The sequence below is a fragment of the Xanthomonas sp. 3307 genome, assembly GCF_014199735.1.
GTDB lineage: Bacteria > Pseudomonadota > Gammaproteobacteria > Xanthomonadales > Xanthomonadaceae > Xanthomonas_A > Xanthomonas_A rydalmerensis.
The window spans coordinates 1-57,671 of the sequence record NZ_JACHOG010000001.1; the positions used below are offsets into that span (position 1 = coordinate 1).

The window sequence follows — 57,671 nt, forward strand, 5'->3', positions numbered from 1 at the left end:
GCCATCCTCAAGGCCGGCGGCGCCTACGTGCCGCTGGATCCGGACTATCCCGCCGCACGCCTGCAGCAGATCCTCGACGACGCCGATCCGGCCCTGCTGCTGGTCGACGCCGCCGGCCGCATCGCCCTCGGCGACGGGGCGCTGCCGGGCCGCCACGTGCTGGACCTGGACCATCCGCATCCGGCCTGGCACCAACAGCCGCAGACCGATCCGGATCCGCACGCCCTCGGCCTGCACGCCCGCCACCTGGCCTACGTCATCTACACCTCCGGGTCCACCGGAACTCCCAAGGGCGTAATGATCGAACATGGCTCGGTCTGCAATCAGATCTGGGCACTGAAAAGCCTCTACGGGCTGACTGCGCACGATCGCCTCCTGCAGTTCTCGTCGCCATGCTTCGACGTCTCGGTGGAGGAAATCTTCGGCGCGCTTTGCAGCGGCGCCACGTTGGTGCTGCGGACCGATGCCTGGCTAGCCTCCGCGTCCACGTTCAACGAGCTTTGCACCGCCCACGGCATCACCGCGCTCAGCCTGCCCACCTCGCTCTGGTCGCAGTGGGCCGACGCATGGAGCGAAGCACGTGCACCGCGGACGCTGCGCCACATCGTCATCGGTGGCGAAGCGACCAGCCGGCACGCGCTGCAGGCCTGGTTCGGTGACGGGGGCGTCAGGCCGACGCTGTTCAACTGCTACGGCCCGACCGAGACGACCGTCAACGCCACCAGCCAGGTGGTACGTGCGCAAGACCCGGCAACGCTCATCGGCCGCCCCGTCGCCAATACCCGCGTCTACATCCTCGACGCGCACGGTCAGCTGGTGCCACCCGGCGCGGTGGGGGAACTGTGCATCGGCGGCGTCGGCGTTGCCCGCGGCTACCTGAACCGTCCGGCGCTCAGCGCCGAACGCTTCCTGCAGGACCCGTTCGTCGCCGATCCCGACGCCCGCCTGTACCGCTCCGGCGACCTGGCGCGCCACCTGCCTGACGGCAGCATCGAATTTCTCGGCCGCAACGACCACCAGGTCAAGCTGCGCGGCTTCCGTATCGAACTGGGCGAGATCGAGGCGCGTCTGGCCGCGCACCCCAACGTGCGCGACAACGTCGTGCTCGCGCGTGGCGAGGGCACAGACAGGCGCCTGGTCGCCTATGTCGTCCCCCGTGCGCACAGCGAACCGGGCAGCAACGACGGCACTTCCGAACTGATCGCGCGACTACGCGCGCACCTGGCCGCCGGCCTGCCCGACTACATGGTGCCAGCCGCGTTCGTCATCCTGCACACATTGCCGCTGACCCCAGGCGGCAAACTCGACCGCAACGCGTTGCCGGCGCCCGACGATGGCGCCTTCGCGCGCCACGACTACGTCTCACCCCGAAGCCAGGCCGAAACGCTGCTGGCCGGCATCTGGCAGGAACTTCTCGCGCTCGATCGCGTCGGCATGCACGACAACTTCTTCGATGTGGGCGGCACCTCGCTGCACATCATCGCGCTGCGGCAGAAGATCCACGACAACATCGGTGTCGACATCTCCATCACCGACCTGTTCGCGCACCCGACCATCGCCAGACTGTCTGAGCACATATCGGTCGGCATACAGCAACCGGCGGCGGTCGGCCCGACGCCGGAGCAGTCCGCCGCCTCCGATCCGGGATGCGCGATCGCGGTGATCGGCATGGCCGGCCGTTTTCCCGGCGCCAGCGACGTCGCGACCTTGTGGGCCAACATCGCCAATGGCGTGGAATCGCTGCGCCGCTTCAGCCGGGAAGAGCTGCTGGATGCCGCAGTGGAACCGGCCCTGCTCGACCATCCCGGGTTCGTGCCGGTGCGAAGCCTGCTGGACAATGTGACCGACTTCGACGCCGACTATTTCGGCTTCACCCCGCGCGAGGCGGAAGTGACCGATCCGCAGCAGCGCATCCTGCTGGAATGCGCGCATGAGGCGTTGGAGACCGCAGGCTACGGCGATGCCCGAAGCGAACGGCCGGTCGGCGTCTTCGTCGGCGTTGGCGAAAACCAATACGTGCTGCAACACCTGCTGCCGCAGCTGGACGCCTTTTCGGCGCTGGGCACCAGCATCGTGCACGCCAACAGCAAGGACTTCGCCGCCACGCGCATCTCTTACAAGCTGAACCTGTCGGGCCCGGCCGTCAACGTCAACACCGCCTGTTCCACCTCACTGGTGGCCGTGCACCTTGCCTGCCGCAGCGTTGCGCAAGGCGAGAGCCGGATGGCGCTTGCCGGTGCGGCCGGCATCGCCGAATTCGGTCCAGGCGGCTATCGATACGAGGAAGGCAACATCAACTCGCCGGACGGCCATTGCCGTGCGTTCGACCGTGACGCGCGGGGAACGCGGGCCGGCAACGGGGCGGGCGTGGTACTGCTCAAGCGGCTGGACCATGCTCTGGCCGATAACGACACCATTCACGCCGTGATCAAAGGATCGGCGGTCAACAACGATGGCGCCGACAAGGTCGGCTATACCGCCCCGAGCGTGATCGGACAGGCGCGGGTCATCCAGCAGGCTCAGCGCAACGCGGACGTATCGCCGGCGAGCATCGGCTACGTGGAAGCGCATGGCACCGGCACCGTGCTGGGCGATCCGATCGAAATGCGCGCACTCAGCCACGCCTTCGCTGGCGAGCCTGCGCAACGCTGCGCCATCGGATCGGTCAAACCCAACATCGGTCACCTGGATACCGCGGCCGGCATGGCCGGCCTGATCAAGACGGTGGAGGCACTCAAGCACGGGCAGTTGCCGCCGAGCATCAACTACCTCCAGCCCAACCCCGAGATCGACTTCGCCGCCAGTCCGTTCTACGTGAATACCCAACTGCGCCCCTGGCCCACGCAGGACGGGCCGCGCCGCGCCGGCGTCAGCGCGTTCGGTATCGGCGGCACCAACGCGCACGTCGTACTGGAGGAAGGCCCGCAGGCGGCGAGCGACTCGGCAACGCGGCCGGCGCAGTTGCTGCTACTGTCGGCACGCAGCGCGGAGGCCTTGCAGGCGGCAAGTACGCGGCTTGCGGACTATCTGCGTAGCGACCAGGCGGCGCCGCTGGCAGACGTTGCCTACACGCTGCAAACCGGCCGCACGGCGCACGCCTGGCGCCGCGCGGTGGTCTGCACGACGGCCGCGGACGCCGCCACAGCGCTGACCTCGGCCCCGGCCGAGGCGACCAACACGTCGGACCCGCATGCTTCGCTGATCTGGATGTTCCCCGGACAGGGAGCGCAGCACGCAGGCATGGCCGGCGAGTTGTACAAGACCGAACCGGTGTTCCGCGAACAACTGGACGCCTGTGCGGAAGGATTGCGTACCGCGCTTGGCCTGGACCTGCGCGAGTTGCTGTATCCACCGCACGAGGCACGCGAGGATGCCAACCGGCAATTGGTCCAGACCTGGCTCGCACAGCCGGCGCTGTTCGCCGTGGAGTACAGCATGGCCCGGCTGCTGCAGTCCTACGGACTCACTCCGGATGCGATGATCGGCCACAGTCTGGGCGAATACGTCGCCGCTTGCCTGGCGGGCGTATTTTCCCTGCAGGATGGATTGAGGCTGGTCGCAACGCGCGGCCGCCTGATGCAGGCAATGGCACCGGGGCGGATGCTGTCCGTGCGCGAGGACGAGGAACGCCTGCGGGCGAGGCTGTCCGACTGCGCTGTGGACATCGCCGCAGTCAACGCAAAGGGCAAATGCACGGTGTCCGGCGCCCCCGCCGCCATCGCTGCACTACGTGAAAAGTTGGTCGCCGAGGGCATCGACTGCCGGGATCTGGAAACATCGCACGCCTTCCATTCGGCGATGATGGAGCCGATGCTCGCTGCATGGCGCAAGACGCTGAGCACCGTGTCGATGCATGCGCCGCGCCTCGCCTACGTGTCGAACCTCAGCGGCGGCTTCATTTCCGCCGAGGAAGCGACCGACGTGGAATACTGGGTGCGGCACCTGCGCGGCACGGTCCGCTTCGCCGAAGGCATGGACGTCCTGCTGTCGCCGACCTCGCCACTGAGGAGCCGATGCGTCTTCGTCGAGGTGGGCCCCGGGCAGGCGCTGAGCGGCTTCGCCCGGCAGCGCGTGCATGCAAGCGCGCATACCGTGGTCCCGGCCCTCGGCCACGCCACCACATCGGATCACGACGCCCGATCACTGCAGCGTTGCATCGGCCAGATCTGGGTGCATGGCGCCGGCGTCATCGACTGGGCCGCCTATCACGCCCCCGCGCGCAGGCGACGCGTGCCGCTGCCGACCTATCCGTTCCAGCGCCGCAGGTTCTGGGTGGATGCCCCCCGTCATGTTGCGCAGGCAGCACCGTCTGCCGACGCGCGCCGTCCGCATCAGCAAGACTGGTTCTACGCTCCGTTGTGGCGGTTGCGCGGCAGCAAGGCCAGGCCGGGCAGCGCTCACGCCACGCATCCGCTGACCTGGGTGGTGATGGCCGATCGCGGTGGAATCGGCGAGCGCCTCGTGCAGCAACTGCGTCACGCGGGGCAGCGGACGATCACGGTGTGCAATGGCGATCTATTCGCCCGTCTCGGTCCGGACGACTACGCGATCGTTGCCGACGACCCGCGCCACTATGGTGAACTTGCCGACAACCTGGAACGCGACGGTCTGCGCATCGACCGCCTGGTGCACCTCTGGTCGTTGGAGCGCTGCCAGGCGCAGACCGAACTGCGCGGCTTCGACCTGTTCCTGGCGCAGCAGCGCAACGGCTACTGCAGCCTGGCGTTCGCCATCGCCATCCTGATGGCGCGGCTGCAGGCCGACGACGCGGCGATGCACGTGGTGACGCACGACCTGTTTCGTGTGACCGGCGCGGAACTGCTCGCGCCGCACCATGCACCGATCCTCGGCCTGTGCAAGGTTGCGCCGCAAGAACATCCGAACCTGCGCTCGCGACTTATCGATCTCAGTGACCCGTACACGGAAGACCGCAGCGAGGGCGCCCTGTCCGCGGCAAGCGCCAGCCTCTTCGGCGAACTGATGACCGAACGCAACGACAGCGTCGTCGCCTTTCGCAACGGAGCGCGCTGGACGCAAACCTACGAGCCCCGCAAGGTGCCGGACGAGCACCTGCAGCCACGCATCAAACGCGGCGGCGTCTACGTGATCACCGGCGGTCTGGGCAAGGTCGGATACGCGCTCGCCGAACACCTGTCAGCGATGTCCGCCAAGTTGGTGCTGATCGTGCGCGACGAATTGCCGCCGCGTTCGCTATGGGCCAACTGGATCGCCGAGCGCAGCCCGAGCGACCCTGTGGTTCCGAAGCTGGGACGGCTGCTCGCGCTCGAGTCCAGGGGCGCGCAGGTCCTCGTCTGCCAGGCCGACGTTACCGACGAGGCACAGATGATCGATGCCTTCGAGCAGGCCGAAATCCGTTTCGGCGACATCGACGGCGTGATCCATTGCGCGGGCCAGGTCCGCGATTCGATGCACTCCCTGGCCGACACGACGCTCGAGCGCAGCCGCGCCCAGTTCCTTCCCAAGGTCAAGGGCACGATGGTGCTGCAGCGCGTGCTGAAACACCGGCGCGTGGACTTTTGCGTCCTGATGTCATCGCTGTCGAGCGTGCTGGGCGGCCTGGGCTTTTCGGCATACGCCGCCGCGAACGCCTACATGGACGCCTTTGCCACCGCGCGGCATGCGCAAGGCGACGAGGCATGGTTCAGCATCAACTGGGACGGCTGGCACTTCGCCGGCGAGCCCGCCAAGGAAAACGCCCATGGCGTCGATGGCCGCGAAGGCGCGCAAGCGCTTGCATACGCCCTGTCATGGTCGGATGTGCCGCAACTCGTCCATTCGACCGTGGATCTGCAGGCGCGCATGGAGAAGTGGATCGACAAGTCGCCCCAGGACGCGGCGGGCATGCAGCTCTATGTCCGTGGCGGCGGCACCGCCTGCGTCGCGCCGAGCACCACCATCGAGTTCCAGCTCCTGGAGATATGGCAGCAACTACTGGGCATCCAGGACATCGGGGTGCGCGACGCATTCTTCGACCTGGGCGGTGACTCGCTGCTCGCCACGCTGCTGGTAGCCCGCGTCAATAAGGCGTTTAACGTGAACCTACCGATCCGCATCGTCTTCGAGGAGGAGACCATCGAGCGCATCGCGTTAAAGATCGACGATCTCACCAAGCGCCCGCCGCAGGGCAAGCCACTAGCGCTCAAGCGCAGCGGTGAACGCCCCCCCTTGTTCTGCATCCACCCCGGCAGCGGATTCGGGCGCCCGTACATGGCGCTGCTGCGGCACCTTCCCGCGGATCTGCCGGTCTATGCGCTGGAGGCGCGCGGACTGAACGACGACGACACGTTGCCGGAGACGATCACCGACATGTGCGCCGACTATATCGAGCAGATCCAGGTCATCCAGCCCATGGGGCCCTATCACCTGCTCGGCTGGTCGTTCGGCGCCATCGTCGCCCACGCCATGTCGGCCGAAATGCAGAAACGCGGCCTGGCGGTGGCCAAGCTGATCATGATCGACGGCGCACCGCTCTACGACGAGGAGTGGCCGCAGCAGGCCGTCGAAGAGCACCGCCTGGACCTCGAATCGCGCCTTTCCAGCTACAGGGACTACCAGACGGCGTCGGAGGACCTGAAGCAAACCATGATCGCGCGGATGAGCGCCATCCAGAGCAACAACATCCGCCTGGCCTACTACCGCGATCCATCCCCCTTCCATGGAAACGTACTGATGATCATCGCCAAGGACTCCGATCGCCCGGAGAAATACGAATTCTTCAAGAAGTACATCCGCGGGGACGTGACCGAGCTGAAGGTGCCATATCACCACAACATCCTGCTGACGAGCGAAGCCCTGGAAAGCTACGCGCCGGACATCTGCAGATTCCTCGACGCCAATACGTTGCGGCAAGAGACCCGGCTGGCGACAGAGGCATAGGAACCACGGGACGAATTCCTGGCGCCCGCGAACGGTGCCTTGGTCGGCGATTGATGAAGGAGCGACGATGTTTGGCTACTACTTCCACCTTGGCTTGCGCAGCCTGATGCGCAATCCCGTGTTAACCGGCTTGATGGTGCTGTCGATCGCCGTCGGCGTAGCCGCATCGATGACCACCTATGCCGTATTCCGCGCCACCTCGAGCAACCCGATTCCGGAAAAGTCCGCACAGCTGTTCGTGGCGCAGATCGACAACTGGGGACCCACCGAAAACATCGAGAACGGTGGCGAGCCACCGCGTGCCTTGAGCTACAAGGACACCATCGCCCTGATGCGCGACCATCGCGCGATGCGGCAGACAGCGCTCTACCCGATCAAGGCATCGATCGTGCCCGCCGACATGGCGCTGCTACCGTTTCAGGTGAGCAGCTACGCGACCTACTCGGATGCCTTCCCGATGTTCGGCGTTCCCTTCCTCTACGGCGGGGGATGGTCGGCGGCCGAGGACGAGTCACGCGCGGCCGTGGCGGTGATCAGCCGCTCGCTCAACGACAGCCTCTTCAAGGGTGCGAACAGTGTCGGCAAGGAAATCAATATCGATGGCAGGAGCTACCGCATCCGCGGGGTGATGGATCGCTGGAATCCCCAGCCGCTGTTCTACGACGCGGCCAATACCGGAGGATTCGACAAACCCGCGCAGCTGTTCATCCCGTTCACCCATGCCATCAGCCTGCAATTGCCGACCAATGGCAACCGCAGCTGCTACAAGACGCCCGGTGCGGGATGGGAGGCATGGCTGCAGTCCGAATGCGCATGGATCGCCTATTGGGTCGAACTGCCCGACAAGGCGAGCGCGGAATCCTATCTGAACTACCTGCGCAACTATTCGGCACAACAGCAGCAGTCCGGACGCTTCAACTGGCCGCCCAACGCGCGCCTGCGCGACGTGGCGCAATGGCTCGACTACCTGAAGATCGTGCCGCCGGAGTCGAAGATATCGGCGCTGCTGGGCCTGGGCTTCCTGTTGATCTGCCTGGTCAACACCATCGGCCTGTTGCTGGCCAAGTTCATGCGCCGCGCAGCGGAGATCGGCATCCGTCGTGCGCTGGGCGCGCCGCGCAGCGCCATCTACATGCAGTTCCTCGTGGAAGCCGGCACCGTCGGCCTGGCCGGCGGCGTGCTCGGTTTGCTGCTGACCGGCCTGGGAATGCTCGGCACCGACCTGGTGTTCGAGCCGGAAATCGCGCGCCTGGCCGAGCTGAACGTGTCTTTGGCGGCACTGACCCTGGTGGTGGCGACGCTGGCCACCGTCATCGCGGCGCTCTACCCGATTTGGCGCGCGGCACAGGTGCAGCCGGCCTGGCAACTGAAAGCGAACTGAGGCGACAACCATGCGACAACTTGCTCCCATTCTTGCCGCGCTCAAGAAACACAAGGCCGGCACCATCCTGATCGCATTGCAGATCGCACTCACGCTGGCAGTCGTCTGCAATGCGCTGTGCATCATCCAGCACCGCATCGAACGTATCTACCGACCCACCGGCCTGGCGGAACACGAGCTGCTGACGATCCAGAGCGACCGTGTTGGCGTTGCGCCCAAGGACATGCCGCCGCTGATCGACGCTGATCTGATGGCGTTGCGCCGCTTGCCGGGTGTGGAGGACGCCACCGAAAGCAATTCGTTCCCGCTGGGCGGAGACAGCTGGCCAGAGGGCGTCCGTCTGGATCCGAATGCACGGGAACGAATGGCCCGCACCGAGCTGTACTTCGTCGACGACCATGGTCTCTCCACGATGGGCGCCAGGCTGATCGCCGGACGCAACTTCCATCCGAGCGAAATCCAGACCGGCGACGAGCACGACTTCGCCTGGCCGGGCCAGGTGATCATTACCAAGGCGCTCGCAGACAAGGTATTTCCGGACGGCGGTGCGCTGGGCAAGGCAATTTACCTGGGGAACACTGATCCAACGCCGAGCACCGTGATCGGCATCGTCGATCATCTACAGGCCTCGTGGTCCGGCGCCGACAGCTATGGCTACATGGACAACGTCACGCTGCTACCGATGCGGCTCACGCGCAGCGACAGCACCTACCTGGTGCGTGCCAAGCCGGGGCAGCTGGACGCGGTAATGCGCTCGGCGCCAGCGACCTTGGTCAAGCTCGATCGCATGCGCGTTTTCCCGGCCGAGCGAGGCGTTCGCACCTTCACGACGGTGCGCGAACAGGTCTATAAAAGCGACCGCGGAACGGCCTACTTGATGGGGGCCATCTCCCTGGTGCTGCTCGGCGTCACCGCGGCGGGGATCGTCGGGCTGACCAGCTTCTGGGTCGGCCAGCGACGAAAGCAAATCGGCGTGCGCCGCGCCCTGGGCGCGACCCAGCGCGACATCGTCAACTACTTCCTAACCGAAAACCTGCTGATCGGCATGATCGGCGTGGCGCTTGGCAGCGTACTCGCGATCGGACTGAACGTCTGGCTGATGAGCTCGTTCGAACTGACCAGGCTCTCTCCGCTCTACATCCTCGTGGGCATGGTCGTACTGCTGCTGCTCGGCCAGGGCGCGGTACTGGCGCCGGCATTACGCGCCTCGCGCGTACCGCCGGCGGAAGCAACCCGCTCGGCATGAAAAGCCTGCGTCAGCCATCCGGCGCCACGTCTCGTATCAGCGGCAATGCCACCCCATTGCCGCAACAGCAGGGAGCTTATTACGACATGAGCAACTCACTCCTCCTTTCAGGCGTCGCCGACTGGCGCCAGCGCATCGATGCCGCACGGAATGATCGCTGCGATCTCGACATCCTTCTGAAGGATACATGGCGCCACAAGATCGTCGTCAGGGACGACGGCCGCGACTTCGGTTCGGCGCATACCGTGTCGGCGGTGATAGAGCACGCCGGATATGCCAGCCTGATGGATTTCATCGCTGGCAATCCGGACACCTCGATAGCGGCGATGGCGCTGGTGAGCCTGCATAGGGTGCTGGAGGCCTATGGCAACGGTGCGCAGACGGTGGTTGGTTATATCCGTAGCAGCCGCGACGCAAGCGGCGACGCGCCACAGAGGCTGCAACCATCCATCATCGATCATCGGCTGCAATCGTCCCTGAGCTGTCTGCAGGCGACCCAGGAAATCGAACGCGACCTGCGCCAGGATGACGCGTTTGTCCTCGCGGACGCGCTGCTCGGTCAGGGCTGCTTCGACGCCGTCGTGCTCGACGCTGCCGATCGCCTGCCATCCTCGGCGACGGCCTTGCCGCTGGCGCTGCTCGTGCACGACGACCGTGCCGACCGCCGCCTGCAATTGCGCATGAGCTACGCGCCCGATCTGTTCGAAGACCAGACCATGCGCGGCGTTCTCGACATCGTCGTGGAAGTGCTGCACCAGATCGTGGCACGACCGCACGGCACGATGATCGACCTGGAATTGATCTCCGAAGACCAGAAGCAACAGCTGCAGCAATGGAACGCCACCGACGGCGACTTCCCGGAAGCTTCGCGCCTGGACGAGTTGTTCGAGCAAGCGGCCGGCGCATCGCCCGAGCGCTGCGCCGTTGTCTGCGGCCAGGATCGGCTTTCCTATAGCGAGCTGAACGGGCGATGCAACCGCATGGCGCAGTGGCTGCTGCGGGAGGGCGTGAAGCCCGGCGAGATCGTCGGGCTGTATCTCGACAAGAGCTACAGGATCGTCGTCGCGACACTGGCGCTGTGGAAGGCCGGCGCGGCCTATACCCCATTCGATCCGAGTTACCCGCCCGAGCGCATCCAGTTCACCATGCAGGACACCGGTTCGCGGCGCATCCTGACCCATCGCCACTATTTCGATCGGCTTCGGGAGATGCTGTCCGAGGCCAGCCTCGACGTCGAACTCGTCGACATCGAGCAGGCATTGCAGGACGACAATGTCGCCGCCACGAATCCGAACCTGGGCCTCGGGTCCGACCAGGTCGCCTATGTCACCTATACCTCCGGGACCACCGGCGTTCCCAAAGGGGTGGCCAAGCTCCATCGCAGCGTCGTCAACAGCATTACCGACCTCTCCGAGCGCTACCGGATGCGTCATGCGGGCATCGAGCACGTCGCCCTGTTCGCTGCACTGGTGTTCGAGCCATTCATGCGGCAGACCTTGATCGCCCTGATCAACTCGCACACCCTGGTCGTGGTTCCGGACGACGTGAGGCTGGATCCGCTGCGCTTTCCCCGTTTCGTCGCCGACCACCAGATCAGCTACCTCAACGGGACGCGCTCTGTACTCCAGCATTTCGACCTCAGCCACTGCAGCTCGCTGAAACGTCTGCTGCTGGTGGGAGAGGAACTGACGCCATCGGGTCTGCGGACCCTGCGCGAGAAGTTCCAGGGCAGGATCGTCAACGAATACGCGTTCACCGAAACCGCATTCGTCACCGCCATCAAGGAGTACCCGCCGGGAGACGCCACCCGCAACGACCGCAGCATCGGCCGGCCGCTGCGCAACGTGAAGTGCTACATCCTCAGCCAGAACATGAAACAGGTGCCGATCGGCGCCATCGGCGAGTTGTACATCGGCGGTGCCGGTGTGGCGAGCGGGTATCTGAACCGCCCGGAGCTGTCCGCCGAGCGCTTCCTGGCCAATCCTTTCCAGACCGAGCAGGAGCGGCTTGCGGGCCGCAACGCCCGCATCTACAAGACCGGCGATCTGGCGAAGTTCCTGCCCGATGGCCAGATCGAATTCATGGGGCGCAGCGATTTCCAGCTCAAGCTCAATGGCGTTCGCGTCGAACCTGGCGAAATCGAGGCGCGGGCACTGGAATTTCCCGGCGTTCGCCAATGCGTGGTGGTAGCGCGCGGCGACTCGATCGAAACCGGAAACTGGCGCCTGATCGGCTACTACGTCGCCGACACCGATCAGCCGGTCTCCGAAGCCGACCTGCTGGCCTTCCTCGAATCGCGCCTGATCCGCGTGATGGTCCCCGCACGCATGGTACGCATGGACGTCCTGCCGGTGAACGTCAATGGCAAGGTCGACCGTCATGCCCTGCCTGACGTCGGGCTGCATGCCCTGCCCACGTCGCTCCTGGACCAGGACAGCGCCGCGCTGGCGGAGGAAGGCGTCGTTGGCGTGTTGAAGGCTGAGTGGGGCGAAGTGCTCGGCATCTGCGCCGGCGAGATTGGCGAGGACGACGATTTCTTCCGTCAGGGCGGCCAGAGCATCAGTTGCCTGCAGCTGATCATGCGGATATGGCAGCGGATCCGCATCGCAGTCAGCGTCGAGGACGTATATCGGCTGAAGACGTTCGGCCAGTTGTCCCATCACCTGACCCTCAAATTGGCGCAGGAGGCCGAAGCGCCGGTCGTCCCGCGCAGCGAGGACGGCGGCGACGGCAGCGACGGCAGCGACGGCGTCACGATGCTGGCCACCGGACTGCAGCAAGGCATGCTCTACCAGTGGATGAAGAGCGCGGCCACCAATGACGCCTACGTCATGCAGTCGCTTCACCACTACCACCGCGCCATCGATGCCGATGCCATGCGCCAGGCATGGAGTCTTGCGCAACGCAAGTATCCGAGCTTGTCCCTGCGCTTCGAGTGGCGAGAAGAGGCCCTGCAGCGAATCGAACGCAACGATCGCTCACTGGCGTGGCGCTACATCGACCTGAGCCAGATGCACGACCGCGGCGAGCGCGACGCCTACCTGGCGGCGCTGCAGCGACACGACCGGATGGAACCTTACGAACTCGATCAAGGCCAACTGTTCCGGGTCTACCTGATCAAGCAGGAAGAGCAGCTGTACTCGCTTCTGTTCAGTTGCCACCACATCATCCTGGATGGCTGGAGCCTTCCGCTGCTGCACGACACCGTACACCGGTTCTACATCCAGCTGCGGCGCGGCGAGTCGATCGAACTGCAGGAGGACACCGCCTACGTCGCCGCACAGCGCTACCTGGAATCGCATCGGCACGAGCACCTGCAGTACTGGCAGGAACAGTTCGAACGTCTGAGCGACAGAGGCGATTTCGCCGGCATCGTCAACGCGCAGCACCGCTACAAGGCCGATTTCGGCGACTACGACAGGATTCTCGAGCACCGTACCAGGACCTTGTCCGTGGATGCGCGCTGTGTGGCCGCAATCAAGCGCTGGTGCGCGCAGAACCGGGTGACCATGCATTCGGTGCTGCAGTTCGCGTGGCACAAGGTACTGTTCGCGCTCGGCGGCCACCCCATCACCGCAGTGGGCACGGTCGTCTCCGGTCGCGGCTTGCCGGTCGATGGCATCGAGGATTCGGTCGGCCTCTACATCAATACTCTACCTGCGATCGTCGATCATGCCGAGCAGGCAGGCAAGACGATCGCCGCAGCACTGATCGACATCCAGGAAACCATCAACCGGATGAACAGCCGCAGTGCGGTAGAGCTGTTCATGGTCCAGACCACAGGCAGCAAGCGGCGCCTGTTCGAAACCTTGCTGGTGCTGGAAAACTATCCGCGGCTGCTCGGAGAAGACGAAGCCACGCTGCACCACGAGTACCTGCACTTCGAAAAGTCTTACGACGCAGACAAAGTCGATTATCCGATCGCCGTGGTTGCACGTGAACATGGCGACGCGCTCGAAGTCGATCTGTGGTATGCCGGCGAACTGTTCGATGACGACACGATCGACAACTTGCTGGGAACGCTGGATGCCGTGTTCCAGCAGATTCCGCACGACTTCGAACGCCCGGCACAGGCGCTGGAACTGATCAGCGACGGCGATCGCCGCCGATTCGAGGCCTGGAACCGGACTTGGACCGATTTTCCCGCCGAACGCACCTTGCACGCGGCATTCGAAATCGCGGCGGAGCGCTGGCCGGACGCGATCGCGGTGGTGGCGGGCGAGCGGCGGCTGAGCTACCGCGAACTGAACCGGCGCGCAAATCAGCTCGCGCGCCTGTTGCTCGCACACGTCGCGCTGAGGCCCGACGATCTGGTCGGCTTGGTGGTCGACAAGAGCGAGTGGATGATCGCGGCGATCCTCGCCGTGTGGAAGACCGGCGCGGCATACGTCCCGATCGACCCGTCCTACCCGGACGAGCGGATCCGCTTCGTCCTCGAAGACACCCAGGCGCAACTGGTCCTGGCCGACGTTGCCCACGCAGGGCGTCTGGACCAGCTCGTGGACGACCTTCACTGCCAGGTGCTTGGCCTCCAGGGCCTGCCTCTGGAACGCCATGCGGCGGACAACCTGGAGAGCCCCGCAGCCAGCACCGATCTGGCCTATGCCATCTACACGTCCGGCACCACCGGCCGGCCGAAGGCCGTGCTCATCGAGCACCGGGGCGTAGTAAACCTGCATGCGTCGCTCGAGCAGTTGTTCGGGCTGCGCAAGGACCAAGGCGACGAAGCCATTCTGTCCTTCTCCAACTATGTCTTCGACCATTTCGTCGAGCAGATGACCGATGCCCTGCTGTCCGGGCAGACCCTGGTGATGCTCGACGACGCGATGCGCAGCGACACGTCACGGCTGTATGCCTACATGAACCTGCACGGGGTCACCTACCTGTCCGGAACGCCATCGGTGCTGTCCCTGTACGAATACGGCAGCATTCCCTCGTTGAAGCGAATCGATGCCATCGGCGAGGACTTCACCACACCGGTCTTCGACAAGATCCGTTCCACCTTCGATGGCCTGATCATCAATGGCTACGGACCGACCGAGATCTCCATCACCAGCCACAAGCGCCTGTACCCCAGGCACGTACCGCGCCTGGACAAGAGTATCGGCCATCCGGTCGCCAATACCGCCTGCTACGTCCTGAACCCGGGCATGCAGCGCGTGCCGGTCGGCGGCGTGGGCGAACTCTACATCGGTGGCATCGGCGTGGCGCGGGGTTACCTGAATCGCCCCGAGTTGACCGCGGAGCGCTTCGTCTCCAATCCGTTCCAGACGGCTGAAGAGATGACGCAGGGAGTCAATGCACGCCTGTACAAGACCGGTGACCTGGTGCGTTGGCTGCCCAACGGCGAACTCGAGTATCTCGGCCGCAACGACATGCAGGTGAAGATCCGCGGCCAGCGCGTGGAGCTGGGCGAGATCGAGGCGACCCTGTCGTCCTATCCGGGCATCGCACGTGCGATCGTGCTGGCTCGCGAGTACGCGGATTCCGCCGCCGGCGGCGCTTCGCAGAAGTATCTGGTCGCCTTCTACCTCAGCGCCGGCCAGTTGCAGGAGACCGAACTTCTGCAGTGGATGAGGGCCAGGTTGCCACAGGCCATCGTTCCTGTACGCATCATCCGGATTCCCGAGATTCCGGTGACCGGCAGCGGCAAGCTGGATGTCAAGCGCCTGCCGCCTACGGAGTTCGCGATTGGCACCGACACCGACTACGCCCCTCCCGCAAACGAGGTGGAGCGGGAACTCTGCCGGCTCTGGTCACATGTCATCGGTCTGGCCCCGGACCGGATTGGCAGCCGCGACGATTTCTTCGGCGTCGGCGGCGACAGCCTCCGCGCCATCAAGCTGGCGCAGGCCATTACCCAACATTTCGCGCAGAACTTCAATGTCGCCGCGGTGTTCGCACATCCGAACATCGCCGCGCAGGCCCGCTTCCTCAAAGCCAACGCACATGCCATCGGCACCGATCGTGCCTCGCCCGCCGGCCTGGCCGAGGCGTCCGGCGCGATGACGCCGGCTTCCCTGGCGCAGGAACGCCTGTTGTTCATCGACGACCTGGTGGATGGCACCGCCGCCTACAATATCCCCTTCGCCTTGGCGATCGACCTGGACCGCCCCACCGCACAGGACGACGTCGCAGCAGCGCTTCGCGCCCTGCTGCGACGCCATGCAGCGCTACGCACCCTCCTGCAAGGCACGGATGAGGGCCGCCGCATCCAGCGCATTCTCCCGGCAGAGCAAGCCTTGCTGCGGTTCGAACTGCGATGTTCCGATGTATCCGACCGCAATGCGCTGGATACGCTGCTCGTGGCCGAAGCCGGCCATGTGTTCAGACTGAACGAAGAACTCCCGCTTCGCGCCCACCTTCTTACCGTCGGCGGCATGCCCCATCGCATCGTGGCCAGCCTGGTTTTCCACCACAGTTGCTTCGACGGCTGGTCGTGGCGGATTTTCCGCGAGGAACTGCAGGCACTGCTGCAAGGAACAGCATACGACGCACTGCCACCACTGAAGGCGACCTACGCGGATTTCGCTCTCTGGCAGCAGCAACAGCTCACCGAGCAGCGCATGGACGCGTTGTTCCACTACTGGGAACGTTCGCTCGCCGGCTGGCAGCCGCTCAACCTGCCGATCGACCATCCGCGCCCAGCGCAATTCGACTATCTCGGCCGGGAGATCGTCTTCGACATCGACGTCGGCACCTCCGACCAACTGAAGGTCCTGGCGCAGACCACGCGCACCAGTTTCTTCAGCGTACTGCTCGCCGCCTACTACCTCACGCTCAAGGTCTACAGCGGGCAACACGATCTGATCGTCGGCACCCCATCGGCCAACCGCAGGCACGCCGATTTCGATGGCGTGGTGGGGTTCTTCGTCAACCTGCTGGTGCTGAGGACCAGCATCGACGGCAGTGGCCGACTGCTGGACTACCTGCGAGACGTCGGCGGCGTCGTGCTGCAGGCGCAACTGCACGAGGACCTACCGTTCGAACAACTGGTCAAGCGCCTGGAAGTCGCCAAGGACACCAGCCGCCATCCTATCGTCCAGGCGGTCTTCAGCCTGCTGAACAGGGAGTCGGTGGAGACTGGTTGGTCGGCGATCCATGTGCACGTGCCAGAGGACGAAGGCAGAACCACGGCCAAGTTCGACCTATCCGTGACCGTTTCCGAAAAGGCCGACGGGCTTGGGGTCAACTTCACTTATGCCGCGTCGCTGTTTGATGCCGCGAGCATCGACGGCATCATCGCCACCTATCGGCATATCCTTCAGGAGTTCTGCCGTCTCGCGCCGATGGCCGAGTCCGCTGCGTTGTCCGACATCCGCTATGTCGGCACGGACCTGCGTGCACTGCCGGCGGCGCCCCTGGCCGTACCGCGACCGGCCGAGACCTTGCACGCCGCCTTCGAGCGGATCGCCGCAGACATGCCGCACGATGTCGCCCTGGTGCATGGCGACACACGCCTGACATATGCCGACCTCAACGCACGCGCCAACCAACTGGCGCATGTCCTGCTGAACCGCATATCGCTCGAACCCGACGATTTCGTCGCGCTGGTGCTGGACAAGACAGAGTGGTCCGTGATCGCCATTCTCGCCGCATGGAAGGCCGGCGCTGCCTATGTGCCCATCGACCCCGGCTACCCGGACGAACGCATCGCGTTCATGCTGGAAGACACGCGCGCACGGATCGTGGTGACGGAAGCCGCCCACGAACAGCGCGTCCAGCAACTGGCACGCCATCACGACATACCAGTCGTGAACGTGCAGACGCTGCCACTGCAGGACGCAACGTTGCCGAACCCGGCGACGACTGCCGACGGCGGCCACCGCGCCTACGCGATCTACACGTCGGGCACCACCGGCAGGCCCAAGGCCGTCCTGGTGAGGCACCGCAATGTGCTGAGCTTCCGCGATGGCCTGGCACGTCGCTACTTCGGCGATGCCGAGGCCGGATCGCCGCGCCGGGGTGTCCTCTTCCTCGCCAACTACGTGTTCGATTTCTCGGTGGAGCAGCTGGTGTTGTCGATCCTGAGCGGCAATACCTTGATCATTCCCGAGTCCACACTGGTGTTCGACGACGCATTCTATCGACGCATGAACCAGGAACGCCTGAGCTATATCAGTGGCACCCCGACCCACCTGCAACTGTTCGACCTGTCCCGATTCGATCACCTATGCGCAGTGCTTGTCGCGGGCGAAACATTTCGACGCCATCACTTCGAGAAGATCCGCCAGGAGTATCGGGGGCCCTTGTACAACGCCTACGGAACCACCGAAACCAGCGTCTACAACACCATCAGGTACTTCGCGCCCGACGCGCCGTACCGCAACGACATTGGCCAAGCCATCCCGAACAGCGCGCTGCTCATCCTTGACGACACACTGCGCGAACTGCCGACGGGTGGCCTTGGCGAGATTCACTTGGGGGGCGATTGCGTCGGCGCAGGTTATCTCCACCGCGACGAACTGACGCGCGAACGCTTCATCGCCAATCCCTTCCAGAGCGCAGAGGATCGACAACAAGGGCGCAACGGCATCCTGTACAAGACCGGCGACCTGGCCCGGCGCCGCCACAGCGGCGAACTGGAGTTCTTCGGCCGCAACGACCGGCAGGTGAAGATCAACGGCATTCGCATCGAAACCGGCGAGGTCGAGGAGGTAGCCGCGTCCTTCCCGGGCATGACGCAATGCGCCGTGATCGCCCGCTGCGACGACGAAGACGGCGGCGACAGGCTTGTCTGCTACTACGTCGCCGAACCAGCGCTCGACGAACATGCCCTGTCCCGCCATCTGCGTTCGAAGCTGCCAGGGGCGATGATGCCCTCGAGCCTGGTCAGGTTGGAGCATGCTCTACCACTGACCGTGAACGGCAAGCTCGACACCGGCGCGTTGGCGCGCCTGTGCCCAGAGGAACCCGGCGCAATCTATGCGGCGCCCTCGCAACGGATCGAATCGCGCCTTTGCCGCATCTGGAGCGACGTTCTGCATGGCCGGGCGGTTGGGATCCACGATAACTTCTTCCAGATCGGCGGCGACAGCATCGCCGCTCTGCACCTGACCAGCCAGATCCGCAGGAAGTTCGGCCATAAGGTCAGCGTGAAGCACATCTTCGACTTTCCCACTGTCTCCGCGTTCGCCGAACATGTCCTGAAGGATCCGGCAGACAGGTTGCCTGCGCAGGCCCATGCGGCACCTGCCGGCGAATGTCCGCTGCTGCCCATCCAGGCATGGTTCTTCGCCAAGGAGTTGCACGACCGCGGGCACTGGAACCAGTACCTGACCATCCGCACTCCTGCGCTGGACACCGACCGGCTGCGCATCGCGCTCGACAAGCTGTCGCGACACCACGATGCATTCCGCCTCAGGTATAGAACCGCGACGATCGCCCCCACGGGCATCACCCAGTTCTACGCTCAGGACAGCGACATTCCGCTCCACGCTATCGATCTGCGCGTCTCCGGCGAAGAAACACTGGCGTGGCAACTGGCTGCACTACAGGGCGGCTTCGACCTCGAGCGCGGGCCGCTGTGCAGGGCTGCCGTGGTACATGGATTCGCCGACGGTTCGGCGCGCATCTGGATTTCCTTGCATCACCTGATCGTGGATTCGGTGAGCTGGGAAATCCTGTGTCGCGATCTGGAAGCCCTCTACCATGGCGCAGAACTGGATCCGCCGGCGGGCGACATCCTCCGCTGGGCCCAGGCGTTGCAAGCGTATGTCCCGGCAGCCGGAGAAGTGCAGCATTGGCAGCAGATCGCGCAACAGGTCACGGCGGACCGGCCGGTGCTACGCGCGGACCCGTCCACAGCCGCCGGCCATCGCACGCGCTTCGCGCTCAGCGACGAAGACACGGCGGTGTTGATCGGCCGCGGGCGCAGAGCCGGTGAGGCGCACACGCTCGACCTGATGCTTGCCGCGCTGGCTCGAGCGCTGCGCGGCATTACCGGCCGGACCCGTCATTTCGTTACCATGGAAAGCCATGGCCGGGAAATACTGCACGATGCCCCGGACGTACAGGACGTCTTAGGGTGGTTCACCGCCATGTATCCACTCGCCATCGTCGGCGAGGACGACATGGGGCAAAGCCTGGCGGCGACACGTGCGAACCGCGATTGCGTTCCCTCCAATGGCGTCGGCTACGGCGCGCTCCGCGGTGTCTACGGCAGCGACGCTGCTCCACTTCCCGAGATCAGCTTCAACTACCTGGGTAGCTTCGCCGATCCTGGCACCGCCGACGCAGGCGATGCGCACGATGGCACCGCGCGCTGGCGACTGGACCCGGCGATGTGTGGCATCAGCACGTCCGGCAGCGATCAACACGCGAGCGACTGCGTAATAGATATCACCGCACGCTGCATCGGGACGCGGATGGTAGTGGATGTGGACAGTCGCTTGGCTGCCGAACAGGCCAGGCAATTTTCCAGGTCGCTGGAAGCGGCGCTGCAAACGTTCTGCGCGTATGTGGGCAAGCACGCGACGCAACGCGCCGACCCCGCAAAGCCCTCCCCCGCGCGTCCCCGCACCGTGGATTTCGAGCCCTACTTCGTCATCAACGAAGCCACGGCCGGCCCCACGCTGTTCGTCCTTCCGCCCGGCGAAGGCGGCGCGGAAAGCTACCTCAACAACCTGGCGAAACAGCTCCCGACCCTGCGCCTGGTGCTGTTCAACAACGTGCACCTGCACAGCCCCATGCAGTCCTTCGAGGAAATCGCCAAGTACTACATGCACCACGTACGCCAGCTGCAACCAAGCGGCGCCTACAACTTCTTCGGATGGAGCTTCGGCGGCGTGGTCTCCCTGGAGATGTCGCTGCAACTGCTGCGCGAGGGTGAAGCGGTTTCGAATCTGCTCATGGTCGATTCGTTCTTCAACGTCGAGAAGGCGGTGGACGATCTATGCCTGCCTAAACATGCAAACTCGCTCGATCCGATCAATCACCGCTACAGACCAAATCAAAAGGCGCTGGCAACGCTGGCGGAAACCGCCGACAACATCGTGCTCTTCAAGGCCGTTGAGCCCATTGCCGACCATCGCAGCGACGAGCAGCGCAAGGTCTTCGAGTACTACGCGAGTTCGCCCTTCAACAATCTCGATACGTTGCTGCCGCCGTCGTCATTCACACTGCAGACCCTCGGAGACAACAGTCATTTCTCCTGGATCCACGAGAAAGCGACCGTAGGCAAGGTGTGTTCGACGACGGCATCCCTGATCCAGGAAAGGGCGACCATCTAGACCCGAGCGCAACACGACATCCGCCTGACGCATCGACAACTTCCCTTAGCGACAGAGATGACCATGAACAGCCATGCAGACGTACCGGTGATCGACATTTCCAGACTCGCCGGCAGCGACCCGGCCGCCAAGCGCGCTGCCGCCGACGAAATAGACCGCGCTTGCCGCAGTTCCGGATTCTTCTATGCAGCCAATCACGGCGTCGATCTGGCAGCGCTGCAGAAGGTAACCACGGACTGGCACATGGCCATGTCCGAGGCAGAGAAATGGGCCTTGGCGATCAATGCCTACAACCCGACCAATCCGAGGAACCGCAACGGCTACTACATGGCAGTTCAGGGCAGGAAGGCCAACGAGTCGTTCTGCTATCTGAACCCATCATTCAACGCGGAGCACGCATCGATCAGGGAAGGACTGCCTTCCCACGAAGTCAACATCTGGCCCGACGAGGAAAGGCATCCCGGCTTTCGCCCATTCTACGAGCGCTACTACACGGACGTGTTCGACGTCGCATCCTTGGTCCTGCGCGGTTTCGCCATCGCTCTGGGCAAGGATGAAACGTTCTTTGAGCCCCACTTCACCGCGCAAGACACCTTGTCGGCGGTGTCACTGATCCGCTACCCGTACCTTGAAGACTATCCGCCAGTCAAAATCGCAGCCGATGGAACGAAACTCAGCTTCGAGCATCACCAAGACGTCTCGCTGATCACCGTCCTCTATCAGACCGCCGTTCCCAACCTTCAGGTCGAGACCGCAGAAGGCTATGTGGACATCCCCGCATCCGAAGAGCACTTCCTGGTCAATTGCGGGACCTACATGGCGCATATCACGCACGACTACTACCCAGCGCCGATGCATCGGGTCAAGTTCATCAATGCCGAGCGGCTTTCCATACCCTTCTTTGCCAACCTCTCCTACAGAAGCACCATCACGCCGTTCGCCCCTGCGCAACATCGTCCCGCCTACACCAACAGGGCGCTCTCCTACGGCGACTATCTGCAGCACGGGCTTCTCGACCTGATCAAGGCCAATGGCCAGACCTGACCCACGTGACCCGAGCCGCACACGACATCTGCATATCACCAGCGCCGAGGCGACACACATGACCGACACCGGGATCCATGTCTTTGAACTGGATGAGCTCAAGCAGCGCATTCGCACCGATTCTTTACGCAAGTCTCTGTTCGAGACCGGCGTTTTCTACATCAGGGAGGACGACGACCTGAAACTACAGCATCGGAGGGCGATGGAGGCCGTCATGGACCTGTTCGAGAACGGCAGCGCGGAACAAAAGAACGCGCTGCGCAATCTCACCCCCAACATCCGACGGGGACTCTCCGACCTCGAGGCGGAAAGTACCGCAAAAATCACCAAAGGCGGCCAATACACGGACTACTCGATGGTCTACTCGATCGGCCTTTCGCAAAACCTGTTCCCCTCCAAGCCCTTCGAGGACGTCTGGACCGCTTACTTCGACCGTTTTTACGGCGTTACCAAGGACATCGCACGGTGCGCCCTGCAGGCCGCCGACGTGGATCCCGACGAGGGGCTGGATGCGTTCCTGGAATGCGATCCATTGCTGCGTTTCCGCTACTTCCCCGAAGTGCCTGAAGACCGATGCGCGGAACAGGAGCCACGCCGCATGGCGCCGCACTACGATCTCTCCATCATTACCACCATCCAGCAGACGCCCTGCGCCAACGGCTTCGTCAGCCTGCAGTGCGCCGTGGATGGCCGCTACGTCGATCTTCCACCGCTGCCTGGTTGCATGGTGGTGTTCTGCGGCGCAGTCGCTCCGCTCGTATCGAATGGAAGGATCAAGGCACCGCGGCATCAGGTCGCTTCGCCGTCGATCAGCCAGCGCAGCGGCAGCGCGCGAACTTCCAGCGTGTTTTTCCTGCGTCCGAAGCCAGATTTTCGATTCTCGGTCGCGCTTGCCAAGGCCGCCGGCCTGGACGTCGATTTCACCGGCGACACCGCCACGTTCGGCGAATGGATCGGCGGCAACTACGTCAATCTCCGCTCCGCGGCCAGCGGTTCGCTTGCCCCAGCCCTCGCTTGACCGTTGAAGCGACCCATCACAGAAGGAGTGCAAACGCATGAACGAACGGACCGTTCCGACTTTCGCGCTGGAAAACATCATGCGTGGCGAGCAGATGGAAGAACTGCGACGCTGCGTGAGCGAGCAAGGCGTCTTCTATCTCGAGGTGAACGGCCCACTGAACGATGCGCACGTCCAGGCCGGAAACGCCGCGATGACGTTCTTCGCCAATGCCGACGACGCTGCAAAGCAGGCTGTCACCAACAGTAGACCGAACATGCGCCGTGGCTTTTCTCCGCTAGGCTCCGAAAGCACCGCGCGCTGCACCAATACCGGCGAGTACTCCGATTACGCGATGGTCTACTCGATGGGAATCTCCGGCAACCTGTTTCCCACGCAGGACTTCCAACGGCTGTGGAGCAATTACTTCGACATCTACTACGCGATTTCGCAGCAGACGGCGAAAGCCGTGCTGCGGAGCATGGATGTCCATCTCCACACCGATATCGACACCCTGCTCGATTGCGATCCGGTACTGCGATTCCGCTACTTCCCCGATGTCCCCGAAGACCGTTGCGCCGAACAGCAGCCCAACCGCATGGCGCCTCACTACGACTTGTCAATCGTTTCCCTGATCCTGCAGACCCCATGCCCAAACGGATTCGTCAGCCTGCAGGTGGAACTCGACGGGCACTTCGTCGAGTTGGCGCCACGTCCAGGGTGCGTGGTGGTTTTCTGCGGGTCCATCGCGCCCCTGGTTTCCGATGGGAAGATCAAGGCACCGCAGCACCGGGTGGTATCACCGAGCAGGACGCAACGGATCGGCAGCAATCGCACATCGAGCGTGCTCTTCCTGCGGCCGCGTTCGGAATTCACCTTCTCGGTGCCGCTAGCCAAGGCGCTCGGCATGGGCGACGACCTGAGCGGCGAGCGTGCCACGTTCGGAGAGTGGTGCGGCGCCAATTACATGGAGATGCACGTCATGTCGCCTCAACCCTAGTACATTCGGCATGGCCACGCTATCAGTGCCCGCCAGCGCGCCGTCATCCCACCGGGAGTGCCCGTTCATGATTTCGCACATCGACGCGACGCACGTGCGTGAGCGCATGCTGTTACCGCCCTCCGTCGTCTATCTGAACGCTGGCTCATTCGGCCCACTTCCGCGCGCCGTATTCGACACAACCGCGGCGCTTCGGCACCGGCTTGCACAGGAACCAACTGACTTCCTGTTGCGCCAGGTGCCCGACCTGCTCTGGCGCGCACGCGAGCAGTTGGCCGAATTCCTGGATTGCGCGCCCAACCGCCTTGTTTTCACCGCGAGCGTCAGTGCCGCGACAAGCCTGGTGGCATCCTCGCTGGCGCTTGCCACTCCCGGCGAAATCCTGCTCAGCGACCAGGAATACCTGACCATGCGATGGTGCTGGGAACGCATTGCGGACCGGCACGGCCTGGCGCTTCGCACTTTCCAGGCTCCGCCCATGCCGTCGGACCCCGAGGAGATCGTGCAAGCGGCCGTTCACGCCATGGGACCGCGTACTCGCCTGCTCTTCTTCAGTCATATCGCCTCGGCAACCGGGCTGGTACTGCCCGCCCGGCGGATCTGCGAAGAAGCGCAAAAGCGCGGCATCATCAGCGTGGTCGACGGCGCGCATGCTGTGGCGGCCAGCGCACTGCGGCTGCAACAGATCCCCTGCGATTTCTACGTCGGCAGTTGCCACAAGTGGCTGCTTGCGCCGAGCGGTGCCAGTTTTCTCTATCTGGGACGCGAGCGGGAAGAGCGACTGCAACCACTGACGATCAGTTGGGGGCACCACAGCGCACAGGCCGCATCGGCGCCAGACGAACGCGATCGATTCGGGAGCACACCTCGGCTGCGTCGGCTTGAATGCGAGGGAACACGCGACATCTGCCCATGGCTCGCCCTGCCGGAGGCCATCGCCTTCCACCGCTCTTTCAAGCCAGACCACGCCATCGCCCATATGCGCATGCTGGCCGAGTATGCGCGGGAACGCCTCACAACGCTGGGCCTGATCGCTGCGACGCCCACCGACCCTTCATTGAGTGGGCCAATGATCGCCTTCGAGCTACCTTCGGCGGCAACGCCGGCACAATTGCAAGGCGCGCTTTGGGACCGGTTCCATCTCGAGGTTTCCGTCATCGAGCGCCAGGACGTGGCACTGCTTCGGCTATCTCCTCATGTCTACAACACCTGTTCGGACATCGACTATCTGGTGGAATGCTTGGCTGCGCTCATGCGCAAACCGTCATCGAGGCGCCGATCGGCGGTCGTTTAGCCGGCACCGGGCGGCTAGCGCAAATGGGCCGCTTCCCTCCCGCTGCCTTTTTGTCCATCCTGTAGAACGCGAAAGCGGCACGATCCACGCAGTGGACGTGATCGCCACAATCTCAAGCAGGTAGGAAAAGGCAGGGTACAGACGATGAAGAGGCTTTTGGCCTTCTGTTTGCTTTTCGTTGCCGCCATCGGCAGCGCGAAGGACGTGCCCACTTCGCGGGCAGATGCGCAGAAGCAGCTACAGCAGACCGTTCAGGCCTTCATGCAGCAGTACGACGTGCCCGGCGTGGCCGTTGCCATAACGGTCGATGGAACGGACTACTACGCCACCTATGGCGTGTCCTCGCGAACGACGCAGGCGAAGATCAGCAAGGACACCTTGTTCGAAATCGGCTCGATCAGCAAGACTTTCACCGCCACCTTAGCCGCCTATGCGCAGGTCAACCACAAGCTGTCCCTAATGGATCACCCCAGCAAATATCTGCCGGAGATGAAGGGTCACGACTTCGACAAGGTCACGCTGCTCAATCTCGCGACGCATACAGCAGGCGGCTTCCCGATGCAGATGCCGGAGGATGTCAAAAGCGACGCTCAGGTAACTGCCTATTTTCAGGCATGGAAGCCTCAGTACCCTGCAGGCACGAAGCGCACTTACGCAAACCCGAGCATTGGCATGTTGGGGGTGATCACGGCAAAAAGCATGCATGTCCCGTTTCGCAAGGCGATGGAAGGCATCCTGCTTCCCAGGCTTGCGTTGCCCAACACCTACCTCTACGTTCCGCCCGGAAAACAGGCGCTGTACGCGCAGGGCTACGACGAGAACAATGCCCCGGTACGCATGAAGCCAGGCGCTCTATGGGAACCGGCATACGGCATAAAAACCACAGCCAAGGATCTGCTGCGCTTTGTCGAAATCAATCTCAACCTGATCGAAGTGCAGCCTGCGCTGCGGCAAGCCATCAAAGACACCCACACCGGCTACTTCAAGCTCGGTGACATGACCCAGGACCTGGTCTGGGAACAGATTCCCTACCCCACCAACCAGAACGGGCTGTTGACGAACAGTTCCCAGAAGGTCATCTACGAGAGCAATGCTGTGGACACGCTAACGCCACCATTGCAGCCACAGCAGAATGTGCTGATCAACAAAACCGGCTCGACCCGGGGCTTTGGCGCATACATTGCCTTCAATCCGTCGGACAGGATCGGCATCGTCCTGCTGATCAATCGAAACATCTCCATGGAAGCGCGACTGCGCCTGGCCAATGCCGTGCTGGATGTCGCACGCGGCTTGCCAAACGGGCATTCACACTAAGCGCCTTTTCCGCTTCGCCGGGTGCACACGACATAAAAGCACATGCGAGCTTCGCTGATCGGCTCGATGGCCCTGAGCTCCAACATGCGCACGACGCACCGAGTGCCGTCCGGCCAATTGCTGAAGGAGCGACAGGTGCTTGTCGTGCTCTGTAGCCACCCGGACGAAGCACCGTCCAGCAGCGTCCAAGCAGCAACGCATCGCCAAGGAAGGCGTGATCGCAGATCGTGCTGATCTTCTCGCTGGGTGCGCTTGCGCCCGAGGCGTGCCTGCAGGTCCGCAGGAATGCGCAAACGAACGTAGTAGCGGCCGGTCTCGCCGCGCGTGAGGGAGTACGCGACTCGCATGGAAGTGTCCAAGCGAGCGTCCAAGGTGGTGAAAAAGAAAAACGCCCGCAAACCATTGATTTGCGGGCGTTTCCTTGACACTGGCGGAGTGAGAGGGATTCGAACCCTCGATAGAGCTTTTGACCCTATACTCCCTTAGCAGGGGAGCCCCTTCAGCCACTCGGGCATCACTCCGGATTTCTGCGCTGCGGATATTTCCGCGACCGGGCGCGAAGAATACCGGGTTGTGGGGTCTCAGGTAAACCCTTTCGACGCATCAATCGGCAGATTGATCGCCGCCGTGACCGCCACCGTGCGAGTTCGGCTCGTCGCCGCGCTGGATGCGCTGGTAGATCTCTTCGCGATGCACCGCCACGTCCTTCGGCGCGGTGATGCCGATACGCACTTGATTGCCCTTGACCCCAAGCACCGTCACGGTGACCGAATCGCCGATCATCAAGGTTTCGCCTACCCGGCGAGTCAGGATCAACATTTTTAGAATTCTCCAGGGGACCGGTGGGCTTCACCGGCACGGCGCCCGCGCTGCGGCACGCCCCATAATGAAAGTGAAAAGAGGGGTGATGTTACGGGAAGCCGCGCCCTGCCAGCAAGGCGCGCCGCGCGTATGTTCAGGGGAGATGTTGCTTGACCCAGGCGGGGACGCCAGCGAGTGCAGGGGCAAGGGCGGGCCCGTCCTCGCCACCACCCTGGGCGAGGTCCGGGCGGCCGCCGCCCTTGCCCGAGATCTGACCGGCGATGTGGCTCAACAGTTCCCCCGCTTTGACCCGTCCCATTGGGCTGCCGTTCACGCCGGCGACCAGGGCGACCTTGCCCTCGCTGGCGCCGGCCAACACGATCACGCTGTCGCCCAACTGCTGCTTCAGGCGGTCCATTGCCTCGCGCAGGGCCTTGGCATCGAAGCCTTCCAGTCGCACCGCCAGAACCTTCACGCCGGCGACGTCGACCGCCGATCCGGCCAGGTCGGCGGTGGCACCGGACGCCAGCTTGGACTTCAGCGCCTCCAACTCGCGCTCCATGCGCTTGTACCGATCGCCGAGCTGACGGATCTTGTCGACCACGTCGTGGCTGTTGCCGCCGACCAGGTCGGCCGCCTCGCGCAGCCGGGCCTCCTCAGCCGCCACATAGTCCAGCGCGCCCTGCCCGGTCACCGCCTCGATGCGGCGCACGCCGGCGGAGACGCCGCCTTCGCTGGTGATCTTGAACAGGCCGATGTCGCCAGTCCGCCCGACATGCGTGCCGCCGCACAGTTCGGTGGAGTAGTCGCCCATCTTGAGCACGCGCACGCGCTCGCCGTACTTTTCGCCGAACAGCGCCATCGCACCGAAATCCAGCGCTTCCTGCATGCCCATCTGATGGACTTCGACAGCGTTGTTGGCGCGGACCTGCTGATTGACCTTGCGCTCGATCAGCGCCAGTTCCTCGGCTCCGATCGGCTGGAAGTGCGAGAAGTCGAAGCGCAGGCGATCCGGCGCCACCAGCGAGCCCTTCTGCTGGACATGAGTGCCCAGCACTTCGCGCAGGGCGGCATGCAGCAGGTGCGTCGCCGAGTGATTGAGGATGGTGGCGCCGCGGCGCTCGGCATCGACCTGGCCGGCGAGCACATCGCCGAGCTTCAGGCTGCCTTCTTCCAGCGTGCCGACGTGGCCATGGAACTGGCCGGCGAATTTCTGTGTGTCGGTGACCGTCAGGCGGGTACCGGCGGCGGTCAATGTGCCGAGATCGCCGACCTGGCCGCCGGATTCGGCATAGAACGGCGTCTTGTCGGTCAGCACGATCACCGCGTCGCCGGCCTCAGCCGACTGCACCGGGCGACCGTCCTTGAGCAGGGCGACCACGCGCAGGCCATCGGCCTGCAGGCTGTCGTAACCCAGGAACACGGTCGGGGCCAGGGTTGCCACCAGATCTGCCGGCAGTTGCACGCTGCCGCCGAACTTACCGGCCTCGCGCGCACGCCGGCGCTGCTCGTCCATCGCCGTTTCGAAGCCCTGCTCGTCCACGCGCAGGTCGCGCTCGCGGGCGATGTCCTGGGTCAGGTCCAGCGGGAAGCCGTAGGTGTCGTACAGGCGGAAGGCGTCTTCGCCGGCGATCACCCCATCCTGCGCCTTGGCGGCGACGTCCTCGAAGATCTTCATGCCGGCATCGAGGGTTTCGGCGAAGCGCTCCTCCTCGGCCTGCAGCGCACGCAGCACGGTGTCCTGCGCCGCGGCCAGCTCCGGATAGGCCTCGCCCATCAGTTCCACCAGGGTCGGCACCAGCTTGCTGAAGAACGGCTGGCGCACGCCCAGCATCCAGCCATGGCGCAGGGCGCGGCGGATGATCCGGCGCAGCACGTAGCCGCGGCCTTCGTTGGACGGCAGCACGCCGTCGACGATCAGGAACGCGCAGGCGCGGATGTGATCGGCGATCACGCGCAGCGACTTGTTCTCGAGGTCGGCGGTGCCCGTCAGCTCGGACGCCTTGCGGATCAGCGTCTGGAACAGGTCGATCTCGTAGTTGGTGTGCACGTGCTGCAGGATCGCCGCCAGGCGCTCCAGACCCATGCCGGTGTCCACGCAGGGTGCCGGCAGCGGCACCAACGTGCCGTCGGGCTGGCGATCGAACTGCATGAACACCAGATTCCAGATCTCGATGAAGCGGTCGCCATCCTCGTCGGGCGATCCCGGCGGACCGCCGGCGATGTGCGCGCCGTGGTCGTAGAAGATCTCGGTGCACGGGCCGCAGGGGCCGGTGTCGGCCATCTGCCAGAAGTTGTCCGAGGCGTAGGGCGCACCCTTGTTGTCGCCGATGCGCACGATGCGCTCGGCAGGCACGCCGATCATGTCGCGCCACAGGCCGTAGGCCTCGTCGTCGGTGTGGTAGACGGTGACCAGCAGACGCTCGGCCGGCAGCTTCCAGACCTGGGTCAGCAGCTCCCAGGCCCAGGCGATGGCGTCCTTCTTGAAGTAGTCGCCGAACGACCAGTTGCCGAGCATTTCGAAGAAGGTGTGATGGCGCGCGGTGTAGCCGACCGAATCGAGGTCGTTGTGCTTGCCGCCGGCGCGCAGGCAGCGCTGCACGTCCGCCGCGCGCACGTAGCTGCGCTTCTCGGCGCCCAGGAACACGTCCTTGAACTGCACCATGCCGGAATTGGTGAACAGCAGCGTCGGATCGTTGCCGGGCACCAGCGGTGCGGACGGCACGATGGTATGGCCCTTGCCCCTGAAGAAGTCGAGGAAGTCGCTGCGGATCTGGGAGGTGGAGAATTTGGCGGGTGCGTTCATGGGCTGGCTATAGACGAGCGGACGGGCTTCCTGGCATCCCTCGTAGATGAGGGCGCCCCGGAAACCGGACAAGACAACTCGCCAAGGGTAGCAGGCCCAGCCCGCTCAGTCCTCCGCAGCGTCGCGCACGGCGGCGCGGATGCTATCCCCATCGAAACCGCGCCGCGCCAGCAGATCGGCGGCCTTACGCTGCTGCGGCAGATCCATCGCCCCAGCAGCACCGAAACGGCGCCGGACCAGATCGCGGGCGTTTTCGGTCCAGTCGCCCTCGAAGGCGCCCATCGCGGTGGCGATGGCCTCGCTGTCCAGGCCGTGGGTGCCAAGCTCGGCACGGATATGCAGCGGGCCGTAACCTGCCCCGGCGCGGCTGCGCACCAGCAGTTCGGCGAAACGGCCGTCGTCCTGCCAGCCCTCGCCGGTCAAGCGCTCCACCGCTTCGGCGGCGGCGTCGGCTTCCACCCCACGCGAACGCAGTTTACGGGTCAGTTCCTTGCGCGAATGCTCGCGCCGCACCAGCAGGCCCAGCGCCTTCTGCAACGGAGTCTGCTCCGGTTGCCGGCGACGCCGGCGTGGTGCTTCTTGTCCCTGTTCGTCGCTCATGGGCCATGCCACCCCATTCAAATGCGCCGTCCCTGGCGCGCGCCCTCCTGGTTTGCTCAAGACTGCCGAGGGAGACAAGCGGCACTGACTCCACCGCTCCCCCGGCAGAAAACCATTACGCGTCGGCGTCTTCCGCCTCGGCCTCGCTCGGCGCGATTTCCGCGGGCTGGAACTTCTCGCGCAGCTCGCTTTCCAGCTTCGCCGCCACCTGCGGGTTGTCGCGCAGGTACTGGCGAGAATTGTCCTTGCCCTGGCCGATACGCTCGCTGCCGTAGCTGTACCAGGCACCCGCCTTCTCGACCAGCTTGGCTTCCACGCCCATGTCGATCAGTTCGCCTTCGCGGCTGATGCCCTCGCCGTACAGGATCTCGGTGATGACCTGCTTGAACGGCGGCGCCAGCTTGTTCTTGACCACCTTGATCTTGGTCTGGTTGCCGATGATCTCGTCGCCCTTCTTGATCGCACCGATGCGGCGGATATCCAGGCGCACCGAGGCGTAGAACTTGAGCGCGTTGCCGCCGGTGGTCACTTCCGGGCTCTGGCCCGGCATCATCACGCCGATCTTCATGCGCAACTGGTTGATGAACACCACCAGGGTGTTGGAGCGCTTGATGTTGCCGGTGAGCTTGCGCAGCGCCTGGCTCATCAGGCGTGCCTGCAGGCCCGGCAACTGATCGCCCATCTCGCCTTCGATTTCGGCCTTGGGGGTCAGCGCGGCGACCGAGTCGACCACCACGATGTCCACCGATCCCGAGCGCACCAGCATGTCGGCGATTTCCAGCGCCTGCTCGCCGGTGTCCGGCTGCGACAGCAGCAGCTCGTCGACGTTGACGCCCAGCTTGGCGGCGTAGATCGGATCCAGCGCGTGCTCGGCGTCGATGAACGCGGCAGTGCCGCCGTTCTTCTGACACTGGGCGATGGCCTGCAGGGTCAGGGTGGTCTTGCCGGAGGATTCCGGACCGTAGATCTCGACCACGCGGCCCTTCGGCAGGCCGCCGATGCCCAGCGCGATGTCCAGCATCAGCGAGCCGGTCGGAATCACTTCCACCGCTTCGATGACGCGATCGCCCATCCGCATCACCGAGCCCTTGCCGAACTGCTTCTCGATCTGGCTCAGGGCGGCAGCGAGCGCGCGCTTCTTGTTCTCGTCCATTGTGGTGTCCTTGGAAGGTGAGGAGGATTTGCGGAGTGAGGTCAATGTAAAGGCCTGGTATCGCACGGACTGAGACAGTGCGTGGCGAGATGAAAATAATTCGTCCGGACCGGGCTGCGGCAGCGGCGAATGGCGATGTCTGGGGTCGGAAAAGTCCGGCCGGCACTGTAGTGCATGCCCTGCTCCCGGTACGGCATCAGCGGTTGGGACGCAGCAGGCCGCAGTACAGGCCTTCGATGGCGAACTCCTGGTCCGGCAACACCTCGATCGGCGCGTAATCCGGATTGCGCGGCAGCAGGCGGATGCGGTCCTTGCCGATCTTCAGCAGCTTGACCGTGATCTCCTCGTCGATGCGCGCCACCACGATCTGCCCGGAACGGGCATCGCGGGTGCGATGCACGCCGATCAGGTCGCCGTCGAAGATGCCTTCGTCGCGCATGGAGTCGCCCTGCACCTTCAGCAGGTAGTCCGGCGCCGGCGAGAAGAACACCCGGTCCAGCACCACGAAGTCGTCCGAACCGATGTCCGCGCCGATCGGCAGGCCGGCCGCGACGCGCCCGAGCACCGGCAGGCGCAGCACGTCGGCGCTGTCCACCTGCGGCGCCGGCGCCGGCGCGGCGGCCCCACCGATCAGGCGAATACCGCGCGCCTGCCCGGGCACGCGGCGGATCGCCCCGGCCTGTTCCAGCGCTTCCAGGTGGTATTGGGCCGCGCGTACGCCTTTGAAGCCGAAGGCACGGGCGATCTCGGTCTGCGATGGCGGCACGCCATCGTGTTCGATGCGCTCGGCGATCAGGTCGAGGATCGCCTGCTGGGTTTCGGTGAGGTCCATGGTTAGTAGTAATACTACTAAATCGACTGGCGAGCAACTGGCGTGTGGATCCGGGGTGCCGGCGGGCGGCGTCGCCGGCCGTTGCGGCTGGGCGGCTGGGCGGCTGGGCGGCTGGGCGGCTGGGCGGCGCGACAGTCTGCGATGGCAGCCCATCATTGGCAGATGCGTCGCGGCCTCTCGCGTTCTTCCAGGTCGTTACAGAGTGTCAGAGCGATGTGTGCCGAGCGACTTGGTTACATCGCGTCGGGGCTGAAGCCCCACCCACAGGGGAGGACGCGCGCGCCGGCACTCCTGTGGAAGCGGTTCGATTGGAAGCGGCGCGATGCTTGGCCAGCAGCCTCGACGCCTGCGGCGGACCGCACTCGAAGGCTCGCGGCGCTCAGCGCCCGCTGCGCCAGATCGAAAACAGGATCCATACCCCCGACAGCGCCGCGCCGACGAAGCCGCAGACGCCGATGGCCAGCAGCCAGCGGCTGGAAATGCCGCCGACGCTGTTCATCACGATCGACGAACCGATGATCAGCGCGGCGGTGACAATACCCATGGTCAGACGGTTGGCGGCGCGGTTGACCTGGTCGCCGAAGCCCTTCAGCGAGCCGGTCTCCACGTTCAACTGCAGGCGTCCGCGTCGCGCCGCCTGCAGCAGCCGGCGCGTATCGCGCGGCAGGTCGCCGAGCAGCTCCAGCGCGCCCAGCACGGTGCGGCGGCCGCGCCGGGCCATCGCCCGCGGCGCGAACCGCTGCAGCATCACCCGCTCCAGGTACGGGGCGGCGGCGCCGGCCATGTCGAAGTCCGGATCGAGCTGGCGCCCTACCCCTTCCAGGGTCAGGAAGGTCTTGATCATCAGCGCCAGATCGGCCGGCAGCGCCAGCGCGTGCTGGCGCAGCAGCGCGGTGACGTCGCCGAGCATGGCGCCGACCCGCAGGTCCTTCAGCGGCACGCCGCGGTACTGGTCGACAAAGGCGGCGATCTCCAGTTGCAGGCGCGCCTCGTCGACCTCGACCTCGCCGTCGGTCCACTCCAGCAGGATGTCGGCGACCGCCTCGGCGTCCTGCGTGACCAGGCCGTGCAGCAGTTGCACCACCTGGTAGCGGCGCTGCTCGGAAATGCGCCCGACCATGCCGAAGTCGATCACCGCGATGCGCTCGCCCGGCAGATAGAAGATGTTGCCCGGATGCGGATCGGCGTGAAAACAGCCGTCCTCCAGCACCATCTTCAGCACGATCTCGGCGCCGGTGCGCGCCAGTTGCCGCCGGTCCAGGCCAGCGGCTTCGACCCCGGCCAGGTCGCGGCCGCCGATGCCGGCAACGAAGTCCTGCACGTTCAACGTCTCGCAGGTCCACTGCCAGTGCACCCGCGGGATCACGATCTCGTCGTGTCCCTGGAAGTTGGCGGCGATGCGCTCGGCATTGCGGCATTCGCCGGCGAAATCCAGCTCGCGGCGCAGCGACAGGGTGAACTGGTGCACCACCGCGGCCGGGTGGTAGCGCTTCAGGTCCGGCGCGCGCGCTTCGACGATCTCGGCCAGCCGCGCCAGCAGCCGCAGGTCGGCCTCGATCACCTCGCGGATGCCGGGGCGGCGCACCTTGATCACCACCGCGGTGCCGTCGTGCAGCCACGCCCGGTGGGTCTGCGCCAGCGAGGCGGCGGCCAGCGGAGTTTCCTCGAGCCTGGCGAAGATCGCCGTCGGCTCCTCGCCGAGCGCCTCGATCAGTTGCGGCAGGATCTGCGGATAGTCCAGCGCCGGCGCGGCGTTCTGCAGTTCGCCCAGTTCGTCGATCCACTCCGGCGGCAGCAGGTCCACGCGCGTGGCCAGCACCTGGCCGAGCTTGACGAAGGTCGGGCCGAGGTCCTGCAGCGCGCGCCGCACCCGCTGCGGCGCCGACATGCGCAACATCTCCTCGGCGTTTTGCCAGTGCAGCAGGCGCCCGGCGCGTTCCAGCACGTCGGCCATGCCGATGCGCCGGACCACGTCGCCGAACCCGTAGCGGATCAGCACCGAGGCGATTTCCTGCAGGCGTCCCAGGTCGCGGACGGTGCTCAATGCCTCCCACATCGCGCTCATCCTCGGGGAAGGCGCGCGGCCATGATCACAACAGCGCGTCCAGACCGCGCAGGGCCGCGGCCACGGTCTGCCGGCGCACCGCGTCGCGGTCGCCCGGGAAATGGAACAACTGCGCGCTGGCGTAGCCGCCACGGCGCTTCCAGCCCAGCCACACGCTGCCGACCGGCTTGTCCGGCGAACCGCCGCCAGGGCCGGCAATGCCGGTCACCGCGACCGCGACGCTGGCGCCGGAATTGACCAGCGCCCCGGAGACCATCTCGATCACCGTCTCGCGGCTGACCGCGCCGTGATGCTCCAGCGTCTGCGGGCGCACGCCCAGCAGCGCCTGCTTGGCCTCGTAGCTGTAGGCGACGATGCCGCAGTCGAACCAGGCCGAAGACCCGGCGACGTCGGTCATCACCTTGGCGATCCAGCCGCCGCTGCAGCTTTCGGCGGTGACCAGGCGCTCGCGCGCGGTGCGCAAGCGGTCGCTGAGCGCGGTGGCCTGTTGCAACAACTCCGAATCGGTGGGAAGCGTCATGGCACAGCTCGGGAAACCAGTGCGCTTTGTAGCCCAATTCGCCGTGGCTGTCGCGCCTGTGCGCGCCGGCGGATGGCCGGCCGTCAGCCAACGCGGCGCATGGGCCGCGGCCGCGCCGGCCCGCCCGTCGGCGTCGATCGTGGCGACGCCGACGCGACACTCAGCGCCGTTGCCACTCCTCCTGCTCGCGCGGAGGCAGCAGCGCGCGGATCGGCGCGCCGTCGTCGGCGGCGGCCAGGCGCTCGGCCTCGGTGATCGGAATGTCCACCTGCAGCAGCCAGCCATCCTCGTCGGCCTGCTCGCTGCGGATCACCTGCAACTGGTGCAACTGCGAGCGCAGGCGTCCGGCGCTGGGCGGCAGGCGCAGGCTGCCCTGCACGTGGCGCAGGCCCAGACGCTGGCCGAGCACGTGCTGCAGCAGGTCCAGGCCGCGCCCGTCGCGCGCGGAGATCCACACCCGCTCGCGCCGTGCCGTGTCCGGCACGCCGTCCTGCGCGTCGTGGCGCACTTCGGCGCCGTCGATGCGGTCGATCTTGTTGAACACCAGCAACTGCGGCAATTCGCCGGCACCGACCGCGTGCAGCACCTCGTCGACCTGGGCGATGCGCTCCTCGCGCAGCGGGTCGGCCGCGTCGACCACGTGCAGCAGCAGATCAGCCTCGCGCGCCTCGGACAGGGTCGAGCGGAACGCCGCCACCAGTTCGTGCGGCAGGTTGCGCACGAAGCCGACCGTATCGGCCAGCATCGCATTGCCGCCGGGCAGCGCGATGCGCCGCACGGTCGGGTCCAGGGTCGCGAACAACTGGTCGGCGGCGTAGGCCTCGGCGCCGGTCAGCGCATTGAACAGGGTCGACTTGCCGGCGTTGGTATAGCCCACCACCGCGATCCGCGGCAGTTCGCTGCGCACGCGTGCACGGCGCATCTGGGTGTGCTGCACCTCGACCTTCTCCAGCCGCTTCTGCAACTGCTCCACCCGCTTCTGCAACAGGCGGCGGTCGGTTTCCAGCTGGGTTTCGCCGGGGCCGCGCAGGCCGATCGAGCCGCCGCGCTGGCGCTCCAGGTGGGTCCAGCCGCGCACCAGGCGCGTGGCCATGTGCCGCAACTGGGCGAGTTCGACCTGCAGCTTGCCTTCGTGGCTGCGCGCGCGCTGGGCGAAGATGTCCAGGATCAGCCCGGTGCGATCGAGCACGCGCCGCTCCAGGAGCTTCTCCAGGTTGCGCTCCTGGCCGGGACTGAGCGCGTGGTTGACCAGCACCAGATCCGCGCCGCTGGCGTCGGCGGCGGCCTTGACCTCCTCCAGCTTGCCGCTGCCGATCAGCGTCGCCGGACTCGGCTTGTCGATGCGCGCGGTCACGGTGGCGGCGATGCTGGCACCGGCCGAGCGCGCCAGGTCGGCGAACTCCTCCAACACATCGTCTTCCAATGGGCCGCCCGCGTAGGGCTGGATCAGCAGTGCGTGTTCGCCGCGGCGTGACCGATCAAACACCCGCGGCTCCGCGCTTGGCTACCGAACTACTCGACTTCATCATCACCCGCACTGCCACCTTCGTTCTGCTGCACATAACCGCCGCCGGGCCCCACGCGCACGTTGCGCGCCGGCACCACGGTGGAAATGGCGTGTTTGTAGACCATCTGGCTGACGGTATTGCGCAGCAGGACCACGAACTGATCGAACGACTCGATCGTGCCCTGCAGCTTGATGCCGTTGACCAGATACACCGAGACAGGGACCCGTTCGCGACGCAACGCGTTGAGGAAAGGATCCTGCAAGGATTGCCCCTTGGACATGCTTGACTCCCAAATTATTGTTTTTATGGTCCGGGACGGCACTGCAGCTCCCCTGCCGTGGTCCGGAACGTCGATGGTACACAACCGCGGGCGCCAGCGGCGCCGATCAGCCGAGGAAGTCGTCCAGCGCGGCCCCCAGGCGCCCGGCGTCGCGAGCGGGGTCGAACCAGCGCGCGTCCTGCTCGCCGCGCAGCCAGGTGAGCTGACGCTTGGCCAGCTGCCGGGTGGCGGCGATGGCGCGGGCGCGGAAGTCGGCCGCATCGCCAACGCCGTCCAGGTACTCCCAGGCCTGGCGGTAGCCGACCGCGCGCACCGCAGGCAATTCCAGCGGCTGCGCCACCGCCTGCATCCCGGGCAGCGCACGCAAGGCGCGCACTTCGTCGAGGAAGCCCTGCCCCAGCATCGCGTCGAAGCGGGCTTCGATGCGTCCATGCAGCACGGCGCGATCGGCCGGCGCCAGCACCAGTTTCAGCACCCGCAGCGGCAGCCGCGGCGGACCCGGATCTGCCTGCCATGCACTGATCGGCCGGCCGCTGAGCCGGTACACCTCCAGCGCGCGCTGGATGCGCTGGGCGTCGCCAGGACGGATCCGCTGCGCGGCCAGCGGGTCGATCCGCTGCAGTTCCGCGTGCAGCGCCGCCCAGCCTTCGGCCTGGGCCTGCGCAACCAACGCCGCACGCAGCTGCGGGTCGGCCGCCGGCATCGGCGCCAGCCCCTCCAGCAGCGCCTGGAAGTACAGGCCGGTGCCGCCGGCCAGGATCGGCAGGCGGCCGCGGGCGACGATCGCCTCCAGCACAGCGCGCGCGTCGGCGGCGAACTCGGCCGCCGAATAGGCCTGCCAGGGATCGCGCAGGTCCAGCAGATGGTGCGGCACCCGCGCGCGCTCGGCCGCATCGGGCTTGGCCGCGCCGATGTCCAGGCCGCGGTAGACCAGCGCCGAATCGACGCTGACGATCTCGCCGCCGCAGCGTTCGGCCAGGGCGATCGCCGCGGCGGTCTTGCCCGAGGCGGTCGGGCCCATCAATGCGATCGCGCGCGGGCGCCGGTCGGCCGCCATCAGTCCTCGTCCGGCCAGCGGATCGTCGCCGGGGACGATGTGGCCGCACGCGGCAACGGCACCGCCTGCAGTGCCTGCCAGACCTTCAGCGCGTCGACGGTGGCGGCGACGTCGTGCACGCGCAGCAGCATGGCGCCGCGTTGCGCGGCCAGCAGATGCGCGGCGACCGAGCCGGCCACCCGCTGCTCCGGCGCCTCGCGCCCGGTCAGCTCGCCGATGCTGCGCTTGCGCGACAGGCCGGCCAGCACCGGCACGCCCAACTCGACCAGCCGCGCCAACTGCGCCAGTAGCTGCAGGTTGTCGGCGGTGCTCTTGCCGAAGCCGAAGCCCGGATCGACCACAAGACGCCGCTTGTCGATGCCAGCCATCTCCGCAGCGAAGATGCGCTCGGCCAGGAACCGGTGCACCTCGCCGACCACGTCGTCGTAGCCGGGCGCGCTGCCGGCAGCGTAGGCATCGGCGGGCATGTGCATCAGCACCACCGGTACCCCGAGTTCCGCGGCAACGTCCAGCGCGCCGGGCTGCCGCAGCGCCTGCACGTCGTTGATCATGCCGGCGCCGGCGGCGACCGCGGCGCGCATCACCTCCGGCTTGAAGGTATCCACGCTCAGCGGCAACGCGGTCTGCGCGGCCAGCCGCTCGATCACCGGAATCACCCGCCGCAGTTCCTCTTCCACCGGCACCGGCGTCGCGCCCGGGCGGGTCGACTCGCCGCCGATGTCCAGCAGGTCGGCACCCTCCGCGGCCAGGCGCAGGCCGTGCGCCACCGCCGCATCCACGCTGGCATGCGCGCCGCCGTCGGAGAACGAATCCGGGGTGACATTGACGATGCCCATCACCCGTGGGCGATCGAGCACGAGCCGGTGGGCGCCGCACTGCAGGCTGGGCGAGGTGTCGAACATCGGTGGGTCTCCTGGTGGTGGCCGTGGCAGGCGGCGGGACGGCGCTGGCAGCGCCAGGCTGCATCCGCCGCACACGCAGGGCGGCGGCCGCGTGCGACGGCATTTCCGCGGCACGCACATCGCATCGACGCGACGAGCTGCGGCCAGCGCAGCGCCATTGTCGCCCACGCGCGCGCAGGCGGCGAGTCGGCATGGGCCGATGCGATCGGCCCCGCACCGCTGCCAACAAAAAAGCCAGGGATCGCTCCCTGGCTTTTTCGGTGCCTGAAAGACCGACGCGTTTACACCTGTTCGGCAGGCCCGGCGATCGGCGGCAGCGGACGCGAATTGCCCTTGTCGTTATTGCCGCCGTCCTTGCCGGACCTGTTCCAGCCCATCGGCGGCGGCGGATCGCGGCCTTCCATGATCGCCTCGATCTGCGGCGCATCGATGGTCTCGTACTGCAGCAGCAACTGCGACATGGTGTGCAGCTTGTCCAGATTCTCGGTGAGGATCTGCGTGGTCTTCGCATACGCCTTGTCGAGGATCGACCGTACGACTTCGTCGATGCGACGCGCGGTGTCGTCGGAGACGCTCTTGTGCTGGGTCACCGAACGGCCCAGGAACACCTCGTCGTCCTCCTCGCCGTAGGCGATCGGCCCCAGCTCGTCGGACAGGCCCCACTTGGTGACCATGTTGCGCGCCATCTTGGTCGCACGCTCGATGTCGTTGGACGCGCCGGTGGTGACCTTGTCGGTGCCGAAGATCAGCTCTTCGGCGACGCGGCCGCCGTACAGCGAGCACAGCTGCGACTCGATCGCCACGCGGTTCATCGAGTACTTGTCGCCTTCCGGCAGGTACATGGTCACGCCCAGCGCGCGGCCGCGCGGGATGATCGTGACCTTGTAGACCGGGTCGTGCTCGGGTACCAGCCGGCCGACGATGGCGTGGCCGGCCTCGTGATAGGCGGTGAGCGTCTTCTCGTCCTCGCTCATCGCCATCGAGCGGCGCTCGGCGCCCATCAGGATCTTGTCGCGGGCGCGGTCGAAGTGGTCCATGCGCACTTCCTTGACCGACTCGCGCGCGGCGAACAGGGCCGCCTCGTTGCACAGGTTGGCCAGGTCGGCACCGGAGAAGCCCGGCGTGCCGCGCGCGATCACCATCGGCTCGATGTCGTCGGCCAGCGGCAGCTTGCGCATGTGCACCTTGAGGATCTGCTCGCGGCCGCGCACGTCCGGCAGGCCCACCACGACCTGACGGTCGAAACGGCCCGGGCGCAGCAGCGCAGGATCCAGCACGTCCGGACGGTTGGTCGCGGCGATCACGATCACGCCCTCGCCGCCTTCGAAGCCGTCCATCTCCACCAGCAGCTGGTTGAGGGTCTGCTCACGCTCGTCATGGCCGCCGCCCAGGCCGGCGCCGCGGTGACGGCCGACCGCATCGATTTCGTCGATGAAGATGATGCACGGCGCGTGCTTCTTGGCCTGTTCGAACATGTCGCGCACGCGGCTGGCGCCGACGCCGACGAACATTTCCACGAAATCCGAACCGGAGATGCTGAAGAACGGCACCTTGGCCTCGCCGGCGATGGCCTTGGCCAGCAGGGTCTTGCCGGTGCCCGGCGGGCCGACCATCAGCACGCCGCGCGGGATCTTGCCGCCGAGCTTGGTGAACTTGGTCGGATCGCGCAGGAAGTCGACCAGTTCGCCGACCTCTTCCTTGGCCTCGTCGCAACCAGCGACGTCGGCGAAGGTGATCTTGATCTGGTCTTCGCCCTGCAGCTTGGCGCGCGACTTGCCGAAGGACATCGCGCCCTTGGCACCGCCGCCACCGCCCTGCATCTGGCGCATGATGAACAGCCAGAAGCCGATGATCAGGATGACCGGCAGGAAGTTCAGCACCAGCGACCAGAAGCCCGGGCCGTTGGCCGGCTTCTGCCGGGTCATCTCCACGTTCTTGCTGTACAGCACGTCGACCAGCTTGTCGTCGCGCGGCCCGTAGACCGTGCCTTCGCTGTTGTCGGTGCGCTTGAAGCGGATCGCGGTGACCGACTGCCCGGTGTCGTCGGTGAAGTCGACCGACTTCACCCGCCCGGCGTCCACGTCCTTCAGGAACTGCGTGTAGGTCACGGTGTCGCTGCCCGGGCCGCCCGCGAGACGCGGCGAGAAGCTCTGGAACACCACCATCAGCACGACGGCGACGACTACCCACAACAGCAGATTCTTGGTCAAGTCGTTCATCCTCATTGGCTCCGGTGTCCCTTCAACTCTGTCTCGATGCGTGGCATTGCGGGTTCAGCCTTGCGTTCAGCTTACTTGATCTGGGCGCGCTTGCCCTGTCCGAGGGCGTAGACCTCCGGCGAGCGCTTGCGCGACGCGGCCGGCTTGCGAATGGTCACCTTCTCATAGCGGCGGCGCATGTCGCGGATGTAGTCGTCGAACCCCACGCCCTGGAACAGCTTGATCAGGAACGCGCCATTCGGCTTCAGGTGGCTGTCGGCGAACGCCATCGCCAATTCCGCCAGATGCATCATCCGCGGCTGGTCGACCGCATCCATTCCGCTCTTATTGGGGGCCATATCCGACAGCACAAGGTCTACCGGGGTGTCGCCCAGCATGGCCTCGAACTGCGATAGCACCGCGTCCTCCCTGAAGTCACCGTGAAGGAACTCCACGCCGGCCAGCGGCGGCATCTCCAGGATGTCCAGGGCCAGCACCCGGCCGCGGTCACCCATCGACTTGCGCACCTGCTGCGACCAGCCACCCGGGGCGGCGCCCAGATCGACCACCACCATGTCCGGCTTCAGCAGCCTGTCGCGCTGCAGCAGCTCCTCCAGCTTGTAAGCCGCGCGCGAGCGCATGCCTTCGGCCTGGGCCTTCTTCACGAAGGGATCGGCGAAATGTTCGCGGAGCCAGCGTTGGCTGCTTTTGCTGCGGGTGGCCATGGACGCACGGTCGGAAGGGGCAGCCATGATACCCTGATCGCCCTTGCCAACCCTGCTCCCACCTGCATGTCGATCAGCCTGACCTCGGCCCAGAACCGCTTCCTGCGCGGCCTGGCCCACGACCTCAAACCCCTGTTGCAGATCGGCAGCAAGGGCGTCACCCCGGCCTTCCTGGCCGAACTGGACGAGGTGCTGGAGCGCCACGAACTGGTCAAGGTGAAGGTCGGCGTCGACGACCGCGAGGCCCGCGACGCCGCCATCGGCAGCCTGGTGGAGCAGTCGAACAGCGCGCTGGTGCAGCGGATCGGCCACACCGCGATCCTGTATCGCCCGGCCAAGGAAGACCGGCAGATCGTGCTGCCGCGCGCCTGAGCGCGCCTCCGGTGACCCCATGCAACTGACCCAGGACCTGCCCGACTACGCCTACGCCCTGCGCATGGCCGACGGCCGCCAGGCCAAGGTGAACGACCGGCTGCTGACGCGCAGCTTCATCCTTGCACCGGATACCCTGGTCGAGGACTGGCAGGCACTACCGGCCGGCGACCTGCAGCCGCAGCATCTGCAACCGCTGCTGGAACTCAACCCGGCCCTGGTGATCCTCGGCACCGGCGAACGCCAGGTGTTTCCGGCCGCGGCGGTGATGGCGCTGTTCCTGACCCGCGGCATCGGCATCGAGGTGATGAACAACGCCGCCGCGGCGCGCACCTACAACGTCCTGGCCGCCGAAGGCCGGCGCGTGGCGGTCGGGTTCCTGCTCGAAGGTTGAGGCGGAGCATGCCTGTGGACTGCGGCCCACGCAGTCCGCTGCCGTGCTTTCATCTGGGCTGCTTGAGCCGCAAGCGGACGTCGCCGACGGCGCGGTCGCTCCTACAAGGACAAGATTGACGCGCCGCGGTTGAATGTCCTGCTCGCCCGGGGTCGCCGTCGTGGCGCATGCGTGATCGAAGCCCTCAGCCGACATTCGCTTGGGTAGGAGCGGCTTCAGCCGCGACCGGACATTCCTCGGCGCCTTCGGTCGCGGCTGAAGCCGCTCCTACAAACGCACCACAGATTGCGTACGCGCGCTGCGCCGGGCCGGGGATCCACCCACGTAACGATGCGACCCATTACTTCGGCGGCAGATACAGCAGCGGGTCGACCGGCTTGCCGTTGTAGCGAATCTCGAAGTGCAACATGTCGCGGGCCGCGCCGCTGTGGCCCATCTCGGCGATCTGCTGGCCGGCCTTGACGTTCTGGCCCTCGTTGACCAGGCGCTTGCGGTTGTGGCCATAGGCCGACAGCCACTGTTCGTTGTGCTTGACGATGATCAGTTCGCCATAGCCGACCAGGCCGGCGCCGGAATAGACCACCACGCCGTCGGCCGCGGCGCGCACCGCTTCGCCGTTGCTGCCGCCGATGTCGATGCCTTGCTTGGTCGCCTCGCCGCCGACGAAACGGCTGACCACCACGCCATCGGCCGGCCAACGCCAGGAGAAGCCGCTGCTGACCGGCGCCGGGGCCGGCACAGACGGCGGCCGGGCCGCGGCGCCAGCACCAGCGCCGGATGTCGGCGGCGGCGTCACCGGACCGCTACCCGGTCGTGCGGCCACTGCCCCACCCGGCGGATACAGCTTCAGCGACTGCCCCGGATAGATGGTGTATGGCGGCTGCAAGCCGTTCCAGCCGGCCAGGTCCTGCGGCGTGATGTTGTTGGCGCGGGCGATCGCGTACAGCGTGTCGCCGCGGCGCACGGTGGCGCTGACGCCGGGCTTGGGCACGGAGACCCGCGGCGCCGAAGCTGCAGCGCTGCCGCGCACGGGAGTACCGCCGGGCGTGCGTACCACCGTGGCGCTGCTGCAGGCGCCGAGCGCCACTGCGACCAGCATACCCAGGCCGCAACGCAGGCCGTTCCGCACCACCCGATCGACGCTCATCCGACCTTCGCTCTCCATATGACCCACACCACCAGCAACGCCAGGATCGCCGAGGCAACCCAGCCGAGCGGCTCGATCCAGCGGCGCAACGCGGCTTCCGCGCGCGGCCCGCCGAGGCGGATCGCCCCGGCCACCAGGTACACGCGCTTGCCGCGCCCCACCAGCATGCTCGCCAGGAACGGTAGCAGCGGCACTCCCACGATGCCTGAGGCCCAGGTGAATATCTTCAGCGGGATCGGGGTGAAACCGGCCAGCACCAGCAGCCAGAAGGCGCGCCACGGCGACTCGGCGATGACCTCGCGCAGGTGGTTCACCTGCGCATCGATCTTCTGCGTCCAGCCCAGCCATTCGATCAGCGGCTGCACCGCGGCGAAGGCGAAATGACCGAGCAGGTAGCCGATCACCGCGCCGGCCAGCGAGCCGGCCAGGCTCAGTGTGGCGAACCACAGCGCGCGGCGCGGCTGCGCCAGCGACATCGGCGCCAGCATCACCTCCGGCGGCACCGGGAACACGATGGCCTCGGCGAAACTGAGCCCGGTCAGCAAGGCCGGCGCGCGGCGATGCCGCGACCAGCTGATGGCACGTTCGTACAACGGCCCGAAAATCTTCATCCAGTGCGGCTCCGAAAGGTCAATCCAGCATGCCCGACAGCAACGGGACGAAGGTCACCGGCGCCAGGACGTCTTGTTCGATCTGGCCGTCGGCAGCGCGGCGCAGGCGGATCAGCGATTGCGCGGACGGGCCGCCGACCGGCGCCACCAGGCAGCCACCCGGGGCCAGCTGCTCGACCAGGGCATCGACCAGCGCCGGTGCCGCGGCGGTGACCACGATCGCATCGAAGGGGCCGTGCTCGGGCCAGCCGATGCGGCCGTCGTCGTGCTTGCTGCGCACGTTCATGCCGAGCTGGCGGAAGCGCTTGCGCGCCTGCCGCAGCAGGTCGCCGATGCGCTCGACGGTATGCACCTCCAGGCCCAGCGCGGCCAGGATCGCCGCCTGGTAGCCGGAGCCGGTGCCGACTTCCAGCACCTTTTTCGGCGCCGCTTCCAGCACCGTTTCGGTCATGCGCGCCACCACCCACGGTTGCGAGATGGTCTGGCCATGGCCGATCGGCAGCGCGGTGTCCTCGTAGGCGCGCGAGGCCAGCGCCTCGTCGATGAACAGATGCCGCGGCACGGTGCGCACGGCGTTGAGCACGCTCTCGTCGCGGATGCCGGCCTCGCGCAGGCGCTCGACCAGGCGGTCGCGCACGCGCTGCGAGGTCATGCCGATGCCGATGGCCTCCGGCTGCAGGCGCAACCGCGGAGTCATGCCGGGCGATCCAGCGCGGCGGTCAGGCCGCCGACCCAACTGGCGACCTTTTCCAACGCCTGGTAGCGGGTCAGATCGACCTGGATCGGGGTGATCGAGATGAAACCGGTGCGCACCGCATGGAAGTCGGTGCCGGGACCGGCGTCCTGCTCGCGCCCGGCCGGGCCGATCCAGTACACGGTGCCGCCGCGCGGGTCGGTCTGCGGCAGGCAGGGTTCGGAGCGGTGGCGATTGCCCAGCCGGGTGACCTCGAAGCCCTTGATCTCCTGCCACGGCAGGTCGGGCACGTTGACGTTGAGGATGGTGTCGGCGGGCAGCGGATCGGCCTTGAGCTGCGCCACGATCTCCACCGCCGCGCGCGCGGCGGTCTGGAAATGCTTGGGTTCGTGGTTGTGGGTGACCAGCGACACCGCCACCGCGGGCAGGCCGAGGAAGCGGCCTTCCATCGCCGCCGAGACGGTGCCGGAGTAGATCACGTCGTCGCCGAGATTGGCGGAATTGTTGATGCCGGAGACCACGATGTCCGGATCGAACTCCAGCATGCCGGTGAGCGCCAGATGCACGCAATCGGTCGGGGTACCGGCGACGCTGCAGGTGTAATGGTCGATGCGCTTGAGCCGGATCGGCAGATCCAGGGTCAGCGAATTGCTGGCGCCGGACCGGTCGCGGTCGGGTGCGACCACGGTCACTTCGTGGCCGGCGCCGCGCAACTGCTCGGCCAGCATGCGAATGCCGGGGGCGTCGACGCCGTCGTCGTTGCTCACTAATACGCGCATGGTGCTCCTCGAAAACCGGTGCATGATACCGGATGCGTCCGGTCAGGTCGCTGACGGCGAGCCGGCGCTCGCGGCGTTGACCTTCGCGCGGGACGCTGTAGGCGTAGCGCTTGGCGATCCCGACGCGACTACTGCGCGCAGGCAAGGCTGCGGCACCCGACGTGCAGGTGCTGGCGACGACGCCGCACTCACCTCAAACCGTGCGGCACGTTCTAAGCTGTGCGCATGGCGCATTCCGACGACGAAGACCCCGCCGCGCTGTTCCGCGCGGCCATCGGCAAGGTGGCCCCGCTCAACGCGACGCCGCCAGCCAATGCCAAGCCGCGCCCCAAGCCGCGCGCGCGCATGGCCGAGCGCGACGACGCCGAGGCGCAGGGCGAATTCCAGCGCCTGCTGCGCGATGCCGCACCGCTGGAAGCCGGCGATGTCGCCAGCTACCGGCGCGAGCACCTGCCGGCACGGGTGTTCCAGCGCCTGCGCAAGGGCCAGTTCTCGGCCCAGGACGAACTGGACCTGCACGGCGCCACTGCGGCGCAGGCCGAGGCGCTGCTGCGCCAGTTCCTGGCCGAGGCGCACGCGCACGAGTTCGGCTGCGTGCGGATCGTGCACGGCAAGGGCCTGCAATCCGGGGGCGTACCGCTGCTGAAGAACCTGGTGGACCGCCTGCTGCGCCAGCGCAACGACGTGCTGGCCTTCCATTCGGCGCCCACCGCGCAAGGCGGCACCGGCGCGATGCTGGTGCTGCTGGCGCGGCGCTGAGCGGCACGCAGTCCCGGGCATAAAGGCGCTCGGCCCGGGGAAGCAAACTGCGCACCGGCCAAGATCGCGGGCGCCGGATCGTCTCTACGCGAATCCTGCACCGCGCACTGACCTGTAAGGCCCGTGTAGGAGCGGCTTCAGCCGCGACCGGCGTGAACGGGAAAGCCCCGTCGCGGCTGAAGCCGCTCCTACGTCAGCGCATGCACGTGATGTCACGCGCACCCACGCCCCGCCCGACCCCGGCCCGGTCGGGCCAGGACGCCGGTTGCACGACCGACCACTTCCCATACGGGTGCATTTCAATTTTCGCGCGCTGAAACGTCTTGTCAGAGAGTACCGCCCCTCTGCGAGCCGAACGTGACCGAAGCAACCACCGACTTCTTCCTGCAACCCACTGATCTGGTGGACGTTTCGGCGGGTGCCGCCGCGTTCGAAACGATGTCGACTCCCCTGGCCCGGCCGGCGCCGTCGCCGTCCCGGTCGAGCGGCACGACCGCACCGCCCCGCTGGTGGCCGCTGTTCCTGGCGTCGTTTCAGGGGCGGACCGACTGGCACGGCAACCGCCTGCAGCGCGGGATCAAGGCGGCCAAGTACCTGCTGCGTGCATTGAGCATGCCGACCGAGCACGGCCGTTTCCTCGACGCACTGCGCCGCGACCCGCGGATGCGCGGCTACGCCGAGCGCGATCCGCGCCTGCTCGAGCGCCACCTGCACCGTTTCGTCAACACCCGCTGGAGCAGCGCGGAGCGGTTGCGTCACCTCCGGCAGCACTATCGACTGATGCTCGATCGCCTGCCCGCCGCGTTGTTCGATGCCATCTACCGGCAAGGCCAGGCGGACCTGGGGACGCTGCCATTGCAAGATGGCAGCGCGCTGACGTTGTCCCTGCTGCCGCCGGCGCCGATGAGTTGCGAGGGCGAACTGTGGCTGCAGCTCAGCGACACGGCGCGGCGCCCGCTGTATCGCCTGGTGCTGACCGTGACCAGTGACGACGCCCATCCGACTGTGCTGATCGGCTGCCTGCAAGGCCCCAGCGGCGGCGATGCCCGGGACGTGGTGCGGACACTCACCAAGCAGATGCATGGGCTGCGCCCCAAGCAACTGATGCTGGCGCTGGCCTATGCCTTCGCCGAGCGCATCGGTGCGCGCGGTATCCGCGCCATCGGCAATGCGGCGCATCCACTGCAGCGCAAGCGGCAGGTGTTCCTGGCCGACTACGACGCGTTCTGGACCGAACAGGGCGCCGCACCCGGCGCCGACGGCTGGTTCGAGCTGCCGCCGACACCACCACGCAAGAGCGTGGCGGACGTACCCAGCCAGCACCGCTCGGCGTTTCGCCGCCGCGAGGCGTTGCGGGCGCATGCGGAAGGTCTGCTGGCCGCGGCGCTGCCGGCCACCTGCGGTGCGGCGTCGCGTGACGGCCAGTGAGCCTGGCTATACTGCCGCGGCCGCTTCCTTCCAGGAACACCAGCAGTCGTGAGCCGGGCCGAGCACACCGAGGGCGCGCCGTCGCCGGAGCAGGCGCCTGCGCACCACGTCGACGCGTTGTTCAAGGAACATCACCGCGCCCTGCTCGCCTTCCTGCACTGCAAGCTCGGCTCGATGGCGGACGCGCAGGACGTGGCGCAGGAGGCGTACATGCGCATCATGACGCTTGAGCGCCAGGACGCGCTGGCATCGCCGCGCGCGTACCTGTTCCATGTCGCCTCCAACCTGGCGGTGGACCGGCTGCGCATGCGCAAGGTTCGCGAGCATGCGGCCGTGGAGCTGCCGGAGCACGACCTGCCGCTACCGCCGATTCCGGAGCGGCACGCCACGGCCAGCGAGCAGTTGCGCGAGCTGACCCAGGCACTGAAGGAACTTCCCACCAAGACCAGCCGCGCCTTCGTGCTGCACGTGATCGAAGGCAAGGACTTCAGCATGATCGCCAAGGCGATGAACGTGAGCGAACGGATGGTCCGCTACCATGTGGCCAACGCGCTCGCGCATTGCCGCAAACGCTTCGACGAAGCGGAGATTCCGTAATGGACAGCGGCATCGACCAACACATCCTCGAGGACGCCGCGCGCTGGTGGACCCTGCTGCGCGAACCCGACGGCAACGAGGACACTATCGCGCGCTGGCTGGACTGGACCGCGGCCGACCCGCGGCATCTGCAGGCATTCGAACGGATCAACGCGCTGGGCGGCGACCTGGCAACGCTGGACGCAGCCGCGCGGGACCAGGTGGTACGCCAGTTCGCGCCGCCGCGCTCGCGCTGGCGGCCGCTGCAGGTGGCGGCCTGCGTGGGCGTGCTCGCGCTCGGCGGTGCCCTGGCCTGGCGGCAGCTGAGCACGCCGCCGGTCACCCAGGTCTACAGCAGCGCGACCAACCGCCACCGGGACATCGTGCTGGCGGACGGCTCGAAGATCGCGCTCGGCGGTGCGTCGCGGCTGAGCACCCGGTTCAGCGCCGCGCAGCGCCACGTGGACCTGATCGCCGGCGAGGCCTTCTTCGACGTGGCGCATCACGCCGGGCGTCCGTTCGTGGTCGACGCCGGCGGCGTGTCGATCCTGGACGTGGGCACCGCCTTCGATGTCAGCCGCGACGGCAACCGCGTCGAGGTCGCGGTCACCGAAGGACGGGTTCGCATCTACGGCGCCGGCCAGGTGCCGGCCGACGGCCGCGGCGGGCTGGAAGCGGTGGCCGGGCAGCGGGTGTCCTACGATCCGGCCAAGCCGGCCCTGCAGGTCAGCCGGATCGACGTGGAGCAGGCCACCGCCTGGCGCGATCACCGGCTGGAATTCGTCGATACGCCGCTGGACACGGTGATCGCCAGAATCAACCGCTACAGCGACCGGCCGCTGCGCCTGGCCGACCCGGCGCTTGCGCGGCTGAACTTCACCGGCACCGTCGACACCCGGGCGACCGCGCAGTGGATCGAGGCCTTGCCGCAGGTCTTTCCGCTGCAGGTGCATCAAGGCAAGGACGAGATCGTGCTGAGCCGCCGTTAGGCGATGCGGGTCCCTCCCCCGGACCCGCCGAGGCGGTGGCCGCGCCGGCCCTGCACCGTGTCGGCGATGCCGCGCATGGCATAATTCGCGCTTCCGCTGGGGGGCGACGGGCAGTGCGTGGGCTGAGGCGACTGATCATCTGCGGCAGCCTGGCACTGCAGCTCGTACCCTGGAACCGTGCCCTCGCCGCCCCGGCGTCCGAGGCACGGCAGATCGCCTTCTCGATCCCGCCGCAGGCGCTGTCCACGGCGCTGATCGCGTACGGCAAGCAGGCCAACGTGCAGGTGCTCACCGCCAGCCCGACCCTGGCCGGGCTGCGCAGCGACGGGCTGCAAGGCGTCTTCACCCCGGACGCGGCGCTGCAGCGCCTGCTGCAGTCGAGCGGCCTCGCGTACCGCGTGCTCGATGCGAACACCGTGGCCATCACGCCCGCCGCGCCGGCGCCGGCCGACCCTGCCGATGCCGCCGATGCGCAGCGCGCCGGCACGCCGCCCAAGCTGCTGGAACAGGTCGATGCCGCGGCGCTGAGCGAGCGCGCCATGGGCGACGTGCCCGCGTACGCCAGCGACGCGCTGCGCTATGCCGCCGACGCCATCGCGGTGCCGCAGTCGGTGAACGTGGTCGCCCCGCATCTGTTGGCCTCGCAACAGGTGCGCACCGTCGCCGACGCCCTGCGCAACGTGGCCAGCGTGCAGCAGATCGAAAACCCGTTGCGCGCGCCGCTGTTCAAGATCCGCGGCATCTACACCGGCAACGGCATGACCGACGGGATGCCGAACAGCTTCGTCGGGATCGGCGGCTATCCGCCGATGATCGGCGTGGAGCGGGTCGAGGTGCTCAAGGGCCCGGAATCGATCCTCGGCGACAGCAACGGCGGCGACATGAGCGGACTGATCAATGTCGTCACCAAGCAGCCGCTGCGCAGGCCACAGCGCGAACTGAGCTACGTCCTCGGCGACCGCGGCGACGTGCAGGCCGGGCTCGATGCGACCGGGCCGATCGGCGCCACGCCGCTGAGCTACCGGCTCGTCGTCTCCGGCCAGCATGCGGACTCGACCGCGCAAGGCTACGGCCCACGCAACGCCGCCTACCTGGCGCCGTCCATCGCCTGGCAGGGCGACGACAACCGTCTGGTGCTCGGCATGCAGCGCGTGACCGACCGCGAGCCGGCCGCCGACCACGCACTGCTGCTGCGCAACCGCGTCTCGGCGATGACGCCCCGGACCTTGCGTCTCGGCAATCCGCAGGACCACACCGCCTACCGCACCCAGCGCGCCTACTACCTGTTCGACCAGCGGCTCAGCGACCGCTGGCAACTGCGCAGCCGCGGGCAGTACGTGCACCAGGCGGTCGACGCGCGCAACTGGGGCATGTTGTCGCCTTCGCCGACCGGCCTTGTCCGTGCCTATGCCGAGGCCTATCGCAACGAAACGGCGTACTACACCGTGCAGAACGACCTGGTCGGCAGCTTCGGCGACGGGCCGCTGCGGCAGACCGTGACCCTGGGCGTGGACTACACGCGCGCACGCCTGGGCAGCAGCGATTACTTCATCCGGATGCACCGCAACCGCTACGACGTCTTCGGCAACGAGCGGCTAGGGCCGGTGCACTGGCCGCATTCGCAACGCGGGATCCTGCATTACCCCGGCAGCCCCTGGTCGAGCCGCAGCGGCCTCCTGCTGCAAGACCAGATCAGCGTGGGCGAACGCTGGGACGTGTTGCTGGCACTGCGCCGCTCCGCGTACGAGATTTCCAACTACGACGCCAAGGGCAAGCTGCGCCAGTTGCGCCGGCGCCGCTGGGTGCCCAACGTCGGCGTGGTCTACAAGCTGAGCCCGGAGGCGTCGCTGTACGCCAGCACCATGAACGGCTTCGCGCCGAGCGCGGTGCTCGGCAGGAACGGCCGGCCGCTGCCGCCCGCGTTGTCGCGACAGGTGGAAGTGGGGGCGAAGGTCGATCTGTTCGACCACCGCGCCCGGCTCAACGTCGCGTATTACCAGATCACCGTCGACCGCAGCTTCGATCTGGTGCTTGCGCATCCGTCGTATTTCGCCAAGCCGATCGACAGCCAAAGCAACCACGGGCTCGACCTGGATTTCGTCGGCGCGCTCGCCCCCGGCCTGGAATTGAGCAGCAGCCTGGCGCTAGCCCGCATCGGCCGGCGCGACGGCACGCCCACCACCGGCGTTCCGCGCACGCGCTTCACCCTATGGAGCAGTTATCAGTTCCAGGACAGCCGCTGGAGCGGCTGGGGCGTGGCCGGCGGCATCCTGGCGCGCGATCACACCCTCGGCCGACGCCTGGCCGGCGGCTACTTCAAGATCCCAGGGCAGGCCAGCGTGGACGCGAACGTGTCCTACCACACCGAGACCTGGGGCGTGACCGTGGGCCTGCGCAACGTCTTCGACCGGCGACTGTATGCCGACGAGTTCGACGAGACCTTCGTGCCGCTAGCGGACGGCCGCAGCCTGCTCCTGAGCGGCGCCTACCGGTTCTAGCGCGCATCGCAGGACTTGCGTGCCGCGCTCAGGCCTCGGTGGACGCCTGCGGCGCCTCCTCGACCTGACCGAGTTCGTGCAGCAGCGCCGTGGCGTAGCTGCCCGGCGGCAACGCGAAGCGCAGCTCCAGCGCGTCGCCCTGCCCGTCGAGCCAGCGCCACTGCAGGTCCGCCACACGCAGGCGCGTCGCCCGTCGCTCCTGTTTCAGCCCCTCGCGCTCCAGACCGTCACGCAGGCGCAGCGCGACCGCCTCGTCCAGCGCTGCCAGTTCCAGCGCACGCGCCGCCTCGGCGCTGCGCAGTTCGCCGGCGCCCCACAGCGGCGCGGACGGATGGATGTCGAAGCGCTGCAGACGTTCGGCCAGCGCCTCCGACCACGGCTCCGGACCGAACACGCTGCGGCTGCCATCGAGCATCCACACTTCGCCGTCCAGCGCGCTGTCCCAGTTGCCGGCAGCCACGCGCGCGGCCAGTACACGGTTGAACAGCTCCGAACGGGCCGCCGACAACAGCAGCGAGCGCTGCTCGCGGCGCACCCGGCGGCCACCGAACATCGCCAGCGCGGCGCCGACGTTGCCGCCGTCGCGGCCGAAGCGCTGCTCACCGAACCAGTTTGGAATCCCGCGCGCGGCGATCTGCGCCAGTCGCGCATCGATCGCCTCGCGCTCGCCGCGCACCTCGCGCAGCACCAGCACGAAGCCGTTGCCGGCCAGTGCGCCACGCGGCAGCTTGCGGTTGTGCCAGTGCGACTCCAGCACCTGCAGATCCGCGTCCTGCAGGCTCTCCAGCGCTGGCGCCACGCGCTTGGGCAGATGCACCGAGAAGCGCTGGGTGGTGACCGCATGGCGGTCCTTCATGCCGGCGTAGCCGATCGCCAGTTCCGCCACCCCGGCCCACTGCGCCAGGCGGCGCGCGGCGAAGGCGGTGTTCATGCCGCGCTTGCGCACCGTCAGCAGCAGGTGCTCGCCCTCGCCGCTGGGCGCGAACGCGGGCAGTTCGTCGACCTGGAAATCCTCCGCGCTGCTGCGCATGCGCGCCTGCAACGGCGCGGCGCCGAACGCGCGCGGCAACTCGCTCACAGTGCCACCAACAGGGCCACGGCCTGCGCCGCGATGCCTTCGCCGCGGCCGGTGAAGCCGAGCCTCTCGCTGGTCGTTGCCTTGACGCTGACGCAATCCAGCTCGACCTGCAGCAGCGCCGCCAGGCGTTCGCGCATCGCCTGCGCGTGCGGGCCGACCTTGGGCCGTTCGCAGATCACGGTGACGTCGGCATTGCCCAGGCGCCAGCCGCGCGCATGCAGCAGACCCACGCAGTGATCGAGGAACTGCGCGCTGTCGGCGCCCTTCCAGCGCGGATCGGACGGCGGGAAATGCTGGCCGATGTCGCCCAACGCCAGCGCGCCGAGCAAGGCATCGCAGAGGGCGTGGATCACCACGTCGCCATCGCTGTGGGCGAGCACGCCGCGCTCATGCGCCACGCGGACGCCGCCGAGCATGATGTGGTCGCCCTCGCCGAAGGCATGGACGTCGTAGCCCTGGCCGATGCGGAAGGGAGGAGCGGAAAGGGAATCGTGTGACATGGGAATCCTGTTCGTGGAACGTCGACGCCGTCTGGCGGTCAGACGCCGGGGTGCAGCGTGCACAAGTAAACCGGCAGGGCCTCGGACGCCAACAGCGCGTTGTCTTCCGCGTCCGCTGCGCCACACTGCGGGTTGAGCCAGTCGGCCTGGACGATGCGCTCGGCGATCGCAGGCAACGGCATCTGCCGGATCGGCACACGGAACGGCAGGCGGCCGTGCGCCGACGACACCAGGCTGAAGCGCAGCTGCCGCGCCTGCCCGTCGTGCCAGCAGTAGAAGGTCATCGCCGGCGCCGCCTGCATGCGCAGCGTAGCCTGGCGATGCTCGGCGACCGCATCCACGAACCGCGCCACGCTCGCCACGTCGATCCCCGCGGATCGAGCGTCGCGTGGCGAGAACGCCCTCAGGTTGGCCTGGGCCTCGTGCTGGATGTCGTCGCCATCGATCACGATCGCAGCGTCCGCGGCCTGCTGCAGCCAGGCCTGTGCCACCGAGTCCTCGAACCGCATCAGCCGCTCTGCCGCTGGAACAGTTCGAACTCGAACCGCGCCAGGTCGGCCGGCGTGGTGACCTTGAAATTGTCCTCGGCGCCCTCGACCAGCAGCGGGCGCAGTCCCAGCAACTCCATCGCCATCGCGTCGTCGGTGACCTCGACGCCGGCCGCGGCCGCCTGCTCCAACGCGCGACTCAGCTGCATGCGCCGGAACAGTTGCGGGGTCAGCGCGCGCCACAGGCGCTCGCGCGGTTCGGTGCGGTCGATGCCGCCGTCGTCGCCGGCACGCTTGAGCGTGTCGCGCACCGGCGCGGCCAGGATCGCGCCGACCGGATCGCCGCGCCCCGCCTCCAGCAGCCGGTCCAGGTCGGACAGCGCCAGATTCGGCCGCGCCGCATCGTGCACCAGCACGAAGTCGTCCGCCTTCACCGACTCCGGCAAGGCGTGCAGCGCAGCCAGCACCGAGCCGGCACGGCTGCCGGCGCCCAGGCAGGTCAGCACCGGCTTGCCGGCCAGTTCGGTCCAGCCCGGCCACTGCGCATCGTCCACGCTCAGCGCGACCATCGCCCCGGCCACCGCCGGATGCGCCAGCAGCGCTTCCAATGCATGCGCCAACAACGTGCGCCCGCCCGCCTGCAGGTACTGCTTGGGCGTGGGGCTGCCGAAACGGGTGCCGCGGCCAGCCGCTGGGACCACGGCCCAGACCGTGGCCATCAGGGTTGCTCGCTCGGCGCGGGGGGCGTCGCCTGCTCGCCCGGCACGGTGCCGGCCGAGGCCGGAGGCACCGGCGCGTTTTCGACCACGCGGTAGAACTTTTCGCCCGGTTTGATCATGCCCAGTTCGCTACGCGCGCGCTCCTCGATCGCTGCCTCGCCGTCCTTGAGATCCTTGACCTCGGCGGCGAGCGCGGCGTTGCGTTGCTGCAGTCCTTCGTTGTCGCGCTTCTGGTGCTCGACCTGACTTTCGAGCACCAGCACTTCGCCGGAATTCCCCGGACCGAGCCAGAAGCGGTACTGCAGCCACGCCAGCAGTCCCGCCAGCACCAGCAGCAGCCAGCGCCAGTTGCGCACGGCTTATCGCTTGAGCGAGACGAACGCGTCACGCCCCGCGTAGCGCGCGGCGCTGCCGAGCGCTTCCTCGATGCGCAGCAGCTGGTTGTACTTGGCCACGCGATCGCTGCGGCACAGCGAGCCGGTCTTGATCTGGGTGGCGGTGGTGGCCACGGCGATGTCGGCGATGGTGGTGTCCTCGGTCTCGCCGGAACGGTGCGAGACGATGGCCGCGTAGCCGGCCTTGTCGGCCATGGCGATGGCTTCCAGGGTCTCGGTCAGGGTGCCGATCTGGTTGACCTTGATCAGGATCGCGTTGGCGGTGCCGGACTCGATGCCCTGCTTGAAGATCTTCGGGTTGGTCACGAACAGGTCGTCGCCGACCAGTTGCACCTTGCTGCCGATCCGGTCGGTGAGCAGCTTCCAGCCGGCCCAGTCGTCCTCGGCCAGGCCGTCCTCGATGCTGACGATCGGGTACTGCGCGGCCCAGTCGGCGAGGAAGTCGACGAACTGCTCGCTGGTCAGGCGCTTGCCCTCGCCCACCAGGTGGTACTTGCCGTTGTCGTAGAACTCGCTGGAGGCCACGTCCAGGCCCAGCAGCACGTCCTCACCGGCGGTGTAGCCGGCCTTGCCGATCGCTTCCAGGATGGTATCCAGCGCTTCGACGTTGCTGCGGAAGTCCGGGGCGAAGCCGCCTTCGTCGCCGACCGCAGTGGACAGGCCGTGGCCCTTCAGCACCGACTTCAGCGCGTGGAAGATCTCGGTGCCGGCGCGCAGCGCTTCGGAGAACGAGGCGGCGCCGACCGGCAGCACCATGAATTCCTGGAAATCGACGTTGTTGTCGGCATGCGCACCGCCGTTGATGATGTTCATCATCGGCACCGGCAGCGCCAGGTTGGCGGTATTGCCCGAGGCCAGCGACTGCCACAGCGGCTGCTTGCGCGAGGCGGCAATAGCGTGTGCGTTGGCCAGCGAGACGCCGAGCAGCGCGTTGGCGCCGAGGCGGCCCTTGTTCTCGGTGCCGTCCAGGTCGATCAGGCGGCGGTCCAGGCCCTGCTGGTCGGCGGCGTCGAAGCCTTTCAGCGCGCCGGCGATGGTGGTGTTGACGTTCTCCACCGCCTTGCGCACGCCCTTGCCCAGGTAACGGGTCTTGTCGCCGTCGCGCAGCTCGACCGCTTCCTTGGTGCCGGTGGACGCGCCCGAGGGCACCGCGGCACGACCGAACGAACCGTCCTCCAGGATGACATCGGCTTCCAGCGTGGGATTGCCGCGGCTGTCGAGGATTTCACGGGCGTGGATGCTGCGGATCGTACTCATGGGCGGGCCGGTTACCTGTAGGAAGAGGGGGGAAACGAATGCCGACTGATTATCCCCGGCCGCCCGTTGCTTGCCAAATGCCGCCTCAGCCAAGGCGCACCGCGCCCAGCGGGATCCCGCCGAGGAACAGCAGGATCAGGACCAGCATCGCCAGCAGCAGGCCGGCGGCGATGCCGGCCAGGGCGCGGCCGCGCCGCAGCGCCCAGCCCAGTGCGGCGGCGATCAGGGTGCCGAGCGCGGCGACCGCCAGCACCAGCAGGCCGCCGACGATCCAGGGCTGCATGGCCAGGATGCCGTGATCGCCGTCGCCGGGCGCGCCGATCGCGCGCCTGAACGCGAACAGCACCACGCCCAACGCCGCCCAGGACAGCAGCGACAGCAACAGCGCACACAGCCCCCAGGAGCGGGAGCGGATCTGGCCGCGCGGGCTCATCTGCATCCCACTGCGCCAGGACGCGTCCGGCAGGACACTTCCCGCCAGGCGTCGCACGGATGCCGCGGCTGCAACCGGGGTCTCACGCGAAGCGCGAGAACCCGTGCTTCTTGGTGACCGCGTCCAATTCCATCAGCGTTTCCAGCAGCGCTTCCATCTGGTCCAGCGGCCATGCGTTGGGGCCATCGGACAGCGCCTTGGACGGGTCCGGGTGGGTCTCGGCGAACAGGCCGGCCACGCCCACGGCCACCGCCGCGCGTGCCAGCACCGGCACGAACTCGCGCTGGCCACCGGAACTGCCGCCCTGCCCGCCCGGCAACTGCACCGAATGGGTGGCGTCGAACACCACCGGGCAGCCGGTCTCGCGCATCACGCTCAGCGAGCGCATGTCGCTGACCAGGTTGTTGTAGCCGAAGCTGGCGCCGCGCTCGCAGACCATGATCTGCTCGTTGCCGGTGGACTTGGCCTTGTCCACCACCGGCTTCATGTCCCAAGGCGACAGGAACTGGCCCTTCTTGATGTTGACCGGCTTGCCGGCGGCGCACACGTTCTTGATGAAATCGGTCTGTCGCACCAGAAACGCCGGAGTCTGCAGCACGTCCACCACCGCCGCCACCTCGTGCATCGGCGTGTACTCGTGAACGTCGGTCAGCACCGGCACGCCGATCTGCGTCTTCACCGCCTCCAGCACCTTCAGCCCTTC

At 66.7% G+C, this 57,671-nt stretch carries 41 protein-coding genes and 1 tRNA gene (1 of these 42 running past the window's edge); 16 read left to right on the forward strand and 26 right to left on the reverse strand.

The window, feature by feature from the left end; all coding sequences use genetic code 11:
• Positions 1–3: 3 nt before the first annotated feature.
• The 9 genes from GGR64_RS00005 (at position 4) to ampC (ending at position 26,404) form a co-directional block, all read left to right on the forward strand.
• Positions 4–6,897 carry a polyketide synthase gene (locus GGR64_RS00005; protein WP_326520300.1) on the forward strand — a complete coding sequence of 2,298 codons (6,894 nt, stop codon included), beginning with the start codon at positions 4–6 and terminating at the stop codon, positions 6,895–6,897.
• A 67-nt stretch (positions 6,898–6,964) separates the two neighbouring features.
• On the forward strand, positions 6,965–8,278 hold the full coding sequence (locus tag GGR64_RS00010; RefSeq protein ID WP_184448737.1) for an ABC transporter permease: 1,314 nt from the start codon (positions 6,965–6,967) through the stop codon (positions 8,276–8,278).
• A gap of 10 nt (positions 8,279–8,288) precedes the next feature.
• Complete coding sequence (locus tag GGR64_RS00015; RefSeq protein WP_160964841.1) at positions 8,289–9,524, forward strand: FtsX-like permease family protein; 1,236 nt, start codon at positions 8,289–8,291, stop codon at positions 9,522–9,524.
• Positions 9,521–20,755 carry a non-ribosomal peptide synthetase gene (locus GGR64_RS00020; protein ID WP_260302392.1) on the forward strand — a complete coding sequence of 3,745 codons (11,235 nt, stop codon included), beginning with the start codon at positions 9,521–9,523 and terminating at the stop codon, positions 20,753–20,755. The genes GGR64_RS00015 and GGR64_RS00020 overlap by 4 nt, the downstream gene beginning before the upstream one ends.
• Positions 20,756–20,818: 63 nt before the next feature.
• Positions 20,819–21,799 (forward strand): 2OG-Fe(II) oxygenase family protein, encoded by a 981-nt coding sequence (locus tag GGR64_RS00025; RefSeq protein WP_260302395.1) that lies wholly within the window; start codon positions 20,819–20,821, stop codon positions 21,797–21,799.
• Between the two features lie 58 nt (positions 21,800–21,857).
• The gene (locus GGR64_RS00030; RefSeq protein ID WP_160964845.1) at positions 21,858–22,817 is read left to right on the forward strand and encodes a 2OG-Fe(II) oxygenase family protein; all 960 of its coding nucleotides are present in this window, start codon (positions 21,858–21,860) and stop codon (positions 22,815–22,817) included.
• 37 nt (positions 22,818–22,854) lie between these two features.
• A complete protein-coding gene (locus GGR64_RS00035; protein WP_260302397.1) occupies positions 22,855–23,796 on the forward strand; it encodes a 2OG-Fe(II) oxygenase family protein in 942 nt (313 codons plus the stop codon).
• Between the two features lie 67 nt (positions 23,797–23,863).
• The gene (locus tag GGR64_RS00040) at positions 23,864–25,090 is read left to right on the forward strand and encodes an aminotransferase class V-fold PLP-dependent enzyme (protein ID WP_184643202.1); all 1,227 of its coding nucleotides are present in this window, start codon (positions 23,864–23,866) and stop codon (positions 25,088–25,090) included.
• Positions 25,091–25,234: 144 nt separating this feature from the next.
• On the forward strand, positions 25,235–26,404 hold the full coding sequence (gene ampC, locus GGR64_RS00045) for a class C beta-lactamase (RefSeq protein ID WP_184643204.1): 1,170 nt from the start codon (positions 25,235–25,237) through the stop codon (positions 26,402–26,404).
• A 428-nt stretch (positions 26,405–26,832) separates the two neighbouring features.
• Here the strand turns inward: ampC and GGR64_RS00050 are convergent.
• The 14 genes from GGR64_RS00050 to rlmE form a co-directional block, all read right to left on the reverse strand.
• Positions 26,833–26,925: transfer RNA gene (locus GGR64_RS00050), tRNA-Ser, on the reverse strand.
• Between the two features lie 82 nt (positions 26,926–27,007).
• Complete coding sequence (gene csrA / locus GGR64_RS00055; protein WP_160964895.1) at positions 27,008–27,223, reverse strand: carbon storage regulator CsrA; 216 nt, start codon at positions 27,221–27,223, stop codon at positions 27,008–27,010.
• A 136-nt stretch (positions 27,224–27,359) separates the two neighbouring features.
• Positions 27,360–30,011, reverse strand: a complete 2,652-nt coding sequence (alaS, locus tag GGR64_RS00060; protein WP_184643206.1) for an alanine--tRNA ligase — start codon at positions 30,009–30,011, stop codon at positions 27,360–27,362.
• Positions 30,012–30,116: 105 nt separating this feature from the next.
• Positions 30,117–30,611 carry a recombination regulator RecX gene (gene recX, locus GGR64_RS00065; protein ID WP_184643208.1) on the reverse strand — a complete coding sequence of 165 codons (495 nt, stop codon included), beginning with the start codon at positions 30,609–30,611 and terminating at the stop codon, positions 30,117–30,119.
• 115 nt (positions 30,612–30,726) lie between these two features.
• Positions 30,727–31,764, reverse strand: coding sequence for a recombinase RecA (recA, locus tag GGR64_RS00070; protein WP_160964901.1), 1,038 nt, complete (start codon positions 31,762–31,764; stop codon positions 30,727–30,729).
• Positions 31,765–31,960: 196 nt separating this feature from the next.
• On the reverse strand, positions 31,961–32,596 hold the full coding sequence (gene lexA / locus GGR64_RS00075; RefSeq protein WP_184643210.1) for a transcriptional repressor LexA: 636 nt from the start codon (positions 32,594–32,596) through the stop codon (positions 31,961–31,963).
• Between the two features lie 379 nt (positions 32,597–32,975).
• A complete protein-coding gene (gene ubiB, locus GGR64_RS00080) occupies positions 32,976–34,652 on the reverse strand; it encodes a 2-polyprenylphenol 6-hydroxylase (protein WP_184644201.1) in 1,677 nt (558 codons plus the stop codon).
• A 34-nt stretch (positions 34,653–34,686) separates the two neighbouring features.
• Complete coding sequence (locus tag GGR64_RS00085; RefSeq protein ID WP_048489001.1) at positions 34,687–35,181, reverse strand: nicotinamide-nucleotide amidohydrolase family protein; 495 nt, start codon at positions 35,179–35,181, stop codon at positions 34,687–34,689.
• 160 nt (positions 35,182–35,341) lie between these two features.
• Positions 35,342–36,667: a ribosome rescue GTPase HflX gene (hflX, locus tag GGR64_RS00090; RefSeq protein WP_184448511.1), complete on the reverse strand. Its 1,326-nt coding sequence runs from the start codon at positions 36,665–36,667 to the stop codon at positions 35,342–35,344.
• 26 nt (positions 36,668–36,693) lie between these two features.
• Positions 36,694–36,969, reverse strand: coding sequence for an RNA chaperone Hfq (hfq, locus tag GGR64_RS00095; protein ID WP_010341316.1), 276 nt, complete (start codon positions 36,967–36,969; stop codon positions 36,694–36,696).
• A gap of 106 nt (positions 36,970–37,075) precedes the next feature.
• Complete coding sequence (gene miaA, locus GGR64_RS00100; protein WP_184643212.1) at positions 37,076–38,026, reverse strand: tRNA (adenosine(37)-N6)-dimethylallyltransferase MiaA; 951 nt, start codon at positions 38,024–38,026, stop codon at positions 37,076–37,078.
• Complete coding sequence (folP, locus tag GGR64_RS00105) at positions 38,026–38,928, reverse strand: dihydropteroate synthase (RefSeq protein WP_184643214.1); 903 nt, start codon at positions 38,926–38,928, stop codon at positions 38,026–38,028. The genes miaA and folP overlap by 1 nt, the downstream gene beginning before the upstream one ends.
• A gap of 281 nt (positions 38,929–39,209) precedes the next feature.
• Positions 39,210–41,147, reverse strand: coding sequence for an ATP-dependent zinc metalloprotease FtsH (gene ftsH, locus GGR64_RS00110; RefSeq protein WP_184448514.1), 1,938 nt, complete (start codon positions 41,145–41,147; stop codon positions 39,210–39,212).
• 71 nt (positions 41,148–41,218) lie between these two features.
• Positions 41,219–41,851 (reverse strand): 23S rRNA (uridine(2552)-2'-O)-methyltransferase RlmE, encoded by a 633-nt coding sequence (gene rlmE / locus GGR64_RS00115; protein ID WP_017910618.1) that lies wholly within the window; start codon positions 41,849–41,851, stop codon positions 41,219–41,221.
• Positions 41,852–41,917: 66 nt separating this feature from the next.
• On the opposite strand from rlmE, the gene yhbY reads away from it, so the two are divergent.
• Both yhbY and GGR64_RS00125 read left to right on the forward strand, forming a co-directional pair.
• The gene (gene yhbY, locus GGR64_RS00120) at positions 41,918–42,223 is read left to right on the forward strand and encodes a ribosome assembly RNA-binding protein YhbY (protein WP_184643216.1); all 306 of its coding nucleotides are present in this window, start codon (positions 41,918–41,920) and stop codon (positions 42,221–42,223) included.
• 19 nt (positions 42,224–42,242) lie between these two features.
• On the forward strand, positions 42,243–42,617 hold the full coding sequence (locus tag GGR64_RS00125) for an Mth938-like domain-containing protein (protein ID WP_160964915.1): 375 nt from the start codon (positions 42,243–42,245) through the stop codon (positions 42,615–42,617).
• A gap of 340 nt (positions 42,618–42,957) precedes the next feature.
• Here the strand turns inward: GGR64_RS00125 and GGR64_RS00130 are convergent, their stop codons facing one another.
• Genes GGR64_RS00130 through surE form a run of 4 tightly spaced genes read right to left on the reverse strand, consistent with a single transcriptional unit; the run spans position 42,958 to position 45,848 of the window.
• Positions 42,958–43,764, reverse strand: coding sequence for a peptidoglycan DD-metalloendopeptidase family protein (locus GGR64_RS00130; protein WP_184643218.1), 807 nt, complete (start codon positions 43,762–43,764; stop codon positions 42,958–42,960).
• Positions 43,761–44,375, reverse strand: a complete 615-nt coding sequence (locus GGR64_RS00135) for a YqaA family protein (RefSeq protein WP_160964919.1) — start codon at positions 44,373–44,375, stop codon at positions 43,761–43,763. The genes GGR64_RS00130 and GGR64_RS00135 overlap by 4 nt, the downstream gene beginning before the upstream one ends.
• A gap of 19 nt (positions 44,376–44,394) precedes the next feature.
• Positions 44,395–45,072 (reverse strand): protein-L-isoaspartate(D-aspartate) O-methyltransferase, encoded by a 678-nt coding sequence (locus GGR64_RS00140; protein WP_010341528.1) that lies wholly within the window; start codon positions 45,070–45,072, stop codon positions 44,395–44,397.
• Positions 45,069–45,848, reverse strand: coding sequence for a 5'/3'-nucleotidase SurE (gene surE / locus GGR64_RS00145; protein ID WP_160964921.1), 780 nt, complete (start codon positions 45,846–45,848; stop codon positions 45,069–45,071). The genes GGR64_RS00140 and surE overlap by 4 nt, the downstream gene beginning before the upstream one ends.
• 225 nt (positions 45,849–46,073) lie before the next feature.
• Between surE and GGR64_RS00150 the strand changes: the two genes are divergently transcribed.
• The 5 genes from GGR64_RS00150 (at position 46,074) to GGR64_RS00170 (ending at position 52,098) form a co-directional block, all read left to right on the forward strand.
• Entirely contained in the window at positions 46,074–46,607 is a 534-nt protein-coding gene (locus GGR64_RS00150; RefSeq protein WP_160964923.1) for a Smr/MutS family protein, read from the forward strand.
• 357 nt (positions 46,608–46,964) lie between these two features.
• Positions 46,965–48,035 (forward strand): DUF535 family protein, encoded by a 1,071-nt coding sequence (locus tag GGR64_RS00155; RefSeq protein ID WP_184643220.1) that lies wholly within the window; start codon positions 46,965–46,967, stop codon positions 48,033–48,035.
• 48 nt (positions 48,036–48,083) lie between these two features.
• Entirely contained in the window at positions 48,084–48,632 is a 549-nt protein-coding gene (locus GGR64_RS00160) for an RNA polymerase sigma factor (protein ID WP_184643222.1), read from the forward strand.
• Positions 48,632–49,600, forward strand: coding sequence for a FecR domain-containing protein (locus tag GGR64_RS00165; RefSeq protein ID WP_184643224.1), 969 nt, complete (start codon positions 48,632–48,634; stop codon positions 49,598–49,600). The genes GGR64_RS00160 and GGR64_RS00165 overlap by 1 nt, the downstream gene beginning before the upstream one ends.
• Before the next feature lie 113 nt (positions 49,601–49,713).
• Positions 49,714–52,098 carry a TonB-dependent receptor gene (locus GGR64_RS00170; protein ID WP_326520288.1) on the forward strand — a complete coding sequence of 795 codons (2,385 nt, stop codon included), beginning with the start codon at positions 49,714–49,716 and terminating at the stop codon, positions 52,096–52,098.
• A 28-nt stretch (positions 52,099–52,126) separates the two neighbouring features.
• Here the strand turns inward: GGR64_RS00170 and truD are convergent, their stop codons facing one another.
• The 8 genes from truD to kdsA all read right to left on the reverse strand — a co-directional run.
• Positions 52,127–53,176, reverse strand: coding sequence for a tRNA pseudouridine(13) synthase TruD (truD, locus tag GGR64_RS00175; RefSeq protein ID WP_184643225.1), 1,050 nt, complete (start codon positions 53,174–53,176; stop codon positions 52,127–52,129).
• On the reverse strand, positions 53,173–53,676 hold the full coding sequence (ispF, locus tag GGR64_RS00180) for a 2-C-methyl-D-erythritol 2,4-cyclodiphosphate synthase (RefSeq protein ID WP_160964933.1): 504 nt from the start codon (positions 53,674–53,676) through the stop codon (positions 53,173–53,175). The genes truD and ispF overlap by 4 nt, the downstream gene beginning before the upstream one ends.
• A gap of 38 nt (positions 53,677–53,714) precedes the next feature.
• A complete protein-coding gene (locus tag GGR64_RS00185; protein WP_184643227.1) occupies positions 53,715–54,185 on the reverse strand; it encodes a hypothetical protein in 471 nt (156 codons plus the stop codon).
• Positions 54,185–54,886 carry a 2-C-methyl-D-erythritol 4-phosphate cytidylyltransferase gene (gene ispD / locus GGR64_RS00190; RefSeq protein ID WP_184644205.1) on the reverse strand — a complete coding sequence of 234 codons (702 nt, stop codon included), beginning with the start codon at positions 54,884–54,886 and terminating at the stop codon, positions 54,185–54,187. Before ispD ends, GGR64_RS00185 begins: the two co-directional genes overlap by 1 nt.
• Entirely contained in the window at positions 54,883–55,239 is a 357-nt protein-coding gene (gene ftsB, locus GGR64_RS00195; protein ID WP_160964937.1) for a cell division protein FtsB, read from the reverse strand. Before ftsB ends, ispD begins: the two co-directional genes overlap by 4 nt.
• 3 nt (positions 55,240–55,242) lie before the next feature.
• Complete coding sequence (gene eno, locus GGR64_RS00200) at positions 55,243–56,535, reverse strand: phosphopyruvate hydratase (RefSeq protein ID WP_184448523.1); 1,293 nt, start codon at positions 56,533–56,535, stop codon at positions 55,243–55,245.
• Positions 56,536–56,620: 85 nt separating this feature from the next.
• Entirely contained in the window at positions 56,621–56,968 is a 348-nt protein-coding gene (locus tag GGR64_RS00205; RefSeq protein WP_260302415.1) for a hypothetical protein, read from the reverse strand.
• 82 nt (positions 56,969–57,050) lie between these two features.
• A protein-coding gene (kdsA, locus tag GGR64_RS00210; RefSeq protein ID WP_184643229.1) for a 3-deoxy-8-phosphooctulonate synthase crosses the window boundary here: on the reverse strand, positions 57,051–57,671 show its 3' portion. Its footprint extends 210 nt past the window's final position; 621 of the gene's 831 nt are visible here — the last part of the coding sequence; its start codon lies beyond the right edge, outside the window; its stop codon occupies positions 57,051–57,053.

Excerpts from the sequence above, each read along its gene's own strand:
- hfq (WP_010341316.1), bottom strand. The coding sequence starts at position 36,969 with ATGTCCAAGGGGCAATCCTTGCAGGATCCTTTCCTCAACGCGTTGCGT.
- GGR64_RS00025 (WP_260302395.1), top strand. The coding sequence starts at position 20,819 with ATGAACAGCCATGCAGACGTACCGGTGATCGACATTTCCAGACTCGCC.
- lexA (WP_184643210.1), bottom strand. The coding sequence starts at position 32,596 with ATGGACCTCACCGAAACCCAGCAGGCGATCCTCGACCTGATCGCCGAG.
- folP (WP_184643214.1), bottom strand. The coding sequence starts at position 38,928 with ATGTTCGACACCTCGCCCAGCCTGCAGTGCGGCGCCCACCGGCTCGTG.
- GGR64_RS00150 (WP_160964923.1), top strand. The coding sequence starts at position 46,074 with ATGGCGCATTCCGACGACGAAGACCCCGCCGCGCTGTTCCGCGCGGCC.
- ftsH (WP_184448514.1), bottom strand. The coding sequence starts at position 41,147 with ATGAACGACTTGACCAAGAATCTGCTGTTGTGGGTAGTCGTCGCCGTC.
- GGR64_RS00035 (WP_260302397.1), top strand. The coding sequence starts at position 22,855 with ATGAACGAACGGACCGTTCCGACTTTCGCGCTGGAAAACATCATGCGT.
- GGR64_RS00125 (WP_160964915.1), top strand. The coding sequence starts at position 42,243 with ATGCAACTGACCCAGGACCTGCCCGACTACGCCTACGCCCTGCGCATG.
- GGR64_RS00010 (WP_184448737.1), top strand. The coding sequence starts at position 6,965 with ATGTTTGGCTACTACTTCCACCTTGGCTTGCGCAGCCTGATGCGCAAT.
- rlmE (WP_017910618.1), bottom strand. The coding sequence starts at position 41,851 with ATGGCCACCCGCAGCAAAAGCAGCCAACGCTGGCTCCGCGAACATTTC.
- alaS (WP_184643206.1), bottom strand. The coding sequence starts at position 30,011 with ATGAACGCACCCGCCAAATTCTCCACCTCCCAGATCCGCAGCGACTTC.
- yhbY (WP_184643216.1), top strand. The coding sequence starts at position 41,918 with ATGTCGATCAGCCTGACCTCGGCCCAGAACCGCTTCCTGCGCGGCCTG.
- GGR64_RS00185 (WP_184643227.1), bottom strand. The coding sequence starts at position 54,185 with ATGCGGTTCGAGGACTCGGTGGCACAGGCCTGGCTGCAGCAGGCCGCG.
- GGR64_RS00135 (WP_160964919.1), bottom strand. The coding sequence starts at position 44,375 with ATGAAGATTTTCGGGCCGTTGTACGAACGTGCCATCAGCTGGTCGCGG.
- surE (WP_160964921.1), bottom strand. The coding sequence starts at position 45,848 with ATGCGCGTATTAGTGAGCAACGACGACGGCGTCGACGCCCCCGGCATT.
- recX (WP_184643208.1), bottom strand. The coding sequence starts at position 30,611 with ATGAGCGACGAACAGGGACAAGAAGCACCACGCCGGCGTCGCCGGCAA.
- GGR64_RS00030 (WP_160964845.1), top strand. The coding sequence starts at position 21,858 with ATGACCGACACCGGGATCCATGTCTTTGAACTGGATGAGCTCAAGCAG.
- GGR64_RS00165 (WP_184643224.1), top strand. The coding sequence starts at position 48,632 with ATGGACAGCGGCATCGACCAACACATCCTCGAGGACGCCGCGCGCTGG.
- GGR64_RS00015 (WP_160964841.1), top strand. The coding sequence starts at position 8,289 with ATGCGACAACTTGCTCCCATTCTTGCCGCGCTCAAGAAACACAAGGCC.
- GGR64_RS00040 (WP_184643202.1), top strand. The coding sequence starts at position 23,864 with ATGATTTCGCACATCGACGCGACGCACGTGCGTGAGCGCATGCTGTTA.
- ubiB (WP_184644201.1), bottom strand. The coding sequence starts at position 34,652 with ATGTGGGAGGCATTGAGCACCGTCCGCGACCTGGGACGCCTGCAGGAA.
- GGR64_RS00130 (WP_184643218.1), bottom strand. The coding sequence starts at position 43,764 with ATGAGCGTCGATCGGGTGGTGCGGAACGGCCTGCGTTGCGGCCTGGGT.
- ispF (WP_160964933.1), bottom strand. The coding sequence starts at position 53,676 with ATGTCACACGATTCCCTTTCCGCTCCTCCCTTCCGCATCGGCCAGGGC.
- eno (WP_184448523.1), bottom strand. The coding sequence starts at position 56,535 with ATGAGTACGATCCGCAGCATCCACGCCCGTGAAATCCTCGACAGCCGC.
- miaA (WP_184643212.1), bottom strand. The coding sequence starts at position 38,026 with ATGGCGGCCGACCGGCGCCCGCGCGCGATCGCATTGATGGGCCCGACC.
- recA (WP_160964901.1), bottom strand. The coding sequence starts at position 31,764 with ATGGACGAGAACAAGAAGCGCGCGCTCGCTGCCGCCCTGAGCCAGATC.
- GGR64_RS00020 (WP_260302392.1), top strand. The coding sequence starts at position 9,521 with ATGAAAAGCCTGCGTCAGCCATCCGGCGCCACGTCTCGTATCAGCGGC.
- GGR64_RS00140 (WP_010341528.1), bottom strand. The coding sequence starts at position 45,072 with ATGACTCCGCGGTTGCGCCTGCAGCCGGAGGCCATCGGCATCGGCATG.
- GGR64_RS00205 (WP_260302415.1), bottom strand. The coding sequence starts at position 56,968 with ATGAGCCCGCGCGGCCAGATCCGCTCCCGCTCCTGGGGGCTGTGTGCG.
- csrA (WP_160964895.1), bottom strand. The coding sequence starts at position 27,223 with ATGTTGATCCTGACTCGCCGGGTAGGCGAAACCTTGATGATCGGCGAT.
- GGR64_RS00085 (WP_048489001.1), bottom strand. The coding sequence starts at position 35,181 with ATGACGCTTCCCACCGATTCGGAGTTGTTGCAACAGGCCACCGCGCTC.
- ampC (WP_184643204.1), top strand. The coding sequence starts at position 25,235 with ATGAAGAGGCTTTTGGCCTTCTGTTTGCTTTTCGTTGCCGCCATCGGC.